Origin of the sequence: Cyanobium sp. T1B-Tous (assembly GCF_024345475.1) — a bacterium.
Lineage (GTDB): Bacteria > Cyanobacteriota > Cyanobacteriia > PCC-6307 > Cyanobiaceae > Cyanobium_A.
Genome location: NZ_JAGQBE010000014.1, coordinates 1 through 52,073 on the forward strand (window position 1 = coordinate 1; position 52,073 = coordinate 52,073).

Genomic DNA, 52,073 nt, shown 5'->3' on the forward strand with positions numbered 1-52,073 from the left:
TTCACCACCCGCACCAACTGGCCGCTGGCATCGAGGATCGGGTTGTAGGAGGCTTCCAGCCACACTGGCTCCCCGGATTTGGTGATTCGTTGGAACTGTCCACGCTGGCTCTCGCCCCGCGCGAGAGCGGTCCAGAACTGCTTGTAGGTCTGGGATGTGGCCTCCTCCTTGGTAACGAACAGGCGGTGATGCTGGCCAACGATCTCCTCTTCGGCGTAACCCATCACCTGCAAAAAGATCGGATTGGCCCGCTGGATGGTGCCATCGGGAGCAAATTCAATCACCGCCATCGAGCGCTCAATGGCCGCGATGCTGCTGTCAATGTTAGCCCTCGCATTCTTCGCCTCCGTGATGTTGCTGGCCAGCAGGATCACCTTGTCGGGCTTGCCGCTGCTGTTGAACAACGGGTTGTAGCTGGCCTCAAGCCACACCTCCCGCCCCCCCTTGGCGAGGTAGCGGAACTCGCCCTGAAGGAAGACCCCTTTCGCCAGGCTTGCCCACAGCTGTTTGTATTCGGTGGAGCGTGCCTCCTTGGGATCGACAAACAGGCTGTGGTGCTGGCCAATCAGCTCGGCTTCGCTGTAGTCCATCAGCGCTAGAAAGTTGGCATTGGCACGCAACACCGCGCCCTTGAGATCGAATTCGATCATGGCGTTGGAGTGGTCCAGGGCCTTCCCGAGCGCTTGGGCGGTGTCGTTGTCGATCGCCGCTGTCGGTTTTGTGCTTGCGGGTTTGGTTGTGGATGTCTTGGCTGTTGTTCGCTTGCCTGTCGTTGTCACGCGCCCATCGTCCGAAACCTGACTGTGTTCTGGAACCGCAGGGGACGCTTCGGGCAAACCGCTTGATTCTCTTAAGGCTCAGGCGCTGGGCTCAGGGAGTGCGGCAAAGCCGCTGCAGATCGGCGGTGCGATACAGGCTTTGGGTATCACCGGGCTGGGCTTCGGCCAAGCGTTGGTTTTTGGTGAGGCCGTTGATGGCGCCCAGGTGGTTGGCCAGGGTGGCCTTCTCCGCTCCGTGGGCTTGCCGCCAGTGGGCGCAGAGCTCCAGGTTGCCTGGCGGGAGGGCTGCTCCGGGCCGTGCCAGGGCGACCCCAAGCCCCAGAACCAGAGCGGCCCTTTTGATGCTGGGGCTCATCGCAGCGACTCCGAGCGCAGCCAGCGGGGGTGGCGCGGACCGCTCCAGTGCCCAGGGGCGATGAGGGGGGCGTGGCGCACCTGGGCAGGCCGACCCAGGTAGACCCAGGCGCAGCGGCCATCGCGCAGGCGCAGCCAGTGGCGCGCGAACAGACGCGGGCTGCCCTCGAGACGGTCGAGCCGTTCGAGGGTTGGGGCCTCCACCTGGTACAGCTCTCCCTGCAGAACCTCGCTCCCTGGAGAGGAGGAACCATCGGGAGCTGGCACGGCCATGGGGAATGGCCCCAGATCGAACAGCTGCACCCCCTCCAGCTGGCCTTCGCCCAACCCGGTGGGTCCCGCCAGCCAATGGTGGTTCGGCTGATGCCGTTTGAGACTGCCGTAGACAAACACCGTTGTTGTGCCCTGGCCGGTGATAATCGGACTTGATGCTTCCGACTCAGCCATGACCATCGCCCTGTTGATCGCCCTGGCTGGCTCCCTGGTGCTGATGGCGGTGATCGTCAAGCGGCTCGAGCAGGCCTGAGGCTGGCTCCGGCAGGGTTTGGTTTCCGTTGCAGAGCTGCACGGCATCTCCCTTGGCGCGCTTGGCCGCATACATGGCATTGTCGGCGGCGGTCAGCAGCTGAGCACTGCTGTTGCCATGGTCGGGGTACCGGGCGACGCCCACGCTGGCCGAGATGGTGATGGCTGGATCGAGCGTGCTGTAGGGAGCCCGACTGGCCTCCACGAGTTTCCAGCCCATCTTGAGCAGCTCGTCGGTGCTGCCTGCTTCGGGCACCAGCACCACGAATTCATCGCCGCCCTGGCGGCAGAGCAGGTCGCCGTCGCGGATGACCTTGCGAAACCGCTCCGCCACGATCTGCAGCACCTGATCCCCCATGTTGTGGCCGAAGCGGTCGTTCACGGGCTTGAAGCCATCGAGATCGAGGTAGAGCAGGGCCACTCCATGGCCATGGCGCTTGGCCAGGGCCAGCTGGCGCTCCAGCTGCTCCATGAGCATGGCGCGGTTGGCCAGGCCCGTGAGGGTGTCGTGCTGGGCCATGAAGCGCACCGCTTCTTCAGCCTGATGGCGCTCGGTCACGTCCTGCAGCATGCCCACGTAGTAGCGGGGTTGGAGACTTTCATCCCGCACGGTGGTGATGCTGAGGTGATGGCGACGGACCTCACCGCTGCGCAGCCGATTCCAGACGTCGCCTTCCCAGAAGCCCTTCTGCAGGAGTCCATCCCACATCGCCTTGTAGAAGGCGGCGTCATGGCGGCCGGATTTGAGCAGGTTGGTGCGCTGCCCTTTGATTTCTGAAATCCGGTAGCCGGTGAGCTGGCTGAAGGAACTGTTGGCCTTCACGATGCGGCCTTCGGGATTGCTCACCACGATGGCCTGGCCGCTTTCTTCGAACACGGTTGAGGCCAGAGCCCTTTCCCGGCCTGCCTTTTCGCTGATCGCCAGGGCCTCTTTGGTGGCCAGATGGTTGCGGATCAGAATTTGAGTGATCAGGGCGGCGATGGCGCTGCCGCTGGCTCCGAGCAGCAGGTTGAGCCAGAACGCCGGACTGATTCCATTTGGCCCCACAAGCTTGGGTGAGAGCTGCACCCCCACAAGCCAGCTGCGGCCGGCGATGTTGAGGCGCTCGTAGGACGGGTGCCGCACCTGCTTGCGGCGCAGGAGGTTCTGGTTGTCAAAGAGGAGGTTGGAGGCGAGGGGCTGGTCGCCGTCGAACACCAGCACTCCGGTGCCATCGAGATCGGCGTTGTCCACCGTGTCCAGGGCACTTTTCACCAGATCCTTGAGGCGTAGGGGTGAATAGGCCCAGCCCACCAGATTCCGCTTGCTGGCTTGCGTTGCCACTCCCTTATCGGCATACACGGGTAAATAGATCAGGGCTCCGCGCTGCAGGTCCTCTTCGGTTTCTTGAACCAGGCGCACCTTGCCGCTGAGGGCAGCGCGGCCTGATTGCGCTGCCCGCTGCATCGCTTCACGACGCACCGGATCAGAGTACATGTCGTATCCAAACGCTCTCTGGTTGCGCCAATCAAAGGGCTCGAGAAACTCAATGGCGCTGTAATCCTGGCGTGGGCCCGGGGGGCGCACGGAAAAGTCTGGAAAGCCTTCAGTTCGGATCCTGCGTTCAAAGCCTGTCAGTTCTGTGGCGGGAATCCAGCGGGCGAACCCGATCCCTTGTACCCCTTGTAGTTCCCGTGTGTTGAGAGTGATGGATTGGTAGAAGGTGCTGAATTCACTGCGGCTCACTTGATTGGAGGCGTTGAAGAGGCCTGCCAATGAGCCGAGAACTGAAATATCAATCTCTAGTTTGTTCTGAATCGCGTCCACCACATTGTCGAGAAGATTGCTTTCGATGCGGAGGTGCTCCTGGAAGCCGAAGCGGCGCGCCTGTTCGCTAATGCCTGCGGTGATCAGCAGTCCGCTTGCCAAAACGATCCACGGCAGCGTTGTGACTTTGGTTGCCGTTGTCCAGGCTTTTTTCCAGGGATTGAGCCAAGATCTTCTTCTGCTGGTGGGCTGCCGGCGGTCGAGAAGCAATGCATTCGTGTCTCCCCAATCCTGTTCAACCTGATTGATTTTCCGCTGAAGTTCCTCCAGCGAGAAGCGGGCGCTGATGTCGCGGAAGAGAAACAGGAACGGATTCGGCTCCTCGGTGTTGATCGGCCGCCACTCCACTTCGAGGGCGTGAATCGGATCCCGGCTGAGGATGGAGGTGATGCGTCCTGTCTTGGTGATCCCCCCTCTGGTTTGCTCGATGGTCAGCATCGGCTCCCCAACGATGTTCAGCGGAAGAAGGCTGTGCAGATCCTGTCCAAGGCTGGTCAGTCTCGGTCGCCCCACCAAGGCATCGAAGGGGGCGTTGGACCACTGCACCGTCCCTGCTGCATTCACCAGGACCATCCCTTCGTCGATCTGCCCCAGAGCCGTGTCCAGGCGACCCATGGTGCGGCGCAACTCCCCTACCAAGGTTTCGCCGTCCATCAGAGGCTTGGGGCGGGGTGCTGGTGAGCCATGGTCAGTTGGTTGGCGGCCCCATCCTGGCCTGATTCTTTTTAAATCAATGATTTCAGACGCATTCGGCCTTGCGGGCCTCCGCGATCAGCCGCTGCACCCGCTCCAGCAGGGATTCATTGCTCATGCGGTTGTTGAGCCGCTCGGCAAGCAGGGGAAAGGCCAGGGGCCCGGGCCGGGGGGTGGCCTCAAGCTGCAGGGTGCAGCGTTGGAGTCGCTCGAGGGCGCCGGTGATTCGGGGGAGGTCCAGCTGGTCTGAGAGCACCTCAGATCGGGCCTGGGCCAGTAGGAGATTGGCTGGTTCGTGGCGGCTGAACACATCAAAGAGGAGGGCGGCGCTGATCTGCAGTTGCCCTCCCGACTTGGCCTGGCCGGGATAGCCGTTGCGCACCAATCCACTGATCTGGGCAATCGCCCGGAAGCGGCGGCGGCAGAGCTCTGAGAGGTTGATGGCCCGCTCGAGATCGTCCTGCAAGTGGGCGCCGTCGAGTAGGGCGTCGCCGTGCAGGCTGAACAACTCCTCAAAGGGGTAGCCCTTGGGAGCCAACAGCTCAAAGCCGTAGTCGTTCACCGACACGGTGATCGTGCTGGGCTGCTGGCGGGCTAAGCGCCAGGCCCACAGAAAGCCCAGGCCCTCATGCACGAAGCGGCCCTCAAACGGATAGGCGTAGAGGTGGCTGCCCTCCCGGCTGCGGCACACCTCCACCAGAAACTCGTCGTTGCGGGGCAGCCGTGAGAGCTGGGCCTGGCGTTGCAGCAGGGGCTCCAGCGCCTGCAGTTCCGGGCTGTCGAGGCTGGTTTCCCCCGCCAGGGCCCGGGCGCAGCGGTCCACCTCGGCCCGCAGGTGCTGGCTGAGCAGATCGGAGAGGGCCATCTGGCCACCGGCCCAGGCGGGAACGGTGGAGCTCTTTTTGGTGGTGGCCTTCACCTGGGCCGTCATCTCCCGCAGCCGCACGAATTCCAGCTGGCGGCCGGCAAAGAAGAACACATCGCCGGCTTTGAGCCGGCCGATGAAGGCCTCCTCCACGTGGCCGAGTACGGCGCCGCGTACGAAGCGCACGGTGACGGCGCGATCGGCGGTAATGGTGCCGATGTGGAGTCGGTGCAGCCGGGCGATGGCCTTCTCCTTCACCCGGTAGTGAAAGGGCCCGTTGCTGCCGGGGGTGATGGGATCGCGCTCGAGCTTGCGGTAGCGGGGATAGGCCCCGAGGCAGTCGCCCCCCTGCTCGAGAAACCGCAGGCACCACCGCCAGTCGGCGTCGCTGAGCTGGCGGTAGCTCCAGGCCGTGCGCACCGCCGCCAGGGCCTGGCCCGGTTCGAAGCCCGGGCCGCAGGCCAGGCTGGTGAGGTGCTGCAGCAGCACGTCGATCGGCGCGGCCGGCGGGCGGCGCTGCTCCACCAACCCCGCGGCCAGGCCCCGGCGCAGGGCACTGAGCTCCAACAACTCCAGGGCATGGGTGGGCATGAACAGCACCTGGGAGGTGCCGCCGGGGCTGTGGGCACTGCGGCCAGCACGCTGCAGCAGCCGCGCCACGTTCTTGGCCGAGCCGATCTGCACCACCCGTTCCACCGGCTGAAAGTCCACCCCCAGATCCAGGGAGCTGGTGGCCACCACCCAGCGCAGGGCCCCGCTCTTCACCCCAGCCTCGATCGCCTCCCGCTCGGCCCGGTCGATGGCGCTGTGGTGGAGCGCTAAGGCGTTTTCCATCTCGGGGCAGGCGTAGCGCAGGCACTGGTGCCAGCGCTCGGCCTGGTTGCGGGTGTTGGTGAACAGCAGGGTGCTCACCCCCGGTTCCAGGGCGGCCACCAACTCCTCGTACATGCGCAGACCGAGGTGGCCGGCCCAGGGGAAGCCATCGATGCTGTCGGGCAAGAGGCTGCGGATGGCTGTGGCCCGGGTGATCGGGGCGGTGATCAGGCAGGGTTCGGCGTTGCCGCTGCCGACGGCGGTGCGGGCGGCTTCGTTGAGGTTGCCGATGGTGGCGCTGATCGCCCAGGTGCGCAGGCCGGGGCGCTGGGCGCGCAGCCAACTGAGGCAGAGCTCGGTCTGGCTGCCGCGCTTGCTGCCCAGGAGCTCATGCCACTCATCCAGCACCACCGCCTGCAGCCCCCCGAAGAGCTCGGCTGCCCTGGGGTTGGCCAGCAGCAGGCTCAGGGATTCGGGCGTGGTGATCAGGATCTCGGGCGGCGTGCGCAGCTGCCGGGTGCGTTCGCTGGTGGGGGTGTCGCCATTGCGGATGCCCACCCGCAACGGCCAGCCCATGGCCTCGATCGGCGCTGCGATGGCCTGGGCCAGGTCGCGGCTGAGGGCCCGCAGGGGGGTGAGGTACAGCAGCCGCAGACCTGGACCGGGCTCTGCCAGCAGTTCGGCGATCGGACCCATCACGGCGGCATAGGTTTTGCCCGAGCCGGTGGGCACCTGGATCAGGCCGCTGTTGCCCTCCAGGTAGGCCTGCCAGCTCTGCCGCTGGAAGGGCAGCGGCGTCCAGCCCTGCTGGGAAAACCAGGCCTCGATCGGCGCCAGCAGACTCATGGCCCTGTGCGCAGTGGCCAAAGGGTGATCTCGGGCGCCGCCGCGGCGAAGGGTTCCAGGCGCTGGAGCAGTTCGGCCGCCAGGGTCAGGGTGGGGGGGTGCTGGCCAAACTCCCGCCGCACCACCAGGGATTCGCCACTCTCGAGCGGCAGATCGAGGGGCAGGCGCACCAGGCTGCCGGCCACCCGCTCACTGAGCACCGTGGCGTAGCCGATGGTGAGGTCTGCTTCGGCCTGCCCTTCCCAGCGCTCCCGCCGGTACCGCCGCATCCTCACCGGTGCGTTCCACAGTCCCAACTGCTTCAGGCAGGCCTCCACCTTGGGGTAGGTGCCGGGCGGCAGGGCCAGGCTGGGGAAGGCGGCCACGTCGTCCCAGGTGATGGGCCCCTGGTTCAACAGGGGATGGTTGGGGCCCACCACCAGGTGCACCGGATAGCGGCACAACGGCAGGGCCACCAGCTCGGGATCGTCGGGGTCGGGCCAGTCGGGACCCGCGGCGATCCAGGCGTCGATCACCCGCTGGCGCAACAGCATCAGGGGCAGGCCCACCCCCACGATGTCGCAGGTCCCGAGCAGCCAGCCCGCGGGCTCTGGCGTGGCCAGCAGGGGCCCGGACCAGTAGGTGGCTTCCAGGCGCAGCGGGGCCAGGCCTTGCCAGCGGGCCAGCTGGTGCACCCGCCGTTCCAGCTGCAGCAGGGTGGGGTCTCCCTGCAGGCTCCACTCCTGATCCTCTTTGACGAGCTCCAGCTCGAACAGCGCCAGGGCCTGGCCGCACTTGCGGCTCACGGAGGATTGGTTGAGGCCGAGGCGCTGGCCGGCAGCCTGCCCAGAGCGCAGCCATACACACAGATCCAGGCTGGCCAGGCTCTCCAGACTCAGCACGGGCCACGCTCGAGCAGCGCCAGGGCCGTGGCCAGGGTGTCGGCCTCCTGGGCTGGTTTGTCGTGGCGCCAGCGGCGGATGCGGGGGAAGCGCACGGCCAGGCCGCTTTTGTGGCGAGGTGATTGTTGCAGCCCCTCGAAGGCCAGCTCAAACACCTGCAGGGGCTCCACCGCCCGCACCGGACCAAACCGCTCCGTGGTGTGCTGGCGGATCCAGCGATCCAGGGCGGTGATCTCGGCATCGTCCAGGCCGGAGTAGGCCTTGGCGAAGGTCACCAACTGGCCGTCGCCATCCCAGAGCCCAAAGGTGTAGTCGGTGAACAGGTTGGCGCGCCGTCCGCTGCCGGCCTGGGCGTAGAGCAGCACCGCATCGAGGGTGTCGGGGTCGCGCTTGTGCTTCCACCAGGAGCCCCGCCGCCGGCCCGCCAGGTAGGGAGAGGCGAGGTCCTTGAGCATCAGCCCTTCGGCCGCCGCCGCCGCGGCCTGCTGGCGCAGCGGCTCCAGCTGGTCCCAGGCCGTCAGGGGCAGGCGGGGGGAGAGGCGCAGGAGCCCGGCTGCGGGGGTGGGGGCCGCCTCAGAGCATCGATGGAGCAGCTCCTCCAGGGCGGCCCGGCGTTGGCGCAGGGGCCGCTGGCGCCTGTCGTCGCCCTCCCCCTCGAGCAGGTCGTAGGCCACGAAGGCAGCTGGACACGCCGCCAGCAGGGCCCGGCCCGGCGCCTTGCGCCCCAGGCGCCGTTGCAGCTGGCTGAAGGGGGCTGGTTGGGCGGCCGTGCTGGGCCACACGAGGATCTCGCCGTCCAGCACGGTGCCCTCCGGCAGGTTGGTCGCTGCCGCGATCAACTCGGGGAAGGCGGTGTTGATCAGCTCTTCCCCCCGGCTCCAGAGGAACACCTGGCCGGCGCGGTGGATCAGCTGGCCGCGGATGCCGTCGAACTTCCACTCCGCCAGCCAGTCCTCGGCGGCGCCGGCCGGGAGCTCTTCCAGCGGTGAGGCGAGGAAAAACGGATAGGGGCGGCTGGGCACGGCCTCGGTTTGGTGCGCTGGGGCCAGCAGCTGCCGGTAGGCCTCGGGGCTGGGGCTGAAACCGCCCATCAGCCGGTGCTGCAGCAGGGCCGCCTCCAACCCGCTGAACTGGGCCAGGGCCCGCAGCACCAGTCCCGGCCCCACCCCCACCCGCAGGCCGCCGGTGAGCAACTTGTTGGCCACCAGCAGCTCGTTGGCGCTGAGCCCCTGCCAGAGCTGCCGCACGGCCTCGGCCTGGGCCTCTCCCTGCAGGGCCGCCGCGGCGGGAAGCAGCTCGTCGAGCCAGCGGTGCAGGGGGGCTCCGGCCCACGACTCACCGGGGGAGCCCTCGGCACCGACCGGGCCCGTCTGCGGCGCCACCTGCTGCCAGAGCAGGGCGATCGTTTCGGCGGAATCGCCCACCTGGGCGTAGCAGTCGTCAAACAGCCAGTCCGGCAGGGGCGAGCCGGCCAGGCAGATCTCCCGCAGCCGCCGCCCCGTGATTAGACGTTTGCCCTGTTTGCCCAGCAGCACGTGCAGGGCCCAGGCCGCATCGGCGGGATCGGCGCTTTCGAAGTAGGCCGCCAGGGCGGCCACCCGGGAGCTGGTGCCGCTGCTGGCATCCAGCCTGCTGTAGAGGGTGGCGAAGGGCTGCATGAGTGGTTCAGGCGGCGGCGGCCGCGCCCTCCAGCGGTTCGGCGCTCAGGCCTTCCACCTCCCGCAGGTAGCGGGCCAGCCCATCGCTGTTGCCGTGGGTCACATACACCTGGCGGGCGCCGCTCTCTTTCACGCTCTGGAGCAGACCGGGCCAGTCGGCGTGGTCGCTGAGCACAAAGCCCCGTTCATACCCCCGGCGGCGGCGGGCACCACGCACGGCCATCCAGCCGCTCACGAAGGCCGTTTGCGGCAGCTTGAAGCGCCGCATCCACACCGACCGGTGGGCTGAAGGGGGCGCGATCACCAGCCGGCCGGCCAGGGATTCGCCCTTGGCGAGCGCGCTCACCGCCTGGGTGGGCGGCAGCACCACCCCCGCCTCGCGGTAGGCGGGCATCAGCGCTTCCACGGCGCCGTGCAGCAACACCTCCTCGCGGACGCCGATGGCGGCCAGTTCGGCCAGCAGCCGCTGGGCTTTGCCGAAGGCGTAGGCAAACAGCAGCGAGGGTCGCTCCGGCGCGCCGCGCCACCACTGCACGATGTCAGCGGCCACCTGGGCACCACTGCGCCAGCGGTAGATCGGCAGGCCGAAGGTGGCCTCGGTGATGAACACATCCGCCCGTACGGGGGCAAAGGGGGCGCAGCTGGGGTCGGCGCAGCGCTTGTAGTCGCCGCTCACCAACCAGCTCTCCCCGCCGGCCTCCAGCCGGATCTGGGCGCTGCCGAGCACATGGCCGGCGCTGTGGAACGACACCCGGGCGTCGCCGATGCGATGCAGCTGGCCGTAGTCGACGGGGATCAGGTTGATCGTGGCCCCGAGCCGTTGGCGCAGGATCGTTTCACTGGCGCCGATCGCCCAGTATTCGCCGCAGCCCGGCCGGGCGTGGTCGGCGTGGGCATGGGTGATCAGCGCCCGCGGCACGGGCCGACAGGGGTCGATCCAGGCCGCCGCCGCCGGGCAGTACAGCCCCTGGGGCGTGAGCTCGAGCAGGCTGCCGGCGGGGAGAGGCATCGGCCGATTGTGGCGAGGGGGGCGCGCCACCGTTGACGTCGCCCCGGGGCCCCTTTAGCCCGGGGGTGCACAGCAGGCCCCCACCCATGGCTCTGGACACCTTTCGCGACGAGCTGGCCGCCACGGCGGCGGCCCTGGCCGCTCCGGGCACCGGCCTGCTGGCCGCCGATGAATCCACCGGCACGATCGGCAAGCGCTTCGACGCCATCGGACTCGAGAACAGCGAAGCCAACCGCCGGGCCTACCGCACCCTGCTGGCCACCACCGCAGGCCTGGGCGCGTCCATTTCCGGCGTGATCCTCTACGAGGAAACCCTGTTTCAAACCAGCAGTGCCGAGGCGGGTGGCGCCCCGATCGTGGACCTGTTCCAGCAGCAGGGCATCGTGCCCGGCATCAAGGTGGATCTGGGCGTGGAGCCCCTGCCTGGGGGACTGGAGGGGGAGTCGTGGTGCACCGGTCTGCGGGGCCTGGCCGAACGGGCTGCCCGCTACTACGCCCAGGGGGCCCGGTTTGCCAAATGGCGTGCCGTGCTGCGCATCTCCGCCGCCGGCTGCCCCTCGGAGCTGGCGGTGCGGGAGAACGCCTGGGGCCTGGCCCGCTACGCCCGCACCGTGCAGGAGCAGGGCCTGGTGCCGATCGTGGAACCCGAGATCCTGATGGATGGCGACCATGACATCGCCACCACGGCCGCCGTTCAGGAGTGGGTGCTGCGCAGCGTCTACGAGGCCCTGGCGGTGCACGGGGTGTTTCTGGAAGGCAGTTTGCTCAAGCCCTCCATGACCACCGCTGGGGCCGACTGTCCGGAGCAGCCTTCGCCCGAGCAGGTGGGTGACTTCACCCTGCGCACCCTGAGCCGCACCGTACCGGCGGCGGTGCCGGCCATCCTGTTTCTCAGTGGCGGCCTGAGTGAAGAGGACGCCAGCCTCTGCCTCAATGCCATCAATGCCGCCGCCGCCGATACGGGCGCGCCCTGGCACCTGGGCTTCTCCTTCGGCCGGGCCCTCCAGCACAGCTGCCTGCAGCACTGGCGTGGCCTGGATCGGGACGCCGGCCAGGCGGCCCTGCTGGCGCGGGCCCGGGCCAATGGCGCCGCCAGCCGCGGTGGCTATCGGGCGGGTTCCGAGCCCTCGGATGACGCCACCCTGTTCGTGGCCAACTACAGCTACTGAAGGGCCCCTGCGGATCAGGACCAGCGCAGCCGGCCGTAGACCTGGCGCTGGAACCCGTTGGGTCCGTTGCTGTACTGCACCAGCTCCTGGGCTTCCACCCGGTAGAAGATGCGGCATTGATACATGTAGGCCGTCGGCGGATCCCCCGGTTCGGGACCGGCGCGCATCACCGTGCAGGGCCGGGCCTCGGTGATCCTGAGGTTGAGCTGGCGGTCCACCTGGCAGATCCCTTGCTCCAGCCGGATGCGGGTGGCGGTGGTCTGTTCGTTGGGCACCAGCCAGCGGGCCGTGCCGCCGCTCCCCTCGGCGAACTGGGCGGCTTCCCAGAGGTCGAAGCAGTGGGGTGTGCCCGGTGGGTCCTCCTGGGCCCGGCCGGGCGTTTCCCAGCCGGTGAGGCCGAGCAAGGGGCCCGCCAGGGCGATGCCCGCTGCCAGGGCGGCGCTCAGCGTTTGGCCGTGATGGCGATGCAGCGGACTCAGCGGCTCATCTCCAGCATTTTCTGGATGGGGGCGAGGGCCCGCAGCCGGAGGCTCTCGTCCAACTCGATGGCCGGGGCCATGTTCTCGAGGCAGCGCCACACCTTGTCCAGGGTGTTGAGCCGCATGTAGGGACAGGCGTTGCAGCTGCAGCCGTCGGCGCCGGGCACCGCATACAGGGTTTTGTGGGGCACCGCCTTGCCCATCTGGTGGAGAATCCCCGGCTCGGTGAGCACGATGAAGCTGTCGGCCGGGCTGGTTTCGGCCCGCTGCAGCAGCTTGCTGGTGGAGCCGATGAAGTCGGCCAGATCCAGCAGGTGTTGCTGGCATTCGGGGTGGGCCAGCACCTCGGCGCCGGGGTGCTCCAGCTTCAGCTGCAGCAGGGCCTGCTCGCTGAAGGTTTCGTGCACGATGCAGCTGCCGGGCCAGAGGGTGAGCTCGCGGCCGCTCTGGCGCTGCACCCAGCGGCCCAGGTTTTGATCGGGGGCAAACAGGATGGGCCGATCGGCGGGCAGTTGGCGCACCAGATCCACCGCATTGCTGCTGGTGCAGATCAGGTCGCTGTGGGCTTTCACCGCTGCCGAGCAGTTGATGTAGCTCACGGCGATGTGGTCGGGATGGGCGGCGCGGAAGGCGGCGAAGGCCTCGGCGGGGCAGTCGTCAGCCAGGGAGCAGCCGGCCTCCAGATCGGGCAGCAACACCGTTTTCTGAGGGCTGAGGATCTTGGCGGTCTCCGCCATGAAGTGCACGCCGCAGAACACGATCACCTCGGCATCGGTGGCGGCGGCCTTGCGGGAGAGCTCGAGGGAGTCGCCGATGAAGTCGGCGACATCCTGAATTTCAGGGTCCTGGTAGTAGTGGGCCAGGATCACGGCCTTGCGCTGGTGCTTCAACGCCGCAATTGCTCCGGGCAAATCGGCGACTGGTGGGTTCTGGATGGCGGCGAAAACCAACCCGGGGCCTCAGCTGATGCAGGATGGCATGAGCCTAGGCATCGGGGATGGTGGTATCGAGCGGGGGGAAAACGCTCCGCATTGCCATCGCCGGAGACCTGCACGGGGCCTGGGACCACAGCGATCACGCGCTGCTGCAGACCCTGGCGCCCGATGCCCTGCTGGTGGTGGGCGACCTGAGTGACGGCCAGCAGCGGATCCCGGCCCTGCTCCGCCAGCTGCCCTTACCCGTGGCCTGCATTCTCGGCAACCACGACGCGGGCAAGGATGCCTCGGGCCGCACCCTGCAGCGCCAGATCGATCTGCTGGGAGAGGTGCATTGCGGCTGGAAGTTGCGGGCCTTGAGCCCACCCGGGCTGGCGGTGGTGGGGGGACGGCCCGGGACCGCCGGCGGGGGCTTCAATCTGTCCCGGGCCGTGCAAGCGGCCTTCGGCCCGGTGACCCTGCAGGAATCGGCTGACCGGATCACGGCCGCCGCGGCCGCCGCCCCCGACGACTGGCCCCTGGTGCTGCTCGGCCACAGCGGTCCCTCCGGCCTCGGCAGTGACGCCGCCTCCCCCTGCGGTCGCGACTGGAAGCCCCCCGCCTGCGATTGGGGTGACCTCGATCTGGCCCTGGCCATTCAGCAGATCCGCCGCCGCCGCTCCGTGCCGCTGGTGGTGTTCGGCCACATGCACCACGCCCTGCGCCGGGGGCAGGGGGCGCGCCAGAGCTTCTGCCGCGATCGGGCCGGCACCGCCTACCTCAACACCGCCTGCGTGCCCCGCCATGGCACCGATGGCGCCGGCCAGGCCCTTCGCCATCTGAGCTGGGTGGAGCTGGTGGGGCAGGAGCTGCGCACGGCGAGCCATCGCTGGTATGGCCTGGGAGGCCAGCTGCTCTACGAAGAGCGTCTGTGGACGGCCCCCAGCCCCTCGCCAGAGCTGGCCCCGTGCTGATCTACGCGTGTGTGAGTGCCCATGGCTTCGGCCATGGCTCCCGTACCGCTGCCGTGCTCACCGCCCTGCATGGGCTGCACCCCCACTGGCGGCTGGTGCTGTCCACGGCTCTGCCGGCCTCCTTTCTGCGCACGGCGCTGGGGCCGGTGCCCTTCGAGCATCGTCCCTGTCGCTGGGATGTGGGGGTGGTGCAGGCCAATGCCCTCGGAGCAGACGCCGCGGCCACCCTGGAGGCCTTGACGGCCCTCGAGACCCAGCTTCCGGAGCAGTGGGCGCGCGAGCAGGCCTGGTTGGTGGCCCAGGGGCAGCCGTTGCTGGTGCTGGGGGACGTGCCCCCGGCCGCCGCCGAGCTGGCCCGGCGCGTGGGGGCTCCGTTGGTGTGGCTGGCCAGCTTCGGCTGGGAGGCCATCTACGCCCCGATGGGGCCAGCCTTCGCGGTTTGGGCCAGCCGCGCCCTGGCGGCCTACCGCCAGGGCGATCTGCTCCTGCACTGCCCGCTGGCGATGCCGATCGCGTGGGGGATCCCCGAGGTGGCGATCGGCCTCACCCCAGGCCAGCCCCGTCTCGATCCCCGGGTCTTGGCCGAGGAGTTGGGATTGCCGGCGGAGCGGCACCGCTGCGTTCTGATCAGTTTTGGCGGTCTGGGCCTCGGCCTGGCCCCGGAGCTCCTGCAACGCTGGCCCGACCACGTGTTCATCACGGCGGATCCCCAGCTGGCGGCAGCCCCCAATGCCCGCCTGTTGCCTGCTGGCGTGCGTCCCCTGGAGGTGATGGGGCTCTGTGATCGCCTGCTCACCAAGCCCGGCTACAGCTCCTTCTGTGAGGCCCTGGCGGCCGGGGTGGGGGTGCATCTGGTGCACCGGGAGGGATTTGCCGAAGCCCCCGTGCTGGAGGCGGCCTTGGTGCGCCATGGCTGGCACCGGCTGCTCAGCCAGCGGCAAGCCCTTCAGGGGAACTGGCAACTCGATCAGCCCTTGCTGCCGCCCCAGGGCCCGGCCCTTGGGGCCGATGGCAGCATCCAGGCCGCCCGGGCGATCGGGGCCTTTGTGGAAGCCCAGGCCGGCCTGGTTGGCGTTGACTGATCGGAATCCGTGATCATTGCGCCACAAGAGGTGCACTTTGCGTTGCAGATTGGGTGCACCACAGTGATCTGAACTGTTGACCGTCGTTGTTGATACCGGTGGACACCTGTGTGATTGGCACTATCACCATCGTGTTTCGGTGGATTGATAGGCAAATTGGCGCGAACGAATCATTTCTTCGCTTTTTCCAGATTTGGCCGCCTGCAGGCGGTCTGCCGTTTGATCCGCTCCGGTATGACCCTGCCCAGCATCCGTTCCCAATCCGGTTTCGCCCTCTCCGTGGGTGTCGCGGCCCTGGCTTGGCTCGCCCCCACGGCCCAGGCCCAGTCCCTGGAGCTGTTGGGGTCTGGCAGCCATCCCCACACGGCGATGGCCCTGCCCCTGCCGCCGCCAGCCCCGCGGATCTTCGCGATCACCCCCGAGCGCCGGGCCCTGCTCAACACCATCCGCTACGCCGAGGGCACCTGGGCCGGCGGGGATGACATTGGCTACCGCATCATGTTTGGGGGTGGCCTGATGCCCTCCCTGGAGCGCCACCCCGATCGGGTGGTCCGCACGGCCCGCTATGCCAGCGCCGCCGCCGGTGCGTACCAGTTCATGCCCTTCACCTGGAATCTGGTGTCCCGCTCCCTGGGCTTCGCCGAGTTCGGTCCCCAGGTGCAGGACCAGGGCGCCATCTTCCTGATTCAGCGTCGCGGGGCCCTGGCCCTGGCCGATCAGGGCAGCTTCACGCCCCAGCTGGCGGCCAAGCTCGCCCCCGAGTGGGCCAGTTTTCCAACCCTGGCCGGCCACAGCTACTACGGCCAGCCGGTGAAGCGCTTCCACGATCTCAAGCGCTTCTACGAAGACAGCCTGGCTCGCCTGCGCGGCCAGCTTTCGGTGGCCGTCGCTGAACCGGCGAAACCAAGTTGCACCCCGGCCACCTCCCTGCGCTGCCAGCTCGAGAACCTGGAACGGCTGGGGCCCAAAGCCCGAAGCAGCTCCCTCTGAACCGGTCAGGCCTTGGGTCAGCTGGTGCCGTCCTGGTCCCGGAGTCGGGCCTTGCCCACGGTGGCCCCGGCCACCAGGTAAGCGGCCAGGGCCGCCCCCAAGAAGGCCAGGGTGTTGCGGGCCACCGGCAGCAGGTCACTGGTGCGGGTGAGGATCGGCCCAAGCCCCAGGGCGCCGAACAGGATCAGCCAGAGGGGTGATAGCAGCAGCACCCACGCCCACTCCACCTTGCGCCCCTCCTTGCGGGGATAGGCGGCGAAGCCCACCACCAGGCCCCCCAGCACCGAAGTGGAAAGGGTGAGCAACCACTGCTCCTGGGGCAGGCCGGGGACGACCTGACAGCCGCCGATCACCAGGCACCCCTTGGCGGCATGGAGGGCGTCGAGGATGGCGGCGTCCTCACCGTTGTCGCGCACGTAGTACTGGTTGCCGTAGCGGGTTTGCAGCTCCACCCAGTAGGTGCGCGGCATCAGGGCAAACAGGGCCTCGCCCACGTTGAAGTTGAGCAGGTTGCCGCCGCGCTCATCGGCGATCAGCAGCAGGGAGCGCTCATCCAGGTTCCAGAAGTCCTTCACCGCCAGGCCGGGGGTGCGGTCGTACTGGGTGAGCACCCGCAGCTTCCAGCCGCTGGTGTGCTCAAACTCCTCCAGCTCGGCCTCCAGCGCGGTCCGCTGTCCATCGGTGAGGGCCTTGGCCAGGTCGATCACTGGCGTGGGGTGGTCGGGCAGCAGGTCGGGGTTGTCGTAAGCCAGGGCTGGGCTCGCGCCTCCACCAAGCCAGCAACCCAGCACCAGCAGCATGGCCGCCATGGCCATCACGGCCTTCTGCACGCGACCCATACACCGGCCTCAGGGAAGATGCATTCTCCCTGAATCGGCGTCCGAGCGTGAATCCGTGCCCACGCGGCCCCGTGCCTGCCTGGCTGTTGCAGCGCCTTGAGGCATCCGGCGGTTCTGTGCCCTTCAGCACCTACATGGAGTGGGTGCTGCACGATCCACACCACGGCGCCTACGGGACCGGTCGCCTGCGGATTGGCCCGGCGGGGGATTTCGCCACGGCTCCCTCCCTCGGCCCCGACTTCGCGGCTCTGCTGGCCCCCCAGCTCGCTGACTGGCTGCAGGAGCTGGCAGGCTCCTCCTGCGGCGGCCTGGGGGCGGAGGCCCCCCTGGCCCTGGTGGAAACCGGTCCGGGGGAGGGCAGTCTGGCCCTGCAGCTGGCCCAGGCCCTGGCGGCCGGCTGGCCCGATCTGGCGGCCTGCACCGAGCTGGTGCTGGTGGAGCCCAACGCCGGGATGGCCGAGCGTCAACGGGCCCTGCTGCAGGCCTCACCCCTGCCCTGCCGCTGGGCCAGCTTCGCCGAGCTGGCGGCGGCTCCGGTGCGCGGCGTGCTGTTGGCCCACGAGGTGCTCGATGCCCTGGCGGTGGAGCGGATCGTGTGGGACGGGGCGCTCTGGCGCCAGCAGGTGGTGGCGCTGCACAAGGATCCGGCCGCCGGGCCCTCGCTGCGGCTGGAACCCGGCGAGCCCCTGGAGCCTGCAGCGGCTGCCCAACTCGCAGCCCTGGGGCTCCTGCCCCCCTCGCCCCAGCGCCCACCGGGCTGGTGCACCGAACTCCATCCCGGCCTGCTCCCCTGGCTGGCTGGCGCTGCTGCCGCCCTGAAGGCTGGCCCCTTGCTGGTGATCGATTACGCCCTGGAGGCCTGGCGGTATTACGCGCCCCAGCGTTCGGCCGGCACCCTGATGGCCTACCGGGGTCAGCTGGCCAGCAGTGATCCCCTGCAGGAGCCGGGCACCTGGGACCTCACGGCCCACCTCTGCCTCGAAAGCCTGCTGGCGGCGGCAACCTCCAGCGGCTGGCAACTGCTGGGCCAGGTGCGCCAGGGGGAGGCCCTGCTGGCCCTGGGGCTGGCGGAGCGTCTGCATGGGCTGCAGCAGGGAAGCGCCGCCGATCTCGGGGCCCTGCTGGCTCGCCGCGAGGCCCTGTTGCGGTTGGTGGATCCCCACGCCCTCGGCGACTTCCGCTGGGTGGCTCTGGCCCGGGGGATGGCGGTGGAGGCGCCCCGCTTCAGCCGGGAGCCAGGGCCGTCAGCCATTGGTTGAGGGGTTGGGGCGACTGCTCCGGGCTGCTGGTGATTTCGATGATCCGGCCGACGCTGGCTGGGGTGGCGAGGGCCTCCAGGCAAACCCGGGCCACCAGCCGCCGGGGAATGCTGTCGCTTTCCTGCTGATCGGCGCCGGAGAACACCACCCCCTCACGGTCCGTGCGGCTGTCGTCCTCGCTGAGGCCACCGGGGCGGATCACGGTCCACTCGAGGCCGCTTTGCTCCAGCCAGCTCTCGCCCAGGCGCTTCCACACCAGGATCAGGCCGAAGAGGTTGAGCGGGTGCTGCCAGCGTCCTGCACACAGGGAGCTGACCAGCACCACCCGCCGCAGCCCCACGGCCTGGCAGGCGCGAATCTGATCCCGCACGCCGAAGGCATCCACCTTGAGCGGCCCCGCCAGATCCACGGACGGGCGAGCCCCGGTGGCGATCACCAGTGCGTCACAGCCGCTCAAGGCCGCGTGCAGAGCCTCGGTCTGGCCCAGCTCCAGCCGCTGCACCGCGAGCTGCCCCTGCCGTTCGGCCTCGGCCAGAGCTGCGGGCAGCACTGAACCGGGTCGCACGATCGCCCTCACCCCCAGGCCCTGCCGCAGCGCCTCATCCACCACCCGCCACCCCGTCTTGCCGGAGGCACCGGTCACGGCCACCAGGGTCATCGCCCACTCCTTCTTGGTGTCGCCCATGCTGGCCCGCAGCCGCTAGAACCGCGGCCGATCCCCTTCCCGGAGTTGCCATGACCACCGAAGCCCGTTGGAACGGCGCAACGCTCGCCACGAGCGACGCCATCGTGACCGTGGAGGGCAACGCCTACTTCCCGCCTGAGGCCCTGGTGGAGGGTTGCTTCCGCCCCTCCAGCCATCGCACGGTGTGCGGCTGGAAAGGGGAAGCCCACTACTACGACGTGGTGGTGGATGGCCAGGTGAATGCCAATGCAGCCTGGTTCTATCCGGAGCCCAAGGAGGCTGCCGCCAACATCAAGGGACGCGTCGCCTTCTGGAAAGGGGTGCAGGTGGGCAGCGCCGCATGAGGGGCGCCCTGTGAGCACCATTCGCGCCCGGGATCTGGCCAAGACCTACCGGATCAGCGAAAAGCAGCCCGGCCTGGCCGGCACCCTGCGCCACCTGGTGAACCGCCGCCACCGGGAGGTGGTGGCCGTGGATCGGATCAGCTTCACGATCGAGCCCGGCGAGATCGTGGGCTTTCTGGGCCCCAATGGCGCCGGCAAGACCACCACCTTGAAGATGCTCACGGGGTTGATCCACCCCAGCGCCGGCGAGCTGGAGGTGGCGGGCTACCAGCCCTGGCGGCGTCAGGCGGCGTTCCTGCGGCAGATCACCCTGGTGATGGGCAACCGCCAGCAGCTGATCTGGGATCTGCCGGCCCTCGATTCCCTGCGGGTCAATGCCGCCGTCTACGGCATCGATGAGCCTGAGGCGCGGCGGCGGATCGGCGAGCTGGCCGAGATGCTGGAGCTGGGGCCGGAGCTGCAGCGCCCCCTGCGCAAGCTCTCGCTCGGCCAGCGCATGAAGACCGAGCTGCTGGCCGCCCTGCTGCACCGGCCGGCGGTGTTGTTTCTCGATGAGCCCACCTTGGGGCTGGATGTGAATGCCCAGGCGCGGGTGCGCGATTTCCTGGCCGACTACAACCGCCGCACCGGCGCCACCGTGCTGCTCACCAGCCACGACATGGGCGACATCACGGCCCTCTGCCCGCGGGTGCTGCTGATCCACCAGGGGCAGCTCTTCCACGACGGTTCTTTGGCTGCCCTCACCCAGCGGCTGGCCCCCTGCCGGCAGGTGCGGCTGGAGCTGGAGCATCTCCACCCCGCGGAGGCCTTTGCCGGCTTCGGCACGCTTGAAGCGCACCAGGGTCACCAGGTGCGCCTGCTGGTGCCCCGCGCCCAACTCACCGAACGGGTGGCGGCGCTGCTGGAGCGCTTTGCCGTGGTGGATCTGGAGGTGAGTGATCCGCCGATCGAGGAGTTGATCGGCGGCCTGTTTCGCCAGCGGGCGGCCGCCGCCGCAGCGGGAGCGGAGCCATGAGGCGGGCCTGGCGGGTGGCGCGGGCGCTGCTGGGCAGCCAGTACGCGCTGATGCTCGAATACCGGGCCGAGATTGCCCTGTGGGCCCTTTCGGGGGTATTGCCCCTGATCATGCTGGGCGTGTGGAGTGGCTCGGGCGCCGGGGCGGCGGCCGGTCTGACGCCCCAGCAGCTCAGCCACTACTTTCTGGCGGCCTTTGTGGTGCGCCAGTTCACCGTGGTGTGGCTGATCCACGTGTTTGAGGAGGACGCCCTGCAGGGCCGGCTGTCGCCCCTCCTGTTGCAGCCCCTGTCGCCGTTGTGGCGCTACCTGGCGTCCCACTTCAGTGAGCAGGCCACCCGGGTGCCCTTTGTGGTGCTGATGCTGGTGGTGGTGGGGCTGGCGGCGCCGGGGGTGCTGTGGTGGCCTTCGGCGGGTGCCCTGCTGCTCGGCGCCCTGGCGATCCTGGCGGCCTTCCTGCTCCGCTTTCTGCTGCAGGTGATCGTCACCACCCTGTGCTTCTGGAGTGAGCGGGCTGCGGCCCTCGACCGCCTGCTGCTGATCCCCTACCTCTTCCTCTCCGGCCTGGTGGCCCCCCTCGATACCTTTCCGCCGGCGGTGCGCCGCCTGGCCCTGGCCACGCCCTTTCCCTGGATGGTGGATTTTCCAGCCCGGTTGCTGGCCGGTGAACCGGTGAATGCGGCCTTGGGATTCGGGGCCATCGCGGCCTGGTGCCTGGTGCTGCTGCCGATGGCCCACCTCCTGTGGCGCGCCGGCCTGCGCCGCTACTCGGCGATGGGGGCCTGACCCATGCGTCCGCCGCTGATCCGGGACATCCGCCGCTACGCCCGCAGCCTGCGCTGCTTCTGGGGCACCTCCCTGGCGGCCGAGCTGGAGTATCCGCTCAACGCGGCCATTGAGCTGGTGTCGGTGCTGGGCAATCTGGCCGGCAGCCTGTTTGTGTTGCAGCTGCTGTTTGCCGGCGGGCCCAGCCTCGGGGGGTGGAGCTGGAGTGGGGCGCTGGTGGTGCTGGGGCTCTACACCCTGCTGGATGGGTTCACCACCTGCCTGCTGCAACCCAACCTCAGCCGCATCGTCAACCACGTGCAAACCGGCACCCTCGACTACGTGCTGCTCAAGCCGATCGACAGCCAGTTCTGGCTCTCGGCCCGCACGGTGTCGCCCTGGGGGCTGCCGGCGATGGCGGCGGGTCTGGGGCTGATCGGCTGGGCCCTGGCCCAGGCCGGCCCGGGAGCTGCCGCAGGGCTGCGCTCGCCGGGAGCGGTGCTGCTGGCGCTGGCGCTGTTGCTGGCCGCCCTGGTGATTCTCTACAGCCTCTGGTTTGTGCTGGCGGCCCTGAGCATCTGGTTTGTGAAGGTGTGGAATGCCACGGAGGTGTTGCGCTACACCCTGGTGGCCGGGCGCTATCCCATCAGCGCCTACCCCCCGGCGCTCCGCCTGCTGTTCACCTTCGTGCTGCCGGTGGCGTTCCTCACCACCGTGCCGGCCGAGGCCCTGCTGGGGCGTGGTTCGGCCCTGTGGGCCGTTGGATCGCTGGTGGTGGCGCTGCTGTGCCTGGCGGGAAGCCGGCTGCTGTGGCGCTTTGCCCAGCGGTTTTACACCTCGGCTTCCAGCTGAGCCGCGCCATCATCCAGCCATCCTTCCTGCTTTCCCGGCGGACTGTTCATGGTTGCTTCCCCCTCCGTCGATGCCGCGAGCCTGGAGCGCTGGCAGGAGCACTGGCAGCAGCGCTGGTACCCGGTGGCCTACCTCCAGGACCTCGACCGGCTCAGGCCCACCCCCTTCACCCTGCTGGGGGAGGACCTGGTGCTCTGGTGGGATGCCGCGGCGAGTCAGTGGCGTGCCTTTGCTGACGTCTGCCCCCACCGGCTCGTGCCCCTCAGCGAAGGCCGGCTCAACGACCGGGGCGAGCTGGAGTGCCCCTATCACGGCTGGAGCTTCAACGGCGAGGGCCGCTGCACGGCCATTCCCCAGGCGGAGCCAGAGGCGGCCGCCACCGCCTGCGCCAGCCGCCGCAGCGCCTGCCGTGCCTACGCCACGGCCACGGGCCAGGGCCTGCTGTTCGTGTTTGCGGCTGGGGGGGAGCCAGCTGGGGACAGCCCCCTGCCCCTGGTGCCCGTGCTCGATGAACCCGATTGGCTGGTGCAGGACACCTTCCGCGACCTGCCGATGGATGCCCTCACCCTGCTGGAAAACGTGCTCGATGTGAGCCACGTGCCGTTCACCCACCACCGCACCGTGGGCCGCCGCGAGAACGCCGCCCCGGTGGCGGCCACGCTCACCGGGGCCGGGCCGGAGGGATTCACCCTGGCCTGGCCCGAGGGGCCGCGGCGGGGAAAGCTCGGCAGCCAGTTCACCACCTTCGTGGCCCCCGGCCTGATGTGGCATGACCTCACGGCCCAGGGCTTTGCCCGCTTCCTCACCGTGGTGTACGCCACCCCGATCCGCCCTGGGGAATGCCGCCTGTTCGCCCGCTTTCCCTTCCAGTTCCGCTCCGTCCTGCCGCGGCTGCTGCTGCGGGCCCGGCCCCAATGGCTGCAGCATCTCGGCAACCACACCGTGCTGGAAGACGACCAGGTGTTCCTGCACGGGCAGGAGCGTGCCCTGGCCGCCCGCGGTGGCAGCGGGGCCTTTGCCCAGGCCTGCTTCCTGCCCACCAGCGCCGATGTCTACGTGCAGGCCCTGCAGGCCTGGGTCACCGACGTTGCCGGGGGCCCCTTTCCCACTGGGTCGCTACCGCCGCGGCTCGGATTGGCACCGCTGATGGATCGCCACGAGAGCCACACCCGCCACTGCCGGGCCTGCTCGGGGGCCCTGCGCGGCGTGCGTCGCTGGCGGCCGGTGGTGCTGGTGGCCCTCGGGCTGGAATTGCTGCTGGCAGCCTGGGTGCCCGGCGTGGCGGCCCGCGTTGCCCTGGTGCTTCTACTGGGCTTCACGGCCCTGCTGCTGCGCCAGCTCAACCGCTGGGAGCGGCAGTTGCGGCGCGGTGACGGCCATCCGCCCCGCAATGCCCGGTCCTAGCCCTGCTGTTGCAGGGGTTCCTGGCGGCGGTGCAGCAGCCAGGCGCGCTGCAGGTCCACCCGGGTGATCCGGTAGCCCAGCCGCCTGGCGGCCAGCACCAGCTCCTGCTGGGAACGGCAGTGCCCCAGGGCCCGCCTGAGGCTCGCTTCGCCCTCCGCCTCGTCCACCAACCGTTCCAGTTCGCTCCAGCTCATGGCCTCGCCATCCGGGTCTCTCACCATGGCCAGCGGTCGGGGATGGTGCAAGGTTCGGGGGGGCACGAACCGCAGAAGGATCAGTGCTGCTGATCGTCGGGCCCGAAGCATGGGCAAGCGGCGCTGGCGGCTCTAGCAGGGAGGGGGAACAGGGGCGGGCGGATGGTGGATCAACCCGGGGATGAACCCTTCGATTCGGCTGGGGAGCCGCCAGAGCCGATCACGCCCCACGCCACGCCGGTGCTGGATGACCAGGGGCAGCTCACCTACGTCGGCGACGACGGGCGCCGCTATGTGGTGGGGCTGCCACCGGAGGCGGATGAGCAGAGCGTCGAGCGGGTGATGGCCACCCTCCAGGCGGGTGGCGACCTGTTTCAGCAGATTGAAGGGCTTTGCCACCGCTGGATTGCGGCCGTGAGCGGGCCGGATCTCGATGCCCGCGCCGCCCTGGTGCTGCTGATCACCACGCTGGAAACGGCTCTCGAGGACACCTACGGCGAGAGCTGACGGATCGAGGCTTCGCTGACATCGCTGCGGATCTCCACGGCGCCGATGGCGGTGGGCAACACGAAGCGCACCTGCCCCTGCTTCACTTTTTTGTCGCCCTGCAGGCAGGCCAGCACGGCGTCGGGGTCGAGGCGTGGCCAATCCAGGGGCAGGCCGGCGGCGGCGATGACCGCCCGCTGGCGGGCCTGATCCCCGGCGCTCCAGAGCCCCATCGCGAGGGCGATCTCCCCGGCCGCCACCATTCCGATCCCCACGGCTTCACCGTGCAACCAGGTGCCATAGCCGCAGAGGGTTTCCACCACGTGGCCGAGGGTATGGCCGTAATTGAGGATCGCCCGCAGGCCCCCTTCGTGTTCATCGGCCGCCACCACGGCCGCCTTGGCGGCGGCGGAGCGCTCCAGCAGGGTTTGCAGCAGGGCTGGCCCCACCGCGGCCATGCTGGAGAGATCCCCGGCGGCCTCCAGGGCTTCGAACAGGTCCCGATCCCCGATCACGCCGTACTTGATCACTTCGGCCATGCCCGCTCGAAACTCCCGCTCCGGCAGGGTGGCCAGGGTGGAGGGATCGACCAGCACCAGCCGCGGCTGGTGGAAGGCGCCGACCAGGTTCTTGCCGCCCGGATGGTTGACGCCGGTCTTGCCGCCAATGGCCGCATCCACCATGGCCAGCAGGGTGGTGGGCACCTGCACCACGGCGATGCCCCGCAGCCAGGTGGCCGCTGCGAATCCGGCCATGTCGCCCACCACGCCGCCGCCCAGGGCCACGATCAGCGAACCCCGCTCGAGTTTGCGCGTGAAGGCCGCGTCGTGGATCAGGGCCACGGTGGCCGGGGTTTTCTGGTCTTCGCCCGCCTCGATCACCAGGGTGCTGGCCTCGAAGCCGGCGGCCTGCAGGCTGGCCAGGGCAACGGCGCCGTAATGGGCCTCCACCACGGGGTTGGTGACGACCAACACCTTGGTGCCCGAGGCGAAGCCGCGCTGGCGGATCTGCTCCCCCAGCCCGCCTAGGGCGCCGGTGCCGATCACCACGGGATAGGGATTGGCCTGCAGGGCCACCTCGATGGTGCGCAGCGGGCTGGCGGCTGGGGTCGCGGTCATCGGCAGGGGGGGAGTTGCCCGAGGCTAAAGCTGTCCCTGGCTGGGGCTGGCCGACCGTCAGAACCGGGTTCCACAATGGCTGCACCCGGTGAGTCGTGATGTCCAGCTCCGCCCCCCGCACCGCCACGGCCTGGGGCTTCCTGCTTCCGGCCCTGGTGTTGGTTGGGTTGTCGGTGTTGATTCCGGCGGCGATGGCCCTGGTGATGAGTGTCAGCCAGGCGGGCCTCGATGTGAGCGAGCCGCTGCGGTTTGTGGGCCTGGCCAACGTGCGGCGCCTGCTGGCCGACCCGATGTTCTTTCGGGTCACGGGCACCACGTTTTTGTATCTGGTGGGTGTGGTGCCGCCGATCGTCGTTGGCGCCCTGGCCCTGGCCGTGCTGGTCAACCGCCAGCTGCCCGGCATTCATTGGTTTCGCGGCGCCTTCTACACCCCGGTGCTGGTGTCCATCGTGGTGGCGGCGATTGCCTTCCGCTGGATCTATGCCGAAAACGGCCTGGTGAACGGTTGGCTGAGCGCGCTGTTGCCCGGGTCCTTTCAGCCCATCGCCTTTCTCACCTCACCCCTGCTGGCCCTGCCCTCGGTGATGGTGGTCACCCTCTGGAAGGGGCTGGGCTACTACATGGTGATCTTTCTGGCCGGGCTCCAGGGCATCTCCCCGGATCTCTACGAGGCGGCCGCCCTGGATGGCAGCGAAGGCCTGCGCAAGCACCTCGACATCACCCTGCCCCTGCTGCGGCCCTACATCACCTTGGTGGCCGTGATCTCGGCGATTGCCGCCACCAAGGTGTTTGAGGAGGTGTATCTGATGACCCAGGGCGGGCCTGCCGACTCCACCCGCACCCTGGTGTACTACGTCTACGACCAGGCCTTTTCCGAGCTCGAGATCAGCTACGCCTGCACCATCGGGCTGGCCCTGTTCCTGATCGTGTTGTTGCTGAGTCTGGTGCGCTACCTGTTCGCGGGCGACCGCGCCCTCACCTGAAACCCTCACCGGCCGCCCCCTGACGCTGGACCAACCCGCTTGGGGCGCCTAGGGTTCGGCCGCCTGAAATCCCGGCCATGGCTCCTTCCGGTGGCAGACCCAGCTCCAGATTGAGCGAGCGGCAGATGGTCGGCCTGTTCAGCCTGGGGCTGGGCGTGGTCCTGTTTCTGCTGATCCTGGTGCGGGGCCAGCAGGCGGCTCGGGAGGGCAACCAGGAAATTCGCAACGACACCTACTGGGTGCTGGTCTCGCCCCTGGTGTTTTCCGCTTTTGGCGTGGCCCTGCTCCGCTCTCCGAAGGGAGGGAGCCCGGCGCGGGCGGGCCGCCGCGGCGGCGTTCCGGTGGTGATGCGTCCCCAGGTGAGTCGGGCTCTGGAGCAGTCCTCCAGCACGGCCCGCACCGCCGAGGCCTCCCTGGCCCGGGTGGAGTCGGAAAGCCGTCAGCAGCTCGTCCGTGCCCGGGAGGAAGCGGCGGCGGCTCTCGCGTCACTGCGCAGTCTTGAGGCGGAGCGGGATCGGGCCGCGGCCCAGGCCGCGGATCGGATTCGCGAGCTCGAGCGCGAACTGGCCCAGGTTCGCCAGGCCCGCATCGACCTCGATGCAGATCTGCGGCGTTCCCTCGTCAGCCAGTCCTCGGACACCAGCGGTGCCCTCGCCGCCGTGCAGCTGGTGGAGGGACGGGTGGATCAGCTGGCCGTCGGCCTCAACGGTCAGATGGCCAGCGCCCGCGATCAGCTCGACCAACTGATCCGCCGCCAGGAGGACCAGCTCAACCGCCTGCGGGGCGAGGCCACCGAGGCCCGCACGGCCCTCGACAGCCTGCGTGCCGACCAGGACGCCCAGTTGGCCCAGGTGCGGGCCGATGCCTCCGCGGCCATCCTTGCCTCCCAGGGGGCCCAGGTGCGGTCGCAGGAGGTGGCCGAAAGTGTGACCGGCCAGATGGCCACCATGGATCAGCGGATCCAGCAGGCCCAGCAGAGCTGCAGCCGCGCCGAAGCGACCCTCAGCGCCGCGGTGGCCAGCACTGGCAAGGAGCAGGCCGATGCCCGCATCGGCGCCGAGCAGGCCCAGCGGCGGGTGGAGGAGTTGGCCGGCAGCCTCACGGCCCAGATGGACCAGGCCCGCCAGCAGCTGGCCGCGGCCCTTCAGGCCAGCCAGGAGGCCCAGCTTCTGGTGGACCGCCTGGAACAGGGTGCCTTTGCGGCGCCGGCGGCCCAGGAGGGCTGGTCGAACGTCGCAGGCGATCCTTTCCTCAGCTGCTACCGGGAGGCCTGCGAGGAACTGGGCGTGTTGCCCGGCAGTGGCTGGCAGGAGGTGCGGGCCACCTGGCGCCGTAACCTGATGCACTGGCATCCGGACCAAGGGGGTGACCCCAGGCTGTGGTCGCGCCGCAGCGCCGCCTACCAGTTGCTGGTGGCCTGGTACGAGTTCAACGGGGCGTCCTGATCTAGATGGTGCAGACCCAGATGGGGCAACAGGCGAGTTCCCCGGAAGCCCGATCCATCGGCGTGGTGGGTGGAGGTCAACTGGCCTGGATGCTGGCCTCGGCGGCCCGCAACCTGAACGTGCCCCTGCATGTGCAGACCCCCGGCGCCCACGATCCGGCCACGACCCTGGCCACCAGCGTGGTGCAGGCCGCCCTTGACGATGTGGGTGCCACCCGGGAGCTCGCCCGCCGCAGCAGCGCCATCACATTCGAGAACGAGTGGGTCGATCTGCCCGCCCTGGCGCCCCTCAGTTTCGATGGGGTGGCCTTTCTGCCCAGCCTGGAGTCCCTCTCGCCCCTGGTGTGCAAACGCAGCCAGCGTCAACTGCTGCAGACCCTCGGCCTGCCCTGCCCCCGCTGGAGTGAGCTGCCCAGTGACGGCGTCCTGCCCGAGGGCTTCACCTTCCCCGTGATGGCCAAGGCCTCCACCGGCGGCTACGACGGCAAGGGCACGGCCGTGTTGCGCCGTGCGGGGGATCTCGAGGCCCTGCTGGCCCGCGTCACCGCCAGCGATTGGATCCTGGAGGAGTTGGTGCCGTTTGAGCAGGAGCTCTCCCAGCTCGCCTGCCGCGACCGGGATGGCAACGTGCAGTGCTATCCCCTGGTGCAGACCCACCAGCACCAGCAGATCTGCGACTGGGTGTTGGCACCGGCGGCCGTGCCCCATGGGGTGCAGGCCTATGCCCGCAACATTGCGGCCTCCCTGCTCACGGCGATCAACTATGTCGGCGTGCTCTCGATTGAGCTGTTCTATGGGCCCGGTGGCCTGCAGGTGAACGAGATCGCTCCCCGCACCCACAATTCCGGGCATTACACGATCGAAGCGGCCCGCACCAGCCAATTTGAGCAGCAGGTCCGGATCGTGGCTGGCCTGCCGATGGGGGCGGTGGACCTGCAGGTGCCCGGCGCCCTGATGGTGAATTTGCTCGGTTTTGAAAGCTCCGAGGCGGATTACCTGCCGCAACGCGATGCCCTGGCCGCCCTGCCCGAGGCCCACGTGCACTGGTATGGCAAGCAGGGCTCCTGTCCCGGGCGCAAGCTGGGTCACATCACCCTGCTGCTGCAGGGAGCGACACCCGAGGAGCGCGGACGCCAGGCGGAGCAGCTGCTGGAGCAGGTGCGTGGGATCTGGCCCCTGCCTCCGCTTCTGCCCACGCCGGCGGCTCCAGTTCCGGCGAAAGGGGCGTAAAGTTCCAGCGGACTGCCTTGTTGGTGACTGCCTTTTACAGTTTTCTGATCTGACTCCCTTTTCGACATGGGGGGTCTGCAGCGGAAGCAACGTAAGCCGGCCTTGCAGCCGGAAACGGCGCCCCGTCCTTGACCCCCCTTCTGGTACCACCAGGTCGAACACTGGGGCAAAACGGCACGGCGGTCCACCCCTTTTTATGGACGATTCGGAAACCGTCCTTGAAAGCTTGTCAAGTTGGCTGACGGTTAAGGGTTGCGTCTTCAGTCTGAAGAGGTAATTGAGCAGTCGCTTTGATGACTCCCTCAGCCTTGGGTTCTGAGCGCGCCCACTCCGTGATGGCCTGCAAGTTGGCTGGTCTGCTGCGCGCGGCCGAAGCAGATCAAGGCCGCCAATCGGCGGAGGCCTGGCGCCGCAAACTGGAGCCCCTGGTGGCCGCCCTCAGGGTTCAGCGCACTTCGATCAGGTCGCTGGCGGAATAGCGCACCTTGGCCAGGCTGGCGTATTTGTCGTCGGCGGAGCGATAGCCAGCGGCGCACACCACGCAGCTCCGATACGGCGAATCCTCCAGGGCCAGGATCCGGTCGTAGGCCTCGGGGGAGAAGCCTTCGATGGCGCAGGTGTCCACCTCCAGCAGGGCAGCGGCAGCCATGAAGGTGCCCAGGGCGATGTACACCTGATTGCTGGCCCAGCGCTCGATCTGCTGACTGCGGGGCCCATGGATCAGGTCGACGTCGATCATCTGGCGATAGGTGGCCAGCTGGTCTGGGGTCAGCCCCCGGATGCGCGCCATGGTGTCAATCAGGCGGTCCGCTTCTGGGGCGCCGATGTGCCGTTGGGCCAGGAACACCACCAGATGGGAGGCATCGGTGATCTGGCTCTGATTCCACGACTCGGGGCGCAGCTGCTGGCGCAGGTCTGGGTCGCGGATCACCAGAAACTTCCAGGGTTGGAGTCCATAACTCGATGGGCTCTGCACCAGCGCATTTTCGAGCGCCCCCCAGGTGCCGGCGTCGATCGGGCGGCTGGGGTCAAACACCTTGGTGGCGTAGCGCCAGGCCAGGGCCGCATCGAGCTGGGATGGGGTGATCGGCATGGTGGGGCGACGACAGCAGGCGGGATCAGGCGGCATTCTGGACGTGGTGATTGCCCGAAGTGGGTCCGGCTCGTCTGTGCTGATGAACTCTTTTCAGCAGGCCTTTGAATCGCTGCTGTCCGTCGCTCCAGGCCCTGTGTTTCCCCGGGCCCGCGAGCTCTACCTGCGCAAATACCCGCTGGAGGGCCGGCTGGCAGACGGAGGCTCCGCGGCGGAGTCCGCTGCGGGTCTGGAGCGGTTTCGCACCTTCCTCCTGGAAGAGGAGATTCAGGAGGCCACCGGAGGGATCGTGCGGGTGCGGGCCCTGGCGTTTGCCGTGGTGCACTGGCAGGCCCCCCAAACCCAATTGGACGACTATTCCAACTACCTCCAGGAGCGGTGGGGCCTCCAGCCCGATGGTCTGACCCTCGAGGCGGACAGCTGGTTTCGGGAGGGCGGGGCCTACGCCCGCTTCGCGGCGCCGGCGGTTTACGAACGCGCGCCGTCCGGTGAGCTGTTGTTGGGTGGGGGAGCCTGACCCAGCCATTGATCGAGTTGCCCCTGCAGTTGCTCGCGGTTCCAGTCGGTGACCACGAACACCTCCTGGACACTGCTGCCGCGCCGGGCCACCAGTTTGTGGCCGCCGGTGATCGGAGCCGACACCCGCAGACGAAGCTGGGCGCTGCGTCCTCGCACCCGGCTGATCACCGCGGGGGTGACGGTGTCGATTCCAGGGCAATGGGCCAGCCGTTTCAACAGGGGGATCAACCCCTCGATGTAGGTGCTGTGGGTGATCACCACCCGTCCCATCAGGCGGGTTCCAGGGGGCCCATCGTCAGCCCCTCCGCCCCCAGCTGTTGGTGATACAGCTCGGCCTGTTCCTGGGGCCCGCACCACACCACGGCCGAGCCTTCGCTGTCGATGCGGTGGGCCAGATCCCAGGCCTGGTCAGGCTGCATCCCGGGAATGATGCGCACCAGGCACTCCACCACGTGCTGGAAGGTGTTCACGTCGTCGTCGAGCACCACCACCTTGAAGTGGGGGTAGGGCTGGCGCAGCCGCTGCCGCTCCTGAACAGGGCTGGGGGAGGAACTGGCCATCACCCCACCGAGACCGAGGTCCAGAACCACTACTGCAGATGCCGGGCAGGCTCCACCCTAGGTAAAGTGCCGCCAACGACTGATGGCTGCGCCATGTTGATCACCGTGGGTTGGGCTTCTCTGGCAGCCCTGTTCAGCTTCTCGATCGCCATGGTGGTCTGGGGTCGTCATGGCGACAACAGCATCAAGTTCTGAGCGCGGCGCAGCGAGTTTCGGTGCCTGAGCTGCCCATTTCTGCCTCCCAGCTGCTGTCCGGTGTGGCGGCCCTGCTGCTGGTCTTTGTCAGCGGTGGCGTGCTGTATCTCTCCACGATCGAGTGGCGAGACCGTCGGCGCCGCAAGGCCCTGGAAGCCAAACGCCGCCCGTGAGGGCTGGCATTCCTTCAGGGTTGGCCGACTGGGCCTGGCAGACAGCCGGCCACCTGTTGGTCCCGCCCCCGGCCGTTTCCTCCACGCCCCAGCCAGAGGCCAACGACGCCCCCGTGCCTCTGGCCAGCCTGCTTGGGGCGATTGCCGCAGCCCAGGCCGGGGCAACCTTGGATCCCAGCGTGTCAGCCCTCGACCAGGGGCACGCTGCCGCCCTGGCCCCCTTGGCCCTGGCCCTGCTGAGTCGTGTGCCGTCGGCCAGCGAGGACGAGCAGCTGCGTCGGGCTGCTGATGCCCTGCGCCAGGAGTTGGCCGGTGACACCGTGACCTACGTGGTCAACCGCAACCTCAACGTTTCCAACCACTGCATCAAACACTGCAGCTTCTGCGCCTTCCGCCGGGACGCCGGCGAACCCGGGGCCTACTGGCTCTCGGAAGCGGAGCTCGAGCAGCGGGCCGCCGAGGCCCAGGCGGCCGGCGCCACCGAGCTGTGCATCCAGGGGGGGCTGAACCCCGCGGCCACCGTGGATGGCAGCCAGCTGGCCTACGCCGAAGGGCTGTTGCGGTTGCTGCAGGCGGCGGCGCCGGGCATCCACCTGCATGCCTTTTCACCCCAGGAGCTGCTCTACATGGCCCAGCACGATGGGCTGCCCCTCGATCGGGTGTTGGAGCGGTTGCGGGCGGCGGGGCTGGCGTCCGTACCGGGCACGGCCGCGGAGGTGCTCAGTGAGCGGGTGCGTCGGGTGCTCTGCCCCGAGAAACTCACAGCCCGCGAATGGGTGGCCGTGATGCTCCAGGTGCAGCACCAGGGACTGCCGGCCACCAGCACCCTGATGGCCGGCCACATCGAGGCTCCGGCCGATCTGGTGGCCCACCTGCTGACCCTGGTGGCCGTGCAGCGTCACGCCTGGCAGCATCACTGCCAGGGATTCACCGAGTTTGTGTTGCTGCCGTTCGTGGGTGCTTCGGCGCCGGCCGCCCTGCGGGCCCGGGTGTGCCGGGATCAGCCTGACCGCACGCAGATGCTGCGGCTCACGGCCCAGGCCAGGATCCTGCTGGGACCCTGGTTCCGCTTCCACCAGCCCAGCTGGGTGAAACTCACCCTCGCCGGTGCCACCGAAGCTCTGCGCTGGGGCTGCAACGACCTGGGCGGCACCTTGATGGAGGAACACATCACCACGATGGCTGGGGCCAGCGGTGGCACCCGCCAGTCGCCCCAGGCCCTGGAGGCGGCCGCCCGTCACCTGGGGCGTCCGGTGCGGCGTCGTACCACCCTCTATGGGGCCTGTCCATGAGCACAACGGCGGCGATCCGCTCCCTGCCCCTGCGCTGGAGCGCTGCCCTCACGGCCCTGTTGATCGTGCTGCCCGCCGGGGTGCTGCTGCGCTGGCCTAGGCCCCGGGCCGAGGGACTCGAGCGGCTCTTGTCCCAGTCCGCCCTGCTGCAGAGTTTTCCGGCGGCCCCCCAGCGTCCGGTGCCAGCCCTCTGGACCCAGCGCCTCGGAGCGCCCCTGGCCCGCAGGGTCTGGAGTCGCCAAAACCGGGTGTGGTGGCAGTTCTGGGGCCGCGATGGCGATGGCGGCGCCTTTCTGGCTTTCCCCGCCCAGGATCTGCCTACGGGCCAACCAGCCCATGCGCTGCGGGTGGATGACCTCATGGTGGTGGCCCCCGATCCCCTCTCCCAGCGGCTTCTGCAGGACCAGCTCAAGTTGGCCCAGCGCCAGCGCCGGGGGCTCGAACAGCGCTGCCTGCAGCGGCTGCAGCAGGAGCAGGCTGTGTTCTGGTCGCCCCTGGGCCTGGGGGTGATGGCCGGGCCCATGGCACCGCTGCTGCAGCGCTTCCAGGAGGGGTGCCTGAGCCTGCGTCTGCAGGGAACCAGTCTCGAGTTGTTGGGGGAAGCCAGTGCGGCGGGTGGCTTCCTCGCCGATCCGGGCCCCACGGCGGCGGCATCCTTGCCCGCGCCCCTGGCCCATGACCTCCTGCTCGAGTGGCGCGGCCCGGCGCTGGAGGGACTCCTGCAGGGGCTGCTGAACCGTCAGCTAATCCGTGACCCCTTGGCCGCCCGCTATGGCCTCGGCGAGGGTCAGTTGGCCCTGGTGCGCCGCGCCCCCTTTGTGTTGCAGCTGCGCTCCCTTGCCCAGGGCCCGTTTCAGGCGGGACTCTCCCTGCAGGTTGGGGTGACCGGAGATCGCCGGCCCTGGAATCGCCTGCTGGATGGGCTGAAGGCACCGCTGGAGGCCCAGGGGCTGGAGGCCTCGCCCGGTGGGTCGACGGCTCTGCCGGCTCTGCGCTGGCGCCGGGAGGATGGCCAAGTGGTTGGTGGCTGGCGCTGGGTGCTGCCCCGGGCTGCGGCCCCCCAGCTTCAGCTGTACCTGGGCCCCGAACCGAGCACGTCAGCTGCGGCCCTGCCACCGCTGGAAGCGGGTGGCCGCGAGTCCCAGTTGCGCGTGAGGCCGGCGGCGCTGGCGGCGGCTGGCCTGCTGCCACCGGAGTTGCCCCTGCTGGTGCGGCAGGCCAGCCAGCTCAGCCTGGTGGCCTCCAGTTCAGCCCCGGGGAAACGGGTGTTGGCGTCCCCGCTCAGCCAACTGACGGGGAGGCTTCAGGTGCAGCCTCGGCCTCCGGCCCGCTAGTCAGCCCCTGCTGCTGGCGTTCGCGCTTGCGCCGTTCGGCAGCCACGGTTTCCTCCATCAACTCCACCGCCTGGGCCATCTTTTCCAGATTGCTGGCATAGAGGTTGAGGTCTTTGTCGAGACGCTCCCGCAGCAAGCCCATGGCCCCACCCAGATCGTGGGCGTAATTGCGCAGGGCAACGGGATCCATGGCATCGGCGCCCTGGGCCTGCTCCAGCAGGCTCAGCAGCCCCACCGCCATCAGCCGTGAGTAGTGAAAATCGCTGCGCCGGATGCTGGCCAGGGCCGCCGCCACGGGCTCCGGGGCACCGTTGCCCTCCTGCTCAATCCACTGCTTTACCTGCTCGACGCTGGGGCTGCCCATGGCGCCCATGGCCGCGTCGCGTTGCTGGCGCAGGGCCGTGGCATCAAAGCCCGAGGCGGCGCAGAGGGCGCCCAGCAGGGGCTCCCGTTGGGCCTCAGGTTTGTACCCCTTGGCAAAGCTGTCGAACACCTGGATCAGTCCACAGGCGAACAGGGGATCGCTGCGAAACCCCTTCTGGCGGCTCAGCAGGTGAAGCTCCACCAGCAGCTCATCCACCATGCGCCGGTAGAGGGGCGCAATCACATGGGGGAAGGCGGCGTGGAAGGCTCGCTTGCTGTCGGCAACAGTGAGAGCTGCACTCACGCGGGATCAGGCCAAGATGGCCCGACCCTAGCCGCCCAGGCTCAGTAAGATCGGGTTCAATCGCCCCAGCAGCTCCATGATCCCGATCGTCATTGAAGAGTCGGGCCGGGGTGAGCGCGCGTTTGACATCTATTCCCGCCTGCTGCGGGAGCGCATCATCTTCCTGGGCGAGCCGGTCACGTCCGAGTCCGCCAACCGGGTGGTGGCCCAGCTGCTGTTCCTCGAGGCGGAGGATCCGGAGAAGGACATCTTCCTCTACATCAACTCCCCAGGTGGATCGGTGTACGACGGCCTGGGCATTTTCGACACCATGCAGCACATCAAGCCTGATGTGCAAACCGTGTGCGTCGGCCTGGCGGCGTCGATGGGTGCCTTCCTGCTCTGTGCCGGCACCAAGGGCAAGCGCAGCAGCCTCACCCACTCCCGGATCATGATCCACCAGCCCCTGGGTGGGGCGCGCGGTCAGGCCAGCGACATCCGCATCCAGGCGGACGAAATTCTCTATCTCAAGAAGAAGCTCAACACCGAGCTAGCTGACCGCACCGGCCAGCCCCTGCCCCGGATTGAGGAGGACACCGATCGTGACTTCTTCATGTCGCCGGCGGAGGCCGTCAGCTACGGCCTGATCGACAAGGTGATCGAGAAGCGCCCTGTGCGTCCGGTCTGAGGGGCCACCCCGCTTCGGGTTGGTGATGGCTGGTTGACGGTGGAAGGCGGGCTCACCAGATTTGGTGGGAACTCAGCCAGCCCTGTTGATGTACGCCACCCTGCGGGAATACGAGGGAATCAAGGATCCGGCGGAGGCCACCCAGCCCCTGCTCGATGGATTGTTGGCTGAAATGCAGGCCCTGCCGGGCTTCGTTTCCTATTACTTCGTGGATGTGGGCGAGGCGGGAGACCGCATGATCTCCCTCAGCGTGTTTGAAACCAGCGAGGCCGCGGAAGAATCCAACCGGGTGGCCGCCAAGTGGGTGCAGCGCTGGATGGCCGAGCATCCCACCACCGCACCCACGGCCAGCCGGGTGGACGCTGGCCCGGTGATGGCCAGCGCCGTCGCCTGATCAGCCAGCCAGCAGCGGCGAGAAGCGTTCCTTCTCCGGAATGGCGGCGAATTCGGCCACGATGGCGCGGAATTCGTCGCCATTGAGGCTCTCCTTCTCGATCAGGAGTTCCACCACCCGATCCATGCAGTCCCGGTGGGCGGCCACCAGCTTCACCGTGTCGGCGTAGCAGTTCTGCACGATCTCGCGCACGGCATCGTCGATTTTGCTGGCCAACCGGTCCGAGCCGTCGCTGCGCGTCATCAAGTCGCGGCCCAGGAACACCTCCTGGTTGCCGGCCTCAAAGGACACCTGGCCGAGGTCGCTCATGCCGAAACGGGTGACCATCTGGCGGGCGATCGAAGCCACCTGCTGGATATCGCCGCCGGCGCCCGTGGTGACTTCGGAATAGCCGAACACCACATCCTCCGCGGCACGGCCGCCGAGGGCCCCCATGATGCGAGCCCGCAGCTGGGCACGGCTCACGAGCATCTGCTCTTCATCCGGCGAGAACCAGGTGAGACCCTGGGCTTGGCCCCTGGGGATCAGGGTGACCTTCTGCACGGGGTCGTGGGCCTTCACCAAGGTGCCCACCAGGGCATGGCCCACCTCGTGATAGGCGATCAGGCGCTTGCTGCGGCCGTCGGTGAGGGGTTTGCCCTCCATGCCGGCAATCACCCGATCCACCGCGTCGTCGATCTCAGCGAGGGTGGTGGCCTCCTTGCGGCGCCGGGCCGTGAGGATCGCCGCCTCGTTCAGCAGGTTGGCCAGATCGGCGCCGGAGAAGCCCGGTGTGCGCCGGGCAATGGCCTCAAGGCTCACGTCCTCGGCCAGCTTCTTGTTGCGGCTGTGCACATTGAGGATCGAGAGGCGGCCCTTGATGTCGGGCACATCCACTTGCACCTGGCGGTCAAAGCGGCCGGGACGCAGCAGGGCCGAATCGAGCACATCGGCCCGGTTCGTGGCGGCAATGATGATGATGCCGCTGTTGCCCTCGAAGCCGTCCATCTCGGTGAGCAGCTGGTTGAGGGTCTGCTCCCGTTCGTCGTTGCCACCGCCCACACCAGCGCCACGCTGACGGCCCACCGCATCGATCTCGTCGATGAAGATCAGGCACGGGCTGTTCTCCTTGGCCCGCTTGAACAGGTCGCGCACCCGGCTGGCGCCGACGCCCACAAACATCTCAACGAACTCCGAACCGGAGAGGGAGAAGAAGGGAACTCCGGCTTCGCCGGCGATCGCCTTGGCCAGCAGGGTCTTGCCCGTGCCGGGAGGGCCCACCAGCAGCACGCCCTTGGGAATCTTGGCACCCACCGAGGTGAAGCGCTCGGGAGTCTTGAGGAAGGTCACCACTTCCTGGAGGTCCTGCTTGGCCTCCTCCACGCCGGCCACGTCGTCAAACTTGACGCCGGTTTCAGCTTCCATGGCGAAACGGGCCTTGGTCTTGCCGAACTGCATGGCCTGACCTGGGCCCCCGGGCATGCCGTTGCCGCGGCGGGCCAGGAAGATCAGGGAGCCGATCAGCAACAGCGGGAACAGCAGGTTGCCCAGCAGTCCCAGGGCCGGCGGGGCGCTCTTGGGGGGGTGAATGTCGAAGCTGATGCCCTGGTCCTTGAGCTTGTTCACCAGCTCGGGGGCCACGCCGGGCAGATCCACCCGCAGACGCTGCACCCTGTTGTCCAGATCGGGATCCACCGCCTCAATCACGGCGCTGCGGCCGCCATCAAAGATGTCCACGGCGGTCACCCGGCCGGCATCCACGTAGTCGAGGAAGCGGCCGTAGCTCATCCGGGCCACCGCAGCGTTGCGGGGCGCCACGGTGGGACTGGAGGTGCTGTTGGGGTTAAACCGTGCCGTGCCTCCATTGCTCAGCAGCTGCCATCCCAGGAAGGCCACCACTGCCAGGGGCAGTAGCCAGAGGGCAATCAGACGCCAGCGCTGGTTCATAGCTGAGACACATTCTTAACAAGTGTAACGGCGGCGAGGGCCTTCCCTGGGTCGCCGCGATCAGCCCGCGACGGCCCAGGACCCGAGGTCGTCGTCAGCGTCTGGATCCACCAGGTGCTGGCCGTTGCCGGGCAGGGCCTCCAGCTGGGCGGGGCTGGCCGGCGATTCGATCAGGAGCTCGTGGGCCTGGATCGACTCCACGAGTTCCGGTCCGCCCAGGCCGTGGGTCCAGATCTTCACCTCACTCTGGGGCGGGCATTGGAAGCTCAACAGCTCAAAGGGAAAGACCACCCGCTCGAGAAAGAACTCCTCGGGTCCCACGCACCGCAGGATCACCATCCGATCACTGGTGTTGCGGTAGCCGCACGACAACAGGCCCAAGGTCGATTCCCTTTCAATCCACCCATCAAGCCATTGGCCTGCGTGCGGGTTTGGTGACGAAAGCCACGGTTTTTACCTTTTAATAATTTCTTTGGTTTCTCACCGGTGGTCTAGAGGCTGCGCAGGGCCACGATCGGATCGAGGCGGGCCGCCCGCCGGGCGGGCACCACGCCGAAGAACAGGCCGATTGAGCCGGAGAGGGCCACGGTGCCCAGCACGGTGGCACCCCCAATCGAGGCCGGCAGGGGCGTGATGGCGGCCACCAGGGTGACCGTGCCGATCCCCACCGCACTGCCGATCACCCCACCGAGGCTGGCCAGCACCAGCGACTCCACCAGGAACTGCAGCAGCACATCGCCGCTGCGGGCACCGAGGGCCTTGCGCAGGCCGATCTCCTCGGTGCGCTCGCTCACCGACACCAACATGATGTTCATGATGCCGATGCCGCCCACCAGCAGCGACACGGCACCGATGGCCCCCAGCATTAGGGTGAGCCCGCCGGTGATCGTGCTCACGATCGAGAGGGCGTCCTTCTGGGAGCGCACGGCGAAGTCGTCCTCCCGCAGGATCCGATGCCGCTGACGCAGCAGGTTGGTGATCTGGAAGGCGGCTGCGCCCGTGCTCTGCTCGTCGCGGGCCTCCACGCTGATGAAGTTGAGGTTGACGCCGTAGGTGGGATCCCGACCAGACAGCTTGCTCACCATGGTGGTGAGCGGCACGTAGGCGTTCTCGTCCTGGTTCTGGCCGAACACGGCGCCCTTGGGTTCCAGCACGCCGATCACCTCGAACAGCTGGTTGCGGATGCGCAGCTGGCGCCCTACGGGTGCCTTGCCCGGGAACATCTTGGCCCCCAGATCCGGGCCCACCACCGTGACGTTGCGGGCCGCGTTGAGGTCGCTGGCGGAGAAGAAGCGGCCCTGGGCCACCTCAAACTGGCGCACGGGCAGAAATTCCGGCGTCACCCCCGACACCGAGGCGGTGCCGCTGAGTCCGCCGGCCTGGATCACCTCGCTCAGGGTGATCTGCGGGGCCACCCGTTTGACGCTGGGCACCTGCTCGGCGATGGCCTCCGCGTCCTCCAGCACCAGGGTTCTGGGGAAGTCGATGCCCTGGCGGCGGGTGTCGTTGTTGCCTGGAACCACGAACAGCACATTGGCCCCCAGATTGCTCAGCTGGCCTTCCGCCAGGTTTTGGGCGCCACGACCCACCCCCACCAGGGTGATCACCGAGGCATTGCCGATCACGATGCCGAGCATGGTGAGCAGGCTGCGCAGCCGGTTGGCGCGCAGGGTGGAGAGGGCCATCCCCACCGTTTCCCGCATGGGGAGCTTGGAAGCCATGGCTGCGCGGCTGGTGGGCCTAGACGATGGCGCCGCTGGGGTCTGGGTTGTGGCTGCGGGCACCGCGGTGCACTTCACCGCGGATCAGATCCAGGGTGACGATCTCCCCTTGGCGCAGGCTGGCAAAGGCGTTGTCCACCCCAACGATCGCCGGAATGCCGGTGCGCTGGGCGATCACGGCCGCGTGGCTCTCCACGCCGTCCGCTTCGGCGATCACCGCCTTGGCCTTGCGGATCGCCTCCACGTAGTCGGCCGTGCTGTCGCGCACCACCAGGATTTCACCGGGCTGAATCGCCGCAGCCGCTTCCGCGCTGTCCGCCAGGCGCACCCGGCCGCTCACCGACCCGCTGCCGATGCCGGTGCCCTTCGACAGCACCGCGGAGACGATGCCCACCTTGATGAAATCGGTGGAGCCACTCACGCCTGCGAGGGTGCCGGCGGTTTGCACGACCAGATCGCCGTCTTGGAGGAATCCCAGCTCGCGGGCCTTGCCCATGGCCAGGCTGAAGGTGCTGGTGGAGGAGCTCTGTTCCTCCACCAGCAGGGGATTGACGCCCCAGCAGAGTTGCAGTTGACGGGCCACATTCACCTCACTGGTGATCGCCAGGATCGGGGTGCTGGGACGGAACTTGCTGACGTTGCGGGCGGTGTATCCGCCCTTGGTGAGGGGCAAAATCGCGGCCGCATTGAGCTGGCGGGCGATGCTGCTCACCGCCTGGCAGATGGCATTGGGGATGGTGGTGGCCATGTGGCTGTCGAGCACCCGCTGGGGGTAGTCACGCTCAATCCGCTTGGCGATGGTGGCCATGGTGGCCACGGCTTCCACGGGGAAATCACCCACGGCGCTCTCGTTGGAGAGCATCACGGCGTCCGTGCCGTCGAGGATGGCATTGGCCACGTCGCTCACCTCGGCCCGGGTGGGACGGGGGCAGCTCACCATCGAATCGAGCATCTGGGTGGCGGTGATCACCGGGATGCCGAGGCTGTTGGCCTTGCGGATCAGCTCCTTCTGCAGCAGGGGCACTTCCTCAGCGGGCATCTCCACCCCGAGGTCGCCGCGGGCCACCATCACCCCGTCACAGAGGGGCAGGATGTCGTCGATCTGATCAATGGCTTCGAATTTCTCGATCTTGGCCACCACAGGGGTCTGGTGGCCGTGGCTGCGGATCAGCTCGCGGATCTCCCGCATGTCGGAGGGGTTGCGCACAAAGCTGAGCGCCACCCAGTCCACCCCCTGCTGCAGGCCGAAAGCGAGGTCGATGCGGTCTTTCTCGGTCAGCGCCCGGATCGACAGCTGCACATCCGGGAAATTGACCCCCTTGTTGTTGGAGAGCACGCCCCCCACGGTGACGCTGCAATAGAGGGTCTGCTGGGCGTTGTCGACCCGGTCGACCACCATCTCCACCCGGCCGTCATCCAGCAGGATCCGGCTGCCAGGCACCACCTCATCGGCGAGCTTGTCGTAGGTGACCGTGGCAATCGCCTGATTGCAGGCCACATCGCGGGACGTCAGCGTGAAGGGATCGCCCTTGGCCAGGGTGATGGGCCCATCGGCGAAGCGGCCCAGGCGGATCTTCGGGCCCTGGAGGTCTTGCAGGATGCCGATCTCGATGCCCAGCTCGGTGGCCACCTGGCGGATCGTGGCGATGCGAGCCGCGTGCTCGCTGTGGTCGCCGTGGGAGAAATTGAGGCGGAAGGTGGTGGCACCGGCGGCGATCAACTCGCGCAGCCGTTCGGGGGATTCCGTGGCGGGCCCGATCGTGGCCACGATCTTGGTGCGACGCATGAGATCGGGCTGGGGCATCAACACGCCATCAGACAGCTGGAAACTACCATCCAGGCCTGCAACGGGCTGCCCCAGTTGGATTTCCAGGCCTACCAGGAGCGCTCCCGCGCCACGGCTCGCTACCCCGAGGCCGGTGCCAACCCCATCTACCCCACCCTCGGCCTGTGCGGCGAGGCCGGCGAGGTGGCGGACAAGGTCAAAAAGGTGCTGCGCGATCAGAACGGTGCCTTCAGCCCGGAGGTGATTGCCGCCCTGGAACTGGAGCTGGGCGATGTGCTCTGGTACGTGGCCCAGCTGGCCACCGAGCTGGGTCTGGAGCTCGATCAGATTGCCCAGGCCAACCTCGACAAACTCGCCAGCCGTGCCGCCCGTAACGTGATTGCAGGCAGCGGTGATACGCGGTGATCAGGCTTGTGCTGGCTCCCCTTCTGGCGGCTCTGCTGCTGCTGGCTCCCCCCGCCGCCTGGGCGGCTGACCTGCAGGTGTCGGAGGTGACCCTCGAGCCCTGCCCCACGGAGGATGTGGGTGCCCAGCCCGAGTTGCGGCGCCCCGCTGGAGCCAGCTGCTACGCCCTGCGGGGCACGGTGCTGAATCTGGGCCGCAAGCCGGTGGTGGACACCGATGTGTTTGCCCTGATCGTGGATTCCAGCGGCGAACCGGTGCTGCAGAACCGCACCCGGGTGGGCTCGATCGGCGACGTGCCACCGGGCAGCTCAGCCTTCGCGCTGCGGCTCTCGGTGCCGGCCGGTACGCCGGGTCCGCTGAGTTTCCGCAACGTCAAAGCCCGGGGCTTCAGTGCCCCGGTGCGCACCCGGGCCGGAGAGGACGACGAACTGCTGCCCCTGGAACAGGCCCTGGCGGCTCAGTAACCCCAGCTCAGTAGCCTGAGCTGAGCAGCGACACACTGGCACCTTCCAGCAGGCTCTGGGCCAGCTGCAACACGATGAAGGCCACGATGGCTGAGAGATCAAGGCCCCCCAGGGGCGGGATCAGGCCGCGGAAGGCGTTCAGGTAGGGGTCGGTGATCGAGCTCACCGTAGAGAGCACGGGGTTACCCCAGTCGAGGTTGGGGAACCAGCTGAGCAGCACCCGCACCAGCAGCACCAGGGTGTAGATGCTCAGGGTCTGGGCCAGCACCTGCAGCAGAAAACTCAGCGCGTCCATGGATGGTGCTCGTCGGCGGAAGGCTCGGTGGTGGAACTCTAGGCAGCCTCTTCCCAGCCTTCATCCTGGGTTGGTGATGGCTCCGGGGCTGGGGCCGGCTCGGGTTCGGTCCCTTCGGCCTTGATCGCCCTGGCGCGGGGCTGCAGGTCGGCGGCCTTGACGGCGAAGGTGCGGTGGAATTTCTCGCTCAGGGTGAGCCAGAAGGAGCGCCCTTCACTCTGGCGCTTGCGTTCGATGAAGTCCTGGGCCAGCAGTTCCTTGATGTGGTCGTAGGCGCCGGAGCCGCGCAGCTCCACCAAATCCGACTGGAGGATGCGTTTCTTGAGCGCAATGGTGGCGAGGGTGCGCAGGGCGGCGGTGGAGAGGTCCACCGGCAGCAGGTTCTGCACCAGGTCGCCGAGGCCGTCGCGCAGCTGCAGGCTGTAGCGGGTTCCCTCCTGGCGCACCTCCAGGGCGGTGTCGCGGTGGGCGTAATCCGTGATCAGGGTGATCAGCCCCAACTCGGCTTCTTCGCGGCTCACGGCGGCGATCTCGGCCAGCTCGGCCAGGCTCATGGGCCGGCCCTTGAGATAGAGGATGGCCTCCATCCGCGCCGGCAGCGAGAGACCCTGGATCGCCTCAGTGGCCGCTGAGCCTGTGTGCATGGCCGCACGGTACCGCAGCTGTTCGGGCTCAGGCCAGGGCTGGCAAGGAGGCGGTGCTGGGGCCCAGAAACAGCCGGTAGGCCGGGTTTTCGGTCTCATCCCAGTGCTGGTAGTCGAGCCCCTTGAGGAACTCCTGCCAGGCGGCCCTCTCCCCGTGGGGCACCTGCACCCCCACCACGATGCGGCCCACGTCGGCTCCGTGGTTGCGGTAGTGAAAGATGCTGATGTTCCAGCTGGCGTGCAGGGCGTTCACGAACGCCATCAGGGCTCCGGGCTTTTCGGGAAACTCGAAGCGGTAGAGCAGTTCCTCCCCCTGCTCGAGGGCAGCTCCGGCACTGGCAGGCAGGCGTCCACCCACCATGTGGCGCAGGTGCAGCTTGGCCAGTTCGTCCTTGGAGAGGTCCAGGCAGGGGAAGCCCGCCCGGCGCACGTCGTGGATCAGGGCCTGTTCATCGGCGCTGCCGCTGGTCTGCACCCCCACAAAGATGTGGGCCACCCGCGGATCGGCCAGCCGATAGCTGAATTCGGTGAGGCTGCGTTGGCCCAGCACGCCACAGAAGCGTCGCAGGCTGCCGGTTTGCTCGGGAATTTCCACCGCCAGCATGGCCTCGCGGTCTTCGCCGATCTCGGTGCGTTCGGCCACGAAGCGCAGCCGATCGAAATTCATGTTGGCGCCGCAGGCCACCGCCACCAGGGTGAGGCCATGGAGCCCCTGCTGGGCCACATCCCGTTTCATGCCCGCCACCGCCAGGGCGCCAGCCGGTTCGAGGATCGAGCGGGTGTCCTCGAACACGTCCTTGATGGCGGCGCAGATGGCATCGGTGTCCACGGTGACCATGCGATCCACCGTCTGCTGGGCCAGGGCAAAGGTGTGCTCGCCCACCTGGCGCACGGCCACCCCGTCGGCAAACAGACCCACCTGCTCCAGCTGCACCCGTTCTCCGGCAGCCAGGGAACGGGTCATGGCATCCGCATCCACCGGCTCCACCCCCACGATCTGCACCTGGGGCCAGAGGGTTTTCACGTAGGCGCCGATGCCGGCAATCAGGCCGCCCCCGCCCACGGCCACATAGATCACATCCGGCGGTGAGGAGCACTGGCGCAGGATCTCCAGGCCGATCGTGCCCTGGCCGGCGATCACATCTGGATCGTCGAAGGGGTGGATGAAGGTGAGCCCCCGTTCCGTCCCCAGGCGGATGGCCTCGGTGCAGGCGGCGTCGTAGTTGTCGCCGTGCAACACCACCTCGGCGCCACGGGCGGCCACGGCCTTCACCTTCATTTCCGGCGTGGTGACCGGCATCACGATCACGGCGCGGCAGTCCAGCTTCTGGGCCCCGAGGGCCACCCCCTGGGCATGGTTGCCGGCGCTGGCGGCGATCACGCCGCGCTCCAGTTCGGCGGCGCTGAGCCCGGCCATTTTGTTGTAGGCGCCGCGCAGCTTGAAGCTGAACACCGGCTGCAGGTCTTCGCGCTTCAGCAGCACCCGGTTGTGCAGGCGCGCCGAGAGATTCGGGGCGGGATCGAGGGGGGATTCGATCGCCACGTCGTACACCCGCGCCCGCAGGATGCGCTGCAAATAGCTCTGGGGGGCCTCGCTCATGGCACCAGTGTCGCAATCGGCACCTTCGGGCGGGTGCAAAGGCCTAGATTGCACCCCACCTCCAGGGTTGTGCATGCATCTCAGCGAGCTGAATCATCCGAATCAGCTGCACGGCCTGAGCACGCCAGAGCTCGAAGCCATTGCCCGCCAGATCCGGGAGCGGCATCTCGAGGTGGTGAGCACCAGCGGCGGTCATCTCGGCCCGGGCCTCGGGGTGGTGGAACTCACCCTGGCCCTCTACCAAACCCTCGACCTTGACCACGACAAGGTGGTGTGGGACGTGGGGCACCAGGCCTATCCCCACAAGTTGGTGACGGGCCGCTACAAAACCTTCGACAGCCTGCGCCAGAAGGACGGTGTGGCGGGCTATCTCAAGCGCTGTGAGAGCCGCTTTGACCACTTCGGCGCCGGCCACGCCAGCACCTCGATTTCGGCGGCCCTGGGCATGGCCCTGGCCCGGGATCGGCGCGGTGAAGACTTCAAATGCGTGGCGGTGATCGGCGATGGCGCCCTCACCGGGGGCATGGCCCTGGAGGCCATCAACCACGCCGGCCACCTGCCCAACACCAAGCTGCTGGTGGTGCTGAACGACAACGACATGTCGATCAGTCCTCCGGTGGGCGCCCTCTCCACCTATCTCAACCGGATGCGGCTGAGCCCGCCGCTCCAGTTTCTGCAGGGCAATGCCGAGGAGGCGATCAAGCACCTCCCCTTCCTGCACGGCGAGCTGCCCACCGAGCTCAAAACCCTCAAAGAGAGCATGAAGCGCCTGGCGGTGCCCAAGGTGGGTGCCGTGTTCGAGGAGCTGGGCTTCACCTACATCGGCCCGATCGATGGGCACGACATCGCCGGGATGGTGCGCACTTTCGAGCAGGCCCACCGCACCGAGGGGCCCGTGTTGGTGCACGTGGCCACCACCAAGGGCAAGGGCTACGCCTACGCCGAAGCCGACCAGGTGGGCTACCACGCCCAGAGCGCCTTTGATCTGGCCACCGGCAAGGCCTATCCCTCCAGCAAGCCCAAGCCCCCCAGCTACAGCAAGGTGTTCGGCCAGACGCTGGTGAAGCTCTGCGAACAGGACCCCACCGTGGTGGGCATCACCGCCGCCATGGCCACCGGCACCGGCCTGGATCTGCTGGAGAAGGCCCTGCCGGACCAGTATTTCGATGTGGGCATCGCCGAACAGCACGCAGTCACCATGGCGGCGGGCATGGCCTGCGAGGGGCTCAAGCCGGTGGTGGCGATCTACAGCACCTTCCTGCAGCGCGCCTTCGACCAGCTCATCCATGACGTGGGCATCCAGAACCTGCCTGTCACCTTTGTGCTCGACCGGGCGGGCCTGGTGGGGGCCGATGGCCCCACCCACCAGGGCCAATACGACATCAGCTACTTGCGGGCCATCCCCAATTTCACGGTGATGGCGCCCAAGGATGAGGCCGAGCTGCAGCGCATGCTCGTGACCTCCATCCACCACAGCGGCCCCTGTGCCTTGCGCATTCCCCGGGGAGAAGGGGAGGGTGTGCCCCTGGCGGAGGAGGGCTTCGAACCCCTGGAGATCGGCCGCGGTGAGCTGCTCACCGACGGCGACGACCTGCTGATCGTGGCCTACGGCGCCATGGTGGCCCCGGCGATGGCCACCGCCGGCCTACTGCAAGAACAGGGCGTGCGCGCCGCCGTGATCAATGCCCGCTTCCTGCGGCCCCTCGATGAGGCCCTGATCCTGCCGATGGCCCAGCGCATCGGCAAGGTGGTGACGATGGAGGAAGGCGCCCTCGCCGGTGGCTTTGGGGCCGCGGTGGTGGAAACCCTCGTCGACCACGACGTGCTGGTGCCCGTGCTGCGGATCGGCATTCCCGACGTGCTGGTGGACCATGCCAGCCCCGACCAGAGCAAGCAGAGCCTGGGCCTCACCCCGCCCCAGATGGCCGATCGCATCCTGGAGCGCTTCGCCGCCGTGCTGTCGTCCAAGCGCACGGGTGCTGCCCAGCCTGTCGCCGTCTGAGCCTGCGTCCCATCGCTTCTGTCGACGCGGGCTGTGAGGTGCTGGTGGTCGGTGCTGGCCCAGCCGGTGCCGAGCTGGCTCGCCTGCTGGCGCTTGCCGGTGTGGATGTGGTGCTGGTGGATCGCCTCAGCGACCTGCGTCAGGCCGCCTTCAGCAGTGCGGCCCTGCCCCTGGATGCCGTGGAGCGCTACGGCCTGCCGCCCCAGGTGGTGGCCGCCCGCTGGAGCGGCTGGCAGCTGGTGGGGCCGGGGGATCAGCGGCGCCACTGGAGTGCGGCCCAGCCCCTGGGGGCCGTGCTGGATTTCGGCGCCCTGCGCCAGTGGTTGGCGGATCAGGCCCTCGGCTGGGGTGCGCGGCTGCAGCTGGGGGTCACGGCCCTGGGCTGGCAGATGGAGCCTTCAGGCAGCTGCATCACCTGGGTGCGGGATGGCTCGGGCGTCCGTCGCGGCATCCGCAGCCGCTGGGTGGTGGATGCCAGCGGTGAAGGCCGGGCCCTGATCGGTGAACCCCCTGGCCAGGACGATCCTTTGGTGGCCGGCCTGGGGGTGGAGTGGTTGCTGCAGGTGAGCCCGGAGGTTTCTGCCGCCTGGGCGGATCGGCTCAGCTTTTTCCTCGGCAGCCACTGGGTGCAGCAGGGCTACGGCTGGGTGTTCCCGATGGCACCGGGACAGCTCAAGGTGGGGGTGTGCCGCCTCCAGGATCAGGGCCGCGATCAGCGGCCGCTGGGGCAGGAACTCGGGGCCTTGCTGCAGCGCAGCGGCCTGGAGGGAGCACTGGTGCTCGACCGCCACGGCGGGCGCATCCGCAGCACGGTGCGTCGCCGCGAGCGGCATCGCCAGGGCCCGTTGATCGGCCTGGGGGATGCGGTGAGCACCGCCAACCTGCTGGGTGGCGAGGGCATTCGCCATGCCCTGGCCAGTGCCCGGGTGTTGGCGCCCCTGCTGCTGCAGGCTCTGGCTCGCCCGCAGGACCCAGCCCAGCTGGATCGCTACCCAGCCCTGCTGCGACGAGAGCTGGGCTGGCGTTGGAGCCTGAGCGGCCGATTGGCGCGCCGCACCTGGCTCGGCCTGGCCGGCGAGCGGGGGGATCGCCGCCTGGAGCGGTTGCTGCAGGGACTGCAGACCACAACGGCGGAGGATCTCTCCGCCCTGTTGTTTCACTACCGCTTTGAGCGCTATGGGCTCAAGGCGTTGCCCTATCTGCTCGGCTGGCGCTGATCACGCCCGTGCTGCGCCCCTAGACGACGCCGCGGGAGGCCAGGCCCAGGATGGCGCCCATGCCGAGGATGTGGCCCAGGCTCAGGGTGCCGAGCATGGCGCCATGGCCGAAGCCGCCGAACAGGCTGGGGCTGGGCAGTTGCAGGCCCACGTTGGGGTGCTTGATCGTGGCCTTGCCGATCGCAATGGCGATCACGTTGCAGACGATCATCACCAGCGCCACCTTGGGAGACCAGGTGATGGAGGCGGGGGCCAGAGCCAGAAGCGGAGCGATCATGGAACGGATGCCGACGCCCCATCTTCCGGGTCCGTTCGCTTCGGGGGCCTGCTGCTTAAGACTTGTTCATTGCCTGTTGCCGCAGCCGCGTCACCACCCCATCGCGTTTGAGACGGCCGAGGGCCACGTTGATGCGGTTCGCCTGGTTGTCGCTCAGTGCCGGTGACAGGGCAAAGGCCTGGGACTGGGGGTTGAGCTGGCGCAGTGCCAGCCCATAGCGCTTGTGGGGCAGCTGGTGCAGCAGGTAGTCGAGCTGAATGTCATCGGCCATCACCGCATCCACCGCCCCACTGCCCAGGAGTGGGTCGGCCTGGGTGATCCGCTCCAGCGTCTGCAGCTGGATGGGCGGCTCGAGGCCGGTGGCGTTCAGCCGGCGCAACAGCTCGTCGCTCACGGTGCCCGGCCGCACCGCCACGCGCTGACCGGCCAGATCCTGGAGGTTGCGGAGGTTGCGGTTGGTGAGCTCCTGGTTGCCCCGCACCACATTCAGGGTGACGTAGCTCACCAACAGGGACGCGGTGACGATCCGCACCAGATAGGCGAGGAACACCAGGGTGTGGCCCCTTGCGCTCACCACCACCGTGTTGGTGCCGGGGCCGGTGGCCAGCACCTGGAAGATCAGGGCGAAAGCGCGCCGCCGCCCTACCTCCCACCGGGCGGGATTGCTGCCGTTGCGCTCCACCTGCCACACCCCGAGGCTCAGCAGGCTGATCAACACCAAATAAGCCAGCAGCAGCCTGATCAAATCGGGTGCCACCAGGGCCCGCAGCAGGGAGGTGCCCAGCTCCAGCTGGTTGCGTCGGGTCATCACCCCGAGCCCGGATTCCTGGAACGGCAGGGAAAAGCGCGTGGTGCTGAGCCGTTCCGGCGACACCGTGATGCAGCCGATGGCCACATCCAGATCCCCCCGGCGGGTGGCCTCCAGCAGGCTGGCGGCACTGTCGCCGGGCACCAGCACGTAGGGCAGCCGTTCCTGGTCGGCGATGCGTTGCCAGAGTTCCACGGCCATGCCGCTCCAGCTGCCCCGCTCCCGGTAGGAGCAGGGCTGGGCCCCATCGGCCACGCCCACCCGCAGCACGGCCGTTTGGGGTGGAGGAGCCGTCGCCATCACCGGTGCGGCTCCCAGGCTGAAGGCGAGGGCCAGGGCTCCCAGCATCACGGCTCTGGGCGGCGGGAGGTGACCACCGCCCCCACCCCGCTGAAGCCCAGCACCACCAGCAGGTTGGAGAGGGTGAGCAGGGATTCGGCCCCGCCGTGCAGCGGGTCCACATTGGCCAGCAGGGCGCCGTAGCGCAGTTGGGCCACCACGGCGGCGGCGATCGTGACCGCCACGAACACCAAGGTCATCTGGAATCCCCGCAGGGCAAGCCGCGGAAACCCCTCGATCCGCCCCGCCCACCAGAGGAAGGCCAGATAGGGCAGTAGCGACAGCACGAACAGGGGCGTGGGATCGATCCCGGCCAGCCAGCTGAGCAGCCCTGTCATGGGTTGGTTCGGCCCTGTTGCCGCATCAGGTTCCAGGCTGCCAGGGCCAGGGTGCCATTGCCGAGGGTCGTGAGCCCGGCCTGTAGCACCACCAGCCCCTGCAGGTCGGGGCTGTTGTCGAACAGGTGCCAGGTGCAGGCGGCCATGGCGCTCACCAGGGCGGGCAGCATGGCCAGGCTCAACCAGCGCCAGCCCCCTTCCTGCCGGCGGATTCCCACCTGTTGGATCGCCAGCATCGCCACCATCCACTCGAGCACCGAGGTGATGTGGATCCACCACGTGGGTAGGGAGAGGGCGTGCATGCCCTGATCCTCTCAGGGTGCGATGCTGATGGGGCGGTGAACCCCGGCTCGTGCGCGAGACCAGCCAGACGACCGACCAGGCCCGCCGGCGCGTGTTGCTGTGTGGCTACTACGGCGAGCACAACCTGGGCGACGACGCCTTGTTGGAGGTGCTGCTGGGCCAGTTGCCCGCCCACTGCCAGCCGTTGGTGACCGCCCATGACGGCGCGTTGGTGCAGGAGCGCTTCGGCGTGGAGACCGTGCCGCGCCGCTCCCTGCCCCTGGTGCTCAAGGCCCTGGGCCGCTGCGATGCCCTGGTGTTGGGCGGCGGCAGCCTGCTGCAGGACTCCACCAGCTTCCGCAGCCTCCTCTATTACGCCGCCCTGATCGCGGCGGCCCGGCTGGAGGGCAAGCCCGTGCTGCTCTGGGGCCAGGGCCTGGGGCCCTTGCGGCGCCGCCGCAGCCGGCTGCTGGTGGGCCGCCTGCTACGGCTGGCCACGGCGGTGAGCTGGCGGGATGGGGAGTCGGCCGCCCTGGCCAAGCGCTTGGGGCGCGAGGGGCCGGTGGGCAGTGATCCGGTGTGGGCCGTGCCGCCCCAGCCCTGGCGGGGCACCGGGGGCCCCCTGGTGTTGTGTTTTCGGCCCACCAAGCAGCTGCAGGGCCAGGCCTGGCGCCCCTACCTGGAGGCCCTCGATCAGGTGGCCGGCGCCCAGGATCGGGAGGTGATCTGGCTGCCCTTCCACGCCGGCCAGGACCGGGGGTTGCTGGCTGAACTGCTTCAGGCGGGGCTGCTGCCGGCTGGCCTGGCGGGCCGCAGCCGCGAGGTGTTGGCGGAGCGGCCCAGCGAAGCCATGGCGGTGTGCAGTGGTGCCGGACTGGTGGTGGCGATGCGCCTGCACGGGTTGATCCTGGCGGCCCTTTCCGGGGCGCCCTGCGCCGCCCTCAGTTACGACCCCAAGGTGGCCGCCGCCGCCGCTGCCCTGGGTTGCCCCTGCCAGGGCCTGGATCAGGCGCCGGCATCTGACGTTCAGTCCTCAGAGCTGCAGGCCCTTTTGCTGGCTTCCTGGAGCGCTGCCCTCGACACCCCGCCGCCAGCGGCTCGCTTGGCCGCGTTGCGCCAACAAACGGAGGTGCACCGCCAGGTGCTCCAGACCCTGGACGCCTCGGGCGGTGCTTGCTAGCAGGGGGTATGGGCTCCACCACCACCGGGGCGCTCGGCACCGTGCTGCCGGTGCGCCAGTACTACGTGCAAACCGACAGCGCCTTGCCAGGCCAGGCCTATCGGATGTGCTTTTCGAGTACTTGCGCCATGGCCGTCAAATACCTGCGGCCTGGCGCGTTGCTGGGCGCGAATGCCGACGACATCTATCTGCGCACGGTGTTGCGCTTCGGCGACACCACCTCCCCTTCGGCCCAGATCGCTGCCTGCGCCCACTACGGCATCGCGGCGCGCTTCGGCACCCACGGCACCAGCAGCCTGCTGCAGCGGGAGATCGATGCTGGCTTTCCGGTGGGTACGGGCTTTCTGCACCACGGCTCCAGCCAGGCTCCCCGCGGTGGCGGCCACTGGATCCTGGCGATTGGCTATGCACCGGCCGCTGGGGTGTTCAACGACCCCTATGGCGAGCTCAACAATCCCGCCGGCGGCTACGTGCAGGTGGGCCGGGGCGGCCACGCCGTGCGTTACAGCTGGCGCCACTGGTTGCCCCGCTGGGAGGTGGAAGGCCCCGGCAGTGGCTGGTTCATGACGTACCGGCTGGCCTAACGACCTACCGGCTGGACTGCAGCTCCTGCAGGCTGGCCAGCACTTCGGCGCTGTGGCCGCTGGGGCGCACCGCCACCCAGCTGGCCCGCAGTACGCCGGTGGGGTCGATCAGGAAGGTGTGGCGCTGGGAGAAGGGCGCGATCCAACTGCCGTAGGCGCGGCTCACGGTGCCGGCCGGGTCGGAGAGCAGGGGAAAGGCCAGGCCTTCGCTGCTGCAGAAGTCGGCGTGGGAGTCGGCGTCATCGGCACTCACCCCCACCACGGCCGCATTGGCGGCCTGGAAGGCGGCCAGATCCTTCTGGAAGCCGCGGGCCTCGAGGGTGCAGCCGCCGGTGAAATCCCGCGGGTAGAAGTAGAGCACCAGCCAGCGCCCGCGGAAATCCGCCAGGGTCAGCCGGGTGTCCAGGGCCTGGCCATCGGCGGCCGGCGCGATGCCGGGCAGGTCGAAATCGGGCGCCGGGGCGTTGAGGGTGGGCAGGGTGCCCCCCAAAGCCAAAGCCTGCCGGCCAAAGGCGAGCAGGCTTGAGGAGCCGGCAGATACCGGCAACAGAGCAACCAGGCGGTGCAGGAATGCCCGGCGTTGCATCAGGGGTTCAGATCTTGGCGAGGTTGACGCCGAGTTCCTTGGCGTAGGCGCCCAGGCCCTTCTTCTGGATGGTTTTGAGGGCGCGGGTGGAGACGCGCAGCTTCACGAAGCGGTTGCCCTCGGCCCACCACAGGCGACGCTCCTGCAGGTTCACCTGCTGGAGCTTCTTGGTGCGCACGTGGGAGTGCGACACGGCCATGCCGTTGTTGGCGCGCTTGCCGGTGAGCTGGCAGACCCGGGACATGACCGATTTCCGAAACGACTTGCAGG

The 52,073-nt window shown here is 68.5% G+C and carries 58 protein-coding genes and 1 other RNA gene; 28 read left to right on the forward strand and 31 right to left on the reverse strand.

The window, feature by feature from the left end:
• The 8 genes from KBY71_RS05265 to KBY71_RS05300 form a co-directional block, all read right to left on the reverse strand.
• On the reverse strand, positions 1 to 650 hold a 650-nt coding region (locus KBY71_RS05265), incomplete at its 3' end, for a PAS domain-containing protein (RefSeq protein ID WP_254927913.1).
• 220 nt (positions 651 to 870) lie between these two features.
• On the reverse strand, positions 871 to 1,134 hold the full coding sequence (locus KBY71_RS05270; protein WP_254927914.1) for a hypothetical protein: 264 nt from the start codon (positions 1,132 to 1,134) through the stop codon (positions 871 to 873).
• Positions 1,131 to 1,580 carry a gamma-glutamylcyclotransferase gene (locus tag KBY71_RS05275; RefSeq protein WP_254927915.1) on the reverse strand — a complete coding sequence of 150 codons (450 nt, stop codon included), beginning with the start codon at positions 1,578 to 1,580 and terminating at the stop codon, positions 1,131 to 1,133. The genes KBY71_RS05270 and KBY71_RS05275 overlap by 4 nt, the downstream gene beginning before the upstream one ends.
• Positions 1,573 to 4,119 carry a CHASE domain-containing protein gene (locus KBY71_RS05280; RefSeq protein ID WP_254927916.1) on the reverse strand — a complete coding sequence of 849 codons (2,547 nt, stop codon included), beginning with the start codon at positions 4,117 to 4,119 and terminating at the stop codon, positions 1,573 to 1,575. The genes KBY71_RS05275 and KBY71_RS05280 overlap by 8 nt, the downstream gene beginning before the upstream one ends.
• An 85-nt stretch (positions 4,120 to 4,204) precedes the next feature.
• A complete protein-coding gene (locus KBY71_RS05285) occupies positions 4,205 to 6,682 on the reverse strand; it encodes a ligase-associated DNA damage response DEXH box helicase (RefSeq protein ID WP_254927917.1) in 2,478 nt (825 codons plus the stop codon).
• Complete coding sequence (locus KBY71_RS05290; RefSeq protein WP_254927918.1) at positions 6,679 to 7,563, reverse strand: LysR substrate-binding domain-containing protein; 885 nt, start codon at positions 7,561 to 7,563, stop codon at positions 6,679 to 6,681. Before KBY71_RS05290 ends, KBY71_RS05285 begins: the two co-directional genes overlap by 4 nt.
• A complete protein-coding gene (locus tag KBY71_RS05295) occupies positions 7,557 to 9,221 on the reverse strand; it encodes an ATP-dependent DNA ligase (protein ID WP_254927919.1) in 1,665 nt (554 codons plus the stop codon). The genes KBY71_RS05290 and KBY71_RS05295 overlap by 7 nt, the downstream gene beginning before the upstream one ends.
• 7 nt (positions 9,222 to 9,228) lie before the next feature.
• Positions 9,229 to 10,230 (reverse strand): ligase-associated DNA damage response exonuclease, encoded by a 1,002-nt coding sequence (locus tag KBY71_RS05300; RefSeq protein WP_254927920.1) that lies wholly within the window; start codon positions 10,228 to 10,230, stop codon positions 9,229 to 9,231.
• An 86-nt stretch (positions 10,231 to 10,316) separates the two neighbouring features.
• Between KBY71_RS05300 and KBY71_RS05305 the strand changes: the two genes are divergently transcribed.
• Positions 10,317 to 11,399, forward strand: a complete 1,083-nt coding sequence (locus tag KBY71_RS05305) for a class I fructose-bisphosphate aldolase (RefSeq protein ID WP_254927921.1) — start codon at positions 10,317 to 10,319, stop codon at positions 11,397 to 11,399.
• Between the two features lie 14 nt (positions 11,400 to 11,413).
• Here the strand turns inward: KBY71_RS05305 and KBY71_RS05310 are convergent, their stop codons facing one another.
• Both KBY71_RS05310 and nadA read right to left on the reverse strand, forming a co-directional pair.
• Positions 11,414 to 11,803 (reverse strand): hypothetical protein, encoded by a 390-nt coding sequence (locus KBY71_RS05310; RefSeq protein WP_254927922.1) that lies wholly within the window; start codon positions 11,801 to 11,803, stop codon positions 11,414 to 11,416.
• A gap of 71 nt (positions 11,804 to 11,874) precedes the next feature.
• Entirely contained in the window at positions 11,875 to 12,828 is a 954-nt protein-coding gene (gene nadA, locus KBY71_RS05315) for a quinolinate synthase NadA (RefSeq protein ID WP_396095073.1), read from the reverse strand.
• 47 nt (positions 12,829 to 12,875) lie between these two features.
• Here nadA and KBY71_RS05320 point away from each other — a divergent pair, with 47 nt between their 5' ends.
• The 3 genes from KBY71_RS05320 (at position 12,876) to KBY71_RS05330 (ending at position 15,838) form a co-directional block, all read left to right on the forward strand.
• Entirely contained in the window at positions 12,876 to 13,766 is an 891-nt protein-coding gene (locus tag KBY71_RS05320; protein WP_254927923.1) for a TIGR04168 family protein, read from the forward strand.
• Positions 13,760 to 14,848 (forward strand): hypothetical protein, encoded by a 1,089-nt coding sequence (locus KBY71_RS05325; protein WP_254927924.1) that lies wholly within the window; start codon positions 13,760 to 13,762, stop codon positions 14,846 to 14,848. The genes KBY71_RS05320 and KBY71_RS05325 overlap by 7 nt, the downstream gene beginning before the upstream one ends.
• A gap of 234 nt (positions 14,849 to 15,082) precedes the next feature.
• Positions 15,083 to 15,838: a glycoside hydrolase family 104 protein gene (locus tag KBY71_RS05330; RefSeq protein WP_254927925.1), complete on the forward strand. Its 756-nt coding sequence runs from the start codon at positions 15,083 to 15,085 to the stop codon at positions 15,836 to 15,838.
• Positions 15,839 to 15,855: 17 nt separating this feature from the next.
• Here the strand turns inward: KBY71_RS05330 and KBY71_RS05335 are convergent, their stop codons facing one another.
• Complete coding sequence (locus KBY71_RS05335; protein ID WP_254927926.1) at positions 15,856 to 16,677, reverse strand: TPM domain-containing protein; 822 nt, start codon at positions 16,675 to 16,677, stop codon at positions 15,856 to 15,858.
• A 71-nt stretch (positions 16,678 to 16,748) separates the two neighbouring features.
• Between KBY71_RS05335 and KBY71_RS05340 the strand changes: the two genes are divergently transcribed.
• Positions 16,749 to 17,936 carry an SAM-dependent methyltransferase gene (locus KBY71_RS05340; RefSeq protein ID WP_315858525.1) on the forward strand — a complete coding sequence of 396 codons (1,188 nt, stop codon included), beginning with the start codon at positions 16,749 to 16,751 and terminating at the stop codon, positions 17,934 to 17,936.
• Here KBY71_RS05340 and KBY71_RS05345 read toward each other — a convergent pair.
• Positions 17,902 to 18,594 (reverse strand): SDR family oxidoreductase, encoded by a 693-nt coding sequence (locus tag KBY71_RS05345; RefSeq protein ID WP_254927964.1) that lies wholly within the window; start codon positions 18,592 to 18,594, stop codon positions 17,902 to 17,904. The genes KBY71_RS05340 and KBY71_RS05345 overlap by 35 nt on opposite strands.
• Positions 18,595 to 18,671: 77 nt before the next feature.
• Between KBY71_RS05345 and KBY71_RS05350 the strand changes: the two genes are divergently transcribed.
• The 5 genes from KBY71_RS05350 to KBY71_RS05370 are packed head-to-tail and all read left to right on the forward strand — an operon-like array spanning position 18,672 to position 23,000.
• Entirely contained in the window at positions 18,672 to 18,965 is a 294-nt protein-coding gene (locus tag KBY71_RS05350) for a DUF427 domain-containing protein (protein ID WP_254927927.1), read from the forward strand.
• A gap of 10 nt (positions 18,966 to 18,975) precedes the next feature.
• Complete coding sequence (locus tag KBY71_RS05355) at positions 18,976 to 19,980, forward strand: ATP-binding cassette domain-containing protein (protein WP_254927928.1); 1,005 nt, start codon at positions 18,976 to 18,978, stop codon at positions 19,978 to 19,980.
• A complete protein-coding gene (locus KBY71_RS05360) occupies positions 19,977 to 20,765 on the forward strand; it encodes an ABC-2 family transporter protein (RefSeq protein WP_254927929.1) in 789 nt (262 codons plus the stop codon). Before KBY71_RS05355 ends, KBY71_RS05360 begins: the two co-directional genes overlap by 4 nt.
• A gap of 27 nt (positions 20,766 to 20,792) precedes the next feature.
• Complete coding sequence (locus tag KBY71_RS05365) at positions 20,793 to 21,596, forward strand: ABC transporter permease (RefSeq protein ID WP_254927965.1); 804 nt, start codon at positions 20,793 to 20,795, stop codon at positions 21,594 to 21,596.
• Positions 21,597 to 21,644: 48 nt separating this feature from the next.
• Entirely contained in the window at positions 21,645 to 23,000 is a 1,356-nt protein-coding gene (locus KBY71_RS05370) for a Rieske 2Fe-2S domain-containing protein (RefSeq protein ID WP_254927930.1), read from the forward strand.
• Here KBY71_RS05370 and KBY71_RS05375 read toward each other — a convergent pair.
• The gene (locus KBY71_RS05375; RefSeq protein ID WP_254927931.1) at positions 22,997 to 23,260 is read right to left on the reverse strand and encodes a Nif11-like leader peptide family natural product precursor; all 264 of its coding nucleotides are present in this window, start codon (positions 23,258 to 23,260) and stop codon (positions 22,997 to 22,999) included. The two genes, KBY71_RS05370 and KBY71_RS05375, sit on opposite strands and share 4 nt — an antisense overlap.
• Positions 23,261 to 23,356: 96 nt before the next feature.
• On the opposite strand from KBY71_RS05375, the gene KBY71_RS05380 reads away from it, so the two are divergent.
• Positions 23,357 to 23,701 carry a hypothetical protein gene (locus KBY71_RS05380; protein ID WP_254927932.1) on the forward strand — a complete coding sequence of 115 codons (345 nt, stop codon included), beginning with the start codon at positions 23,357 to 23,359 and terminating at the stop codon, positions 23,699 to 23,701.
• Here KBY71_RS05380 and aroB read toward each other — a convergent pair.
• Complete coding sequence (aroB, locus tag KBY71_RS05385; protein WP_254927933.1) at positions 23,686 to 24,798, reverse strand: 3-dehydroquinate synthase; 1,113 nt, start codon at positions 24,796 to 24,798, stop codon at positions 23,686 to 23,688. The genes KBY71_RS05380 and aroB overlap by 16 nt on opposite strands.
• 98 nt (positions 24,799 to 24,896) lie before the next feature.
• Here aroB and KBY71_RS05390 point away from each other — a divergent pair, with 98 nt between their 5' ends.
• From KBY71_RS05390 to ssrS, 4 genes are all read left to right on the forward strand, one after another.
• Positions 24,897 to 25,781 carry a carbohydrate ABC transporter permease gene (locus tag KBY71_RS05390; RefSeq protein ID WP_254927934.1) on the forward strand — a complete coding sequence of 295 codons (885 nt, stop codon included), beginning with the start codon at positions 24,897 to 24,899 and terminating at the stop codon, positions 25,779 to 25,781.
• A gap of 77 nt (positions 25,782 to 25,858) precedes the next feature.
• Positions 25,859 to 27,226 carry a hypothetical protein gene (locus KBY71_RS05395; protein WP_254927935.1) on the forward strand — a complete coding sequence of 456 codons (1,368 nt, stop codon included), beginning with the start codon at positions 25,859 to 25,861 and terminating at the stop codon, positions 27,224 to 27,226.
• 5 nt (positions 27,227 to 27,231) lie between these two features.
• Complete coding sequence (locus tag KBY71_RS05400; RefSeq protein ID WP_254927936.1) at positions 27,232 to 28,455, forward strand: 5-(carboxyamino)imidazole ribonucleotide synthase; 1,224 nt, start codon at positions 27,232 to 27,234, stop codon at positions 28,453 to 28,455.
• 6 nt (positions 28,456 to 28,461) lie between these two features.
• Positions 28,462 to 28,645, forward strand: a non-coding RNA gene (gene ssrS / locus KBY71_RS05405) — 6S RNA.
• Between the two features lie 255 nt (positions 28,646 to 28,900).
• On the opposite strand, the gene KBY71_RS05410 is transcribed toward ssrS, so the two are convergent.
• Complete coding sequence (locus tag KBY71_RS05410) at positions 28,901 to 29,548, reverse strand: NAD(P)H-dependent oxidoreductase (protein WP_254927937.1); 648 nt, start codon at positions 29,546 to 29,548, stop codon at positions 28,901 to 28,903.
• A gap of 82 nt (positions 29,549 to 29,630) precedes the next feature.
• On the opposite strand from KBY71_RS05410, the gene KBY71_RS05415 reads away from it, so the two are divergent.
• Entirely contained in the window at positions 29,631 to 30,065 is a 435-nt protein-coding gene (locus KBY71_RS05415; protein ID WP_254927938.1) for a hypothetical protein, read from the forward strand.
• Here the strand turns inward: KBY71_RS05415 and KBY71_RS05420 are convergent.
• Positions 30,017 to 30,337 carry a DUF2103 domain-containing protein gene (locus KBY71_RS05420; RefSeq protein ID WP_254927939.1) on the reverse strand — a complete coding sequence of 107 codons (321 nt, stop codon included), beginning with the start codon at positions 30,335 to 30,337 and terminating at the stop codon, positions 30,017 to 30,019. The two genes, KBY71_RS05415 and KBY71_RS05420, sit on opposite strands and share 49 nt — an antisense overlap.
• Complete coding sequence (gene clpS, locus KBY71_RS05425) at positions 30,337 to 30,627, reverse strand: ATP-dependent Clp protease adapter ClpS (RefSeq protein ID WP_254927966.1); 291 nt, start codon at positions 30,625 to 30,627, stop codon at positions 30,337 to 30,339. Before clpS ends, KBY71_RS05420 begins: the two co-directional genes overlap by 1 nt.
• A 93-nt stretch (positions 30,628 to 30,720) precedes the next feature.
• Between clpS and petN the strand changes: the two genes are divergently transcribed.
• The 4 genes from petN to KBY71_RS05445 all read left to right on the forward strand — a co-directional run bounded on the left by petN (position 30,721) and on the right by KBY71_RS05445 (position 33,621).
• Positions 30,721 to 30,822 carry a cytochrome b6-f complex subunit PetN gene (gene petN / locus KBY71_RS05430; protein ID WP_254927940.1) on the forward strand — a complete coding sequence of 34 codons (102 nt, stop codon included), beginning with the start codon at positions 30,721 to 30,723 and terminating at the stop codon, positions 30,820 to 30,822.
• Positions 30,823 to 30,842: 20 nt separating this feature from the next.
• Positions 30,843 to 30,995, forward strand: a complete 153-nt coding sequence (locus KBY71_RS05435; protein ID WP_254927941.1) for a hypothetical protein — start codon at positions 30,843 to 30,845, stop codon at positions 30,993 to 30,995.
• A gap of 167 nt (positions 30,996 to 31,162) precedes the next feature.
• On the forward strand, positions 31,163 to 32,287 hold the full coding sequence (locus KBY71_RS05440; RefSeq protein WP_396095075.1) for a CofH family radical SAM protein: 1,125 nt from the start codon (positions 31,163 to 31,165) through the stop codon (positions 32,285 to 32,287).
• The gene (locus KBY71_RS05445; protein WP_254927943.1) at positions 32,284 to 33,621 is read left to right on the forward strand and encodes a hypothetical protein; all 1,338 of its coding nucleotides are present in this window, start codon (positions 32,284 to 32,286) and stop codon (positions 33,619 to 33,621) included. The genes KBY71_RS05440 and KBY71_RS05445 overlap by 4 nt, the downstream gene beginning before the upstream one ends.
• On the opposite strand, the gene psb29 is transcribed toward KBY71_RS05445, so the two are convergent.
• The gene (gene psb29, locus KBY71_RS05450; protein ID WP_254927944.1) at positions 33,569 to 34,288 is read right to left on the reverse strand and encodes a photosystem II biogenesis protein Psp29; all 720 of its coding nucleotides are present in this window, start codon (positions 34,286 to 34,288) and stop codon (positions 33,569 to 33,571) included. The two genes, KBY71_RS05445 and psb29, sit on opposite strands and share 53 nt — an antisense overlap.
• Positions 34,289 to 34,364: 76 nt before the next feature.
• Between psb29 and clpP the strand changes: the two genes are divergently transcribed.
• Together clpP and KBY71_RS05460 are read left to right on the forward strand one after the other, a co-directional pair.
• Positions 34,365 to 34,955 (forward strand): ATP-dependent Clp endopeptidase proteolytic subunit ClpP, encoded by a 591-nt coding sequence (gene clpP, locus KBY71_RS05455; RefSeq protein ID WP_190389426.1) that lies wholly within the window; start codon positions 34,365 to 34,367, stop codon positions 34,953 to 34,955.
• 64 nt (positions 34,956 to 35,019) lie between these two features.
• On the forward strand, positions 35,020 to 35,349 hold the full coding sequence (locus KBY71_RS05460) for a hypothetical protein (RefSeq protein ID WP_254927945.1): 330 nt from the start codon (positions 35,020 to 35,022) through the stop codon (positions 35,347 to 35,349).
• Here KBY71_RS05460 and ftsH read toward each other — a convergent pair whose 3' ends face one another.
• The 4 genes from ftsH to pyk all read right to left on the reverse strand — a co-directional run bounded on the left by ftsH (position 35,350) and on the right by pyk (position 40,800).
• Positions 35,350 to 37,275: an ATP-dependent zinc metalloprotease FtsH gene (gene ftsH / locus KBY71_RS05465; protein WP_254927946.1), complete on the reverse strand. Its 1,926-nt coding sequence runs from the start codon at positions 37,273 to 37,275 to the stop codon at positions 35,350 to 35,352.
• A gap of 60 nt (positions 37,276 to 37,335) precedes the next feature.
• The gene (locus tag KBY71_RS05470) at positions 37,336 to 37,656 is read right to left on the reverse strand and encodes a DUF1830 domain-containing protein (protein WP_254927947.1); all 321 of its coding nucleotides are present in this window, start codon (positions 37,654 to 37,656) and stop codon (positions 37,336 to 37,338) included.
• Between the two features lie 110 nt (positions 37,657 to 37,766).
• Entirely contained in the window at positions 37,767 to 38,996 is a 1,230-nt protein-coding gene (locus KBY71_RS05475; RefSeq protein ID WP_254927948.1) for an ABC transporter permease, read from the reverse strand.
• Positions 38,997 to 39,015: 19 nt separating this feature from the next.
• Complete coding sequence (gene pyk / locus KBY71_RS05480) at positions 39,016 to 40,800, reverse strand: pyruvate kinase (protein ID WP_254927949.1); 1,785 nt, start codon at positions 40,798 to 40,800, stop codon at positions 39,016 to 39,018.
• 57 nt (positions 40,801 to 40,857) lie between these two features.
• Here pyk and KBY71_RS05485 point away from each other — a divergent pair, with 57 nt between their 5' ends.
• Entirely contained in the window at positions 40,858 to 41,187 is a 330-nt protein-coding gene (locus KBY71_RS05485) for a nucleoside triphosphate pyrophosphohydrolase family protein (RefSeq protein WP_254927950.1), read from the forward strand.
• On the forward strand, positions 41,184 to 41,651 hold the full coding sequence (locus KBY71_RS05490; RefSeq protein ID WP_396095074.1) for a hypothetical protein: 468 nt from the start codon (positions 41,184 to 41,186) through the stop codon (positions 41,649 to 41,651). Before KBY71_RS05485 ends, KBY71_RS05490 begins: the two co-directional genes overlap by 4 nt.
• Before the next feature lie 7 nt (positions 41,652 to 41,658).
• Here KBY71_RS05490 and KBY71_RS05495 read toward each other — a convergent pair whose 3' ends face one another.
• From KBY71_RS05495 to ilvA, 3 genes are read right to left on the reverse strand one after another with little or no spacing between them, the layout of a single operon-like run.
• The gene (locus tag KBY71_RS05495; RefSeq protein WP_254927951.1) at positions 41,659 to 41,946 is read right to left on the reverse strand and encodes a YggT family protein; all 288 of its coding nucleotides are present in this window, start codon (positions 41,944 to 41,946) and stop codon (positions 41,659 to 41,661) included.
• 38 nt (positions 41,947 to 41,984) lie between these two features.
• Positions 41,985 to 42,590 carry an SMC-Scp complex subunit ScpB gene (scpB, locus tag KBY71_RS05500; protein ID WP_254927952.1) on the reverse strand — a complete coding sequence of 202 codons (606 nt, stop codon included), beginning with the start codon at positions 42,588 to 42,590 and terminating at the stop codon, positions 41,985 to 41,987.
• Positions 42,591 to 42,618: 28 nt separating this feature from the next.
• The gene (gene ilvA / locus KBY71_RS05505) at positions 42,619 to 44,190 is read right to left on the reverse strand and encodes a threonine ammonia-lyase, biosynthetic (protein WP_254927953.1); all 1,572 of its coding nucleotides are present in this window, start codon (positions 44,188 to 44,190) and stop codon (positions 42,619 to 42,621) included.
• Between the two features lie 73 nt (positions 44,191 to 44,263).
• Between ilvA and dxs the strand changes: the two genes are divergently transcribed.
• Positions 44,264 to 46,192, forward strand: a complete 1,929-nt coding sequence (dxs, locus tag KBY71_RS05510; RefSeq protein ID WP_254927954.1) for a 1-deoxy-D-xylulose-5-phosphate synthase — start codon at positions 44,264 to 44,266, stop codon at positions 46,190 to 46,192.
• Between the two features lie 44 nt (positions 46,193 to 46,236).
• The gene (locus KBY71_RS05515; RefSeq protein ID WP_315858526.1) at positions 46,237 to 47,409 is read left to right on the forward strand and encodes an NAD(P)/FAD-dependent oxidoreductase; all 1,173 of its coding nucleotides are present in this window, start codon (positions 46,237 to 46,239) and stop codon (positions 47,407 to 47,409) included.
• Between the two features lie 19 nt (positions 47,410 to 47,428).
• Here KBY71_RS05515 and psaK read toward each other — a convergent pair whose 3' ends face one another.
• The 4 genes from psaK to KBY71_RS05535 are packed head-to-tail and all read right to left on the reverse strand — an operon-like array spanning position 47,429 to position 49,473.
• Positions 47,429 to 47,686, reverse strand: a complete 258-nt coding sequence (gene psaK, locus KBY71_RS05520; protein ID WP_190389438.1) for a photosystem I reaction center subunit PsaK — start codon at positions 47,684 to 47,686, stop codon at positions 47,429 to 47,431.
• A gap of 55 nt (positions 47,687 to 47,741) precedes the next feature.
• A complete protein-coding gene (locus tag KBY71_RS05525; protein WP_254927956.1) occupies positions 47,742 to 48,842 on the reverse strand; it encodes a transporter substrate-binding domain-containing protein in 1,101 nt (366 codons plus the stop codon).
• Positions 48,842 to 49,171 (reverse strand): DUF3593 domain-containing protein, encoded by a 330-nt coding sequence (locus KBY71_RS05530; RefSeq protein ID WP_254927957.1) that lies wholly within the window; start codon positions 49,169 to 49,171, stop codon positions 48,842 to 48,844. Before KBY71_RS05530 ends, KBY71_RS05525 begins: the two co-directional genes overlap by 1 nt.
• The gene (locus tag KBY71_RS05535) at positions 49,168 to 49,473 is read right to left on the reverse strand and encodes a DUF2499 domain-containing protein (protein ID WP_254927958.1); all 306 of its coding nucleotides are present in this window, start codon (positions 49,471 to 49,473) and stop codon (positions 49,168 to 49,170) included. Before KBY71_RS05535 ends, KBY71_RS05530 begins: the two co-directional genes overlap by 4 nt.
• A 50-nt stretch (positions 49,474 to 49,523) precedes the next feature.
• Between KBY71_RS05535 and csaB the strand changes: the two genes are divergently transcribed.
• Positions 49,524 to 50,633: a polysaccharide pyruvyl transferase CsaB gene (gene csaB, locus KBY71_RS05540; protein WP_254927959.1), complete on the forward strand. Its 1,110-nt coding sequence runs from the start codon at positions 49,524 to 49,526 to the stop codon at positions 50,631 to 50,633.
• An 8-nt stretch (positions 50,634 to 50,641) separates the two neighbouring features.
• Complete coding sequence (locus KBY71_RS05545) at positions 50,642 to 51,217, forward strand: C39 family peptidase (protein WP_254927960.1); 576 nt, start codon at positions 50,642 to 50,644, stop codon at positions 51,215 to 51,217.
• A 4-nt stretch (positions 51,218 to 51,221) separates the two neighbouring features.
• Here the strand turns inward: KBY71_RS05545 and KBY71_RS05550 are convergent, their stop codons facing one another.
• Both KBY71_RS05550 and rpmB read right to left on the reverse strand, forming a co-directional pair.
• Entirely contained in the window at positions 51,222 to 51,803 is a 582-nt protein-coding gene (locus KBY71_RS05550) for a peroxiredoxin (protein ID WP_254927961.1), read from the reverse strand.
• A 7-nt stretch (positions 51,804 to 51,810) separates the two neighbouring features.
• Positions 51,811 to 52,047 carry a 50S ribosomal protein L28 gene (gene rpmB, locus KBY71_RS05555; protein ID WP_015108262.1) on the reverse strand — a complete coding sequence of 79 codons (237 nt, stop codon included), beginning with the start codon at positions 52,045 to 52,047 and terminating at the stop codon, positions 51,811 to 51,813.
• Positions 52,048 to 52,073: the final 26 nt, after the last annotated feature.

Bases quoted from the DNA above. Each gene is read 5' to 3' on its own strand.
- KBY71_RS05350 (WP_254927927.1), top strand. From the start codon at position 18,672: ATGACCACCGAAGCCCGTTGGAACGGCGCAACGCTCGCCACGAGCGAC.
- ilvA (WP_254927953.1), bottom strand. From the start codon at position 44,190: ATGAGCGAGGCCCCCCAGAGCTATTTGCAGCGCATCCTGCGGGCGCGG.
- KBY71_RS05410 (WP_254927937.1), bottom strand. From the start codon at position 29,548: ATGCCGATCACCCCATCCCAGCTCGATGCGGCCCTGGCCTGGCGCTAC.
- KBY71_RS05335 (WP_254927926.1), bottom strand. From the start codon at position 16,677: ATGGGTCGCGTGCAGAAGGCCGTGATGGCCATGGCGGCCATGCTGCTG.
- pyk (WP_254927949.1), bottom strand. From the start codon at position 40,800: ATGCCCCAGCCCGATCTCATGCGTCGCACCAAGATCGTGGCCACGATC.
- KBY71_RS05415 (WP_254927938.1), top strand. From the start codon at position 29,631: ATGAACTCTTTTCAGCAGGCCTTTGAATCGCTGCTGTCCGTCGCTCCA.
- KBY71_RS05370 (WP_254927930.1), top strand. From the start codon at position 21,645: ATGGTTGCTTCCCCCTCCGTCGATGCCGCGAGCCTGGAGCGCTGGCAG.
- psaK (WP_190389438.1), bottom strand. From the start codon at position 47,686: ATGATCGCTCCGCTTCTGGCTCTGGCCCCCGCCTCCATCACCTGGTCT.
- KBY71_RS05380 (WP_254927932.1), top strand. From the start codon at position 23,357: ATGGTGGATCAACCCGGGGATGAACCCTTCGATTCGGCTGGGGAGCCG.
- KBY71_RS05330 (WP_254927925.1), top strand. From the start codon at position 15,083: ATGACCCTGCCCAGCATCCGTTCCCAATCCGGTTTCGCCCTCTCCGTG.
- KBY71_RS05300 (WP_254927920.1), bottom strand. From the start codon at position 10,230: ATGCCTCTCCCCGCCGGCAGCCTGCTCGAGCTCACGCCCCAGGGGCTG.
- KBY71_RS05295 (WP_254927919.1), bottom strand. From the start codon at position 9,221: ATGCAGCCCTTCGCCACCCTCTACAGCAGGCTGGATGCCAGCAGCGGC.
- KBY71_RS05270 (WP_254927914.1), bottom strand. From the start codon at position 1,134: ATGAGCCCCAGCATCAAAAGGGCCGCTCTGGTTCTGGGGCTTGGGGTC.
- KBY71_RS05305 (WP_254927921.1), top strand. From the start codon at position 10,317: ATGGCTCTGGACACCTTTCGCGACGAGCTGGCCGCCACGGCGGCGGCC.
- KBY71_RS05545 (WP_254927960.1), top strand. From the start codon at position 50,642: ATGGGCTCCACCACCACCGGGGCGCTCGGCACCGTGCTGCCGGTGCGC.
- KBY71_RS05395 (WP_254927935.1), top strand. From the start codon at position 25,859: ATGGCTCCTTCCGGTGGCAGACCCAGCTCCAGATTGAGCGAGCGGCAG.
- KBY71_RS05360 (WP_254927929.1), top strand. From the start codon at position 19,977: ATGAGGCGGGCCTGGCGGGTGGCGCGGGCGCTGCTGGGCAGCCAGTAC.
- rpmB (WP_015108262.1), bottom strand. From the start codon at position 52,047: ATGTCCCGGGTCTGCCAGCTCACCGGCAAGCGCGCCAACAACGGCATG.
- clpS (WP_254927966.1), bottom strand. From the start codon at position 30,627: ATGGCCAGTTCCTCCCCCAGCCCTGTTCAGGAGCGGCAGCGGCTGCGC.
- KBY71_RS05525 (WP_254927956.1), bottom strand. From the start codon at position 48,842: ATGCTGGGAGCCCTGGCCCTCGCCTTCAGCCTGGGAGCCGCACCGGTG.
- KBY71_RS05495 (WP_254927951.1), bottom strand. From the start codon at position 41,946: ATGGACGCGCTGAGTTTTCTGCTGCAGGTGCTGGCCCAGACCCTGAGC.
- KBY71_RS05530 (WP_254927957.1), bottom strand. From the start codon at position 49,171: ATGACAGGGCTGCTCAGCTGGCTGGCCGGGATCGATCCCACGCCCCTG.
- KBY71_RS05285 (WP_254927917.1), bottom strand. From the start codon at position 6,682: ATGAGTCTGCTGGCGCCGATCGAGGCCTGGTTTTCCCAGCAGGGCTGG.
- KBY71_RS05390 (WP_254927934.1), top strand. From the start codon at position 24,897: ATGTCCAGCTCCGCCCCCCGCACCGCCACGGCCTGGGGCTTCCTGCTT.
- dxs (WP_254927954.1), top strand. From the start codon at position 44,264: ATGCATCTCAGCGAGCTGAATCATCCGAATCAGCTGCACGGCCTGAGC.
- petN (WP_254927940.1), top strand. From the start codon at position 30,721: ATGTTGATCACCGTGGGTTGGGCTTCTCTGGCAGCCCTGTTCAGCTTC.
- aroB (WP_254927933.1), bottom strand. From the start codon at position 24,798: ATGACCGCGACCCCAGCCGCCAGCCCGCTGCGCACCATCGAGGTGGCC.
- KBY71_RS05475 (WP_254927948.1), bottom strand. From the start codon at position 38,996: ATGGCTTCCAAGCTCCCCATGCGGGAAACGGTGGGGATGGCCCTCTCC.
- scpB (WP_254927952.1), bottom strand. From the start codon at position 42,590: ATGCACACAGGCTCAGCGGCCACTGAGGCGATCCAGGGTCTCTCGCTG.
- KBY71_RS05535 (WP_254927958.1), bottom strand. From the start codon at position 49,473: ATGCACGCCCTCTCCCTACCCACGTGGTGGATCCACATCACCTCGGTG.
- KBY71_RS05345 (WP_254927964.1), bottom strand. From the start codon at position 18,594: ATGACCCTGGTGGCCGTGACCGGTGCCTCCGGCAAGACGGGGTGGCGG.
- KBY71_RS05400 (WP_254927936.1), top strand. From the start codon at position 27,232: ATGGTGCAGACCCAGATGGGGCAACAGGCGAGTTCCCCGGAAGCCCGA.
- ftsH (WP_254927946.1), bottom strand. From the start codon at position 37,275: ATGAACCAGCGCTGGCGTCTGATTGCCCTCTGGCTACTGCCCCTGGCA.
- KBY71_RS05320 (WP_254927923.1), top strand. From the start codon at position 12,876: ATGGTGGTATCGAGCGGGGGGAAAACGCTCCGCATTGCCATCGCCGGA.
- KBY71_RS05280 (WP_254927916.1), bottom strand. From the start codon at position 4,119: ATGGACGGCGAAACCTTGGTAGGGGAGTTGCGCCGCACCATGGGTCGC.
- clpP (WP_190389426.1), top strand. From the start codon at position 34,365: ATGATCCCGATCGTCATTGAAGAGTCGGGCCGGGGTGAGCGCGCGTTT.
- KBY71_RS05550 (WP_254927961.1), bottom strand. From the start codon at position 51,803: ATGCAACGCCGGGCATTCCTGCACCGCCTGGTTGCTCTGTTGCCGGTA.
- KBY71_RS05275 (WP_254927915.1), bottom strand. From the start codon at position 1,580: ATGGCTGAGTCGGAAGCATCAAGTCCGATTATCACCGGCCAGGGCACA.
- KBY71_RS05445 (WP_254927943.1), top strand. From the start codon at position 32,284: ATGAGCACAACGGCGGCGATCCGCTCCCTGCCCCTGCGCTGGAGCGCT.
- KBY71_RS05420 (WP_254927939.1), bottom strand. From the start codon at position 30,337: ATGGGACGGGTGGTGATCACCCACAGCACCTACATCGAGGGGTTGATC.